General features: G+C 70.1%; 51 protein-coding genes and 4 tRNA genes (2 of these 55 running past the window's edge). 24 read left to right on the forward strand and 31 right to left on the reverse strand.

Annotated elements, in window-relative coordinates; translation table 11 throughout:
• Positions 1-507 carry the 5' portion of a YcnI family protein gene (locus tag ACIA8X_RS04055; RefSeq protein ID WP_393455832.1) on the reverse strand. Its footprint begins 231 nt before the window's first position, so 507 of the gene's 738 nt are visible here — the first part of the coding sequence; it begins with the start codon at positions 505-507; its stop codon lies off the left edge, out of view.
• A gap of 192 nt (positions 508-699) precedes the next feature.
• Positions 700-1,527 (reverse strand): hypothetical protein, encoded by an 828-nt coding sequence (locus ACIA8X_RS04060; protein ID WP_393455835.1) that lies wholly within the window; start codon positions 1,525-1,527, stop codon positions 700-702.
• Positions 1,528-1,786: 259 nt separating this feature from the next.
• Here ACIA8X_RS04060 and ACIA8X_RS04065 point away from each other — a divergent pair, with 259 nt between their 5' ends.
• The 3 genes from ACIA8X_RS04065 to ACIA8X_RS04075 all read left to right on the forward strand — a co-directional run bounded on the left by ACIA8X_RS04065 (position 1,787) and on the right by ACIA8X_RS04075 (position 4,121).
• Positions 1,787-2,233 (forward strand): ATP-binding protein, encoded by a 447-nt coding sequence (locus tag ACIA8X_RS04065; RefSeq protein ID WP_393455838.1) that lies wholly within the window; start codon positions 1,787-1,789, stop codon positions 2,231-2,233.
• Positions 2,234-2,346: 113 nt separating this feature from the next.
• A complete protein-coding gene (locus ACIA8X_RS04070; RefSeq protein WP_393455841.1) occupies positions 2,347-3,276 on the forward strand; it encodes an intradiol ring-cleavage dioxygenase in 930 nt (309 codons plus the stop codon).
• Positions 3,277-3,287: 11 nt separating this feature from the next.
• The gene (locus ACIA8X_RS04075) at positions 3,288-4,121 is read left to right on the forward strand and encodes a triphosphoribosyl-dephospho-CoA synthase (protein ID WP_393455844.1); all 834 of its coding nucleotides are present in this window, start codon (positions 3,288-3,290) and stop codon (positions 4,119-4,121) included.
• 101 nt (positions 4,122-4,222) lie between these two features.
• On the opposite strand, the gene ACIA8X_RS04080 is transcribed toward ACIA8X_RS04075, so the two are convergent.
• Together ACIA8X_RS04080 and ACIA8X_RS04085 are read right to left on the reverse strand one after the other, a co-directional pair.
• On the reverse strand, positions 4,223-5,689 hold the full coding sequence (locus tag ACIA8X_RS04080) for an aminopeptidase P family protein (RefSeq protein ID WP_393455847.1): 1,467 nt from the start codon (positions 5,687-5,689) through the stop codon (positions 4,223-4,225).
• 136 nt (positions 5,690-5,825) lie between these two features.
• Entirely contained in the window at positions 5,826-7,337 is a 1,512-nt protein-coding gene (locus ACIA8X_RS04085; RefSeq protein ID WP_393455850.1) for a PP2C family protein-serine/threonine phosphatase, read from the reverse strand.
• Positions 7,338-7,840: 503 nt separating this feature from the next.
• Between ACIA8X_RS04085 and ACIA8X_RS04090 the strand changes: the two genes are divergently transcribed.
• Together ACIA8X_RS04090 and ACIA8X_RS04095 are read left to right on the forward strand one after the other, a co-directional pair.
• Entirely contained in the window at positions 7,841-8,500 is a 660-nt protein-coding gene (locus ACIA8X_RS04090; RefSeq protein WP_393455853.1) for a bifunctional DNA primase/polymerase, read from the forward strand.
• 55 nt (positions 8,501-8,555) lie between these two features.
• A complete protein-coding gene (locus ACIA8X_RS04095) occupies positions 8,556-9,170 on the forward strand; it encodes a hypothetical protein (RefSeq protein WP_393455856.1) in 615 nt (204 codons plus the stop codon).
• Between the two features lie 243 nt (positions 9,171-9,413).
• Here the strand turns inward: ACIA8X_RS04095 and ACIA8X_RS04100 are convergent, their stop codons facing one another.
• The 3 genes from ACIA8X_RS04100 to ACIA8X_RS04110 form a co-directional block, all read right to left on the reverse strand.
• Positions 9,414-10,403 carry a DUF5926 family protein gene (locus ACIA8X_RS04100; protein WP_393455859.1) on the reverse strand — a complete coding sequence of 330 codons (990 nt, stop codon included), beginning with the start codon at positions 10,401-10,403 and terminating at the stop codon, positions 9,414-9,416.
• Between the two features lie 130 nt (positions 10,404-10,533).
• Entirely contained in the window at positions 10,534-11,172 is a 639-nt protein-coding gene (locus ACIA8X_RS04105; protein WP_393455862.1) for an ATP-binding protein, read from the reverse strand.
• Between the two features lie 223 nt (positions 11,173-11,395).
• Positions 11,396-12,223 carry a glycerophosphodiester phosphodiesterase gene (locus ACIA8X_RS04110; protein WP_393455865.1) on the reverse strand — a complete coding sequence of 276 codons (828 nt, stop codon included), beginning with the start codon at positions 12,221-12,223 and terminating at the stop codon, positions 11,396-11,398.
• Between the two features lie 277 nt (positions 12,224-12,500).
• Between ACIA8X_RS04110 and ACIA8X_RS04115 the strand changes: the two genes are divergently transcribed.
• The 3 genes from ACIA8X_RS04115 (at position 12,501) to ACIA8X_RS04125 (ending at position 16,241) form a co-directional block, all read left to right on the forward strand.
• Positions 12,501-14,060, forward strand: coding sequence for a S1C family serine protease (locus tag ACIA8X_RS04115; protein ID WP_393455868.1), 1,560 nt, complete (start codon positions 12,501-12,503; stop codon positions 14,058-14,060).
• Positions 14,061-14,457: 397 nt separating this feature from the next.
• The gene (locus ACIA8X_RS04120; RefSeq protein WP_393455871.1) at positions 14,458-16,041 is read left to right on the forward strand and encodes a serine/threonine-protein kinase; all 1,584 of its coding nucleotides are present in this window, start codon (positions 14,458-14,460) and stop codon (positions 16,039-16,041) included.
• A gap of 113 nt (positions 16,042-16,154) precedes the next feature.
• A tRNA-Ser gene (locus tag ACIA8X_RS04125) sits at positions 16,155-16,241 on the forward strand.
• 135 nt (positions 16,242-16,376) lie between these two features.
• Here ACIA8X_RS04125 and ACIA8X_RS04130 read toward each other — a convergent pair.
• From ACIA8X_RS04130 to ACIA8X_RS04185, 12 genes are all read right to left on the reverse strand, one after another.
• Complete coding sequence (locus ACIA8X_RS04130; protein WP_393455874.1) at positions 16,377-17,753, reverse strand: tyrosine-type recombinase/integrase; 1,377 nt, start codon at positions 17,751-17,753, stop codon at positions 16,377-16,379.
• Between the two features lie 59 nt (positions 17,754-17,812).
• Entirely contained in the window at positions 17,813-17,998 is a 186-nt protein-coding gene (locus tag ACIA8X_RS04135) for an AlpA family transcriptional regulator (protein ID WP_196461593.1), read from the reverse strand.
• 494 nt (positions 17,999-18,492) lie between these two features.
• Entirely contained in the window at positions 18,493-19,971 is a 1,479-nt protein-coding gene (locus ACIA8X_RS04140; protein WP_393455877.1) for an ATP-binding protein, read from the reverse strand.
• Between the two features lie 2 nt (positions 19,972-19,973).
• Complete coding sequence (locus tag ACIA8X_RS04145) at positions 19,974-20,819, reverse strand: bifunctional DNA primase/polymerase (RefSeq protein ID WP_393455880.1); 846 nt, start codon at positions 20,817-20,819, stop codon at positions 19,974-19,976.
• The gene (locus ACIA8X_RS04150; RefSeq protein WP_393455883.1) at positions 20,816-21,679 is read right to left on the reverse strand and encodes a hypothetical protein; all 864 of its coding nucleotides are present in this window, start codon (positions 21,677-21,679) and stop codon (positions 20,816-20,818) included. The genes ACIA8X_RS04145 and ACIA8X_RS04150 overlap by 4 nt, the downstream gene beginning before the upstream one ends.
• Before the next feature lie 87 nt (positions 21,680-21,766).
• A complete protein-coding gene (locus ACIA8X_RS04155; RefSeq protein ID WP_393455886.1) occupies positions 21,767-22,231 on the reverse strand; it encodes a hypothetical protein in 465 nt (154 codons plus the stop codon).
• Positions 22,232-22,435: 204 nt separating this feature from the next.
• Positions 22,436-24,571, reverse strand: coding sequence for an FtsK/SpoIIIE domain-containing protein (locus ACIA8X_RS04160; protein WP_393455889.1), 2,136 nt, complete (start codon positions 24,569-24,571; stop codon positions 22,436-22,438).
• A 102-nt stretch (positions 24,572-24,673) separates the two neighbouring features.
• On the reverse strand, positions 24,674-24,991 hold the full coding sequence (locus tag ACIA8X_RS04165) for a hypothetical protein (protein ID WP_393455892.1): 318 nt from the start codon (positions 24,989-24,991) through the stop codon (positions 24,674-24,676).
• 2 nt (positions 24,992-24,993) lie between these two features.
• The gene (locus ACIA8X_RS04170) at positions 24,994-25,341 is read right to left on the reverse strand and encodes an RRQRL motif-containing zinc-binding protein (protein ID WP_393455895.1); all 348 of its coding nucleotides are present in this window, start codon (positions 25,339-25,341) and stop codon (positions 24,994-24,996) included.
• The gene (locus tag ACIA8X_RS04175; protein ID WP_399457720.1) at positions 25,341-26,240 is read right to left on the reverse strand and encodes a DUF2637 domain-containing protein; all 900 of its coding nucleotides are present in this window, start codon (positions 26,238-26,240) and stop codon (positions 25,341-25,343) included. Before ACIA8X_RS04175 ends, ACIA8X_RS04170 begins: the two co-directional genes overlap by 1 nt.
• A complete protein-coding gene (locus ACIA8X_RS04180) occupies positions 26,237-26,662 on the reverse strand; it encodes a hypothetical protein (protein ID WP_393455901.1) in 426 nt (141 codons plus the stop codon). The genes ACIA8X_RS04175 and ACIA8X_RS04180 overlap by 4 nt, the downstream gene beginning before the upstream one ends.
• Complete coding sequence (locus ACIA8X_RS04185; protein WP_393455904.1) at positions 26,662-26,931, reverse strand: DUF6284 family protein; 270 nt, start codon at positions 26,929-26,931, stop codon at positions 26,662-26,664. The genes ACIA8X_RS04180 and ACIA8X_RS04185 overlap by 1 nt, the downstream gene beginning before the upstream one ends.
• Positions 26,932-27,493: 562 nt before the next feature.
• Here ACIA8X_RS04185 and ACIA8X_RS04190 point away from each other — a divergent pair.
• Together ACIA8X_RS04190 and ACIA8X_RS04195 are read left to right on the forward strand one after the other, a co-directional pair.
• Positions 27,494-28,288 (forward strand): GntR family transcriptional regulator, encoded by a 795-nt coding sequence (locus ACIA8X_RS04190; RefSeq protein ID WP_393455907.1) that lies wholly within the window; start codon positions 27,494-27,496, stop codon positions 28,286-28,288.
• Positions 28,285-28,950, forward strand: coding sequence for a YdcF family protein (locus tag ACIA8X_RS04195; protein ID WP_393455910.1), 666 nt, complete (start codon positions 28,285-28,287; stop codon positions 28,948-28,950). Before ACIA8X_RS04190 ends, ACIA8X_RS04195 begins: the two co-directional genes overlap by 4 nt.
• Here ACIA8X_RS04195 and ACIA8X_RS04200 read toward each other — a convergent pair.
• From ACIA8X_RS04200 to ACIA8X_RS04210, 3 genes are all read right to left on the reverse strand, one after another.
• A complete protein-coding gene (locus tag ACIA8X_RS04200; protein ID WP_393455913.1) occupies positions 28,947-29,303 on the reverse strand; it encodes a 4-fold beta flower protein in 357 nt (118 codons plus the stop codon). The genes ACIA8X_RS04195 and ACIA8X_RS04200 overlap by 4 nt on opposite strands.
• Positions 29,304-29,345: 42 nt before the next feature.
• The gene (locus ACIA8X_RS04205; RefSeq protein ID WP_393455916.1) at positions 29,346-31,004 is read right to left on the reverse strand and encodes a P-loop ATPase, Sll1717 family; all 1,659 of its coding nucleotides are present in this window, start codon (positions 31,002-31,004) and stop codon (positions 29,346-29,348) included.
• A gap of 251 nt (positions 31,005-31,255) precedes the next feature.
• Positions 31,256-31,669 carry a DUF6233 domain-containing protein gene (locus ACIA8X_RS04210; protein WP_393455919.1) on the reverse strand — a complete coding sequence of 138 codons (414 nt, stop codon included), beginning with the start codon at positions 31,667-31,669 and terminating at the stop codon, positions 31,256-31,258.
• A 135-nt stretch (positions 31,670-31,804) separates the two neighbouring features.
• On the opposite strand from ACIA8X_RS04210, the gene ACIA8X_RS04215 reads away from it, so the two are divergent.
• Positions 31,805-31,890, forward strand: a tRNA-Ser gene (locus ACIA8X_RS04215).
• A gap of 83 nt (positions 31,891-31,973) precedes the next feature.
• Here the strand turns inward: ACIA8X_RS04215 and ACIA8X_RS04220 are convergent.
• The 4 genes from ACIA8X_RS04220 to ACIA8X_RS04235 all read right to left on the reverse strand — a co-directional run bounded on the left by ACIA8X_RS04220 (position 31,974) and on the right by ACIA8X_RS04235 (position 34,516).
• The gene (locus tag ACIA8X_RS04220) at positions 31,974-32,375 is read right to left on the reverse strand and encodes an amphi-Trp domain-containing protein (RefSeq protein ID WP_393455922.1); all 402 of its coding nucleotides are present in this window, start codon (positions 32,373-32,375) and stop codon (positions 31,974-31,976) included.
• Positions 32,376-32,476: 101 nt separating this feature from the next.
• Positions 32,477-33,010 carry a DinB family protein gene (locus ACIA8X_RS04225; protein ID WP_393455925.1) on the reverse strand — a complete coding sequence of 178 codons (534 nt, stop codon included), beginning with the start codon at positions 33,008-33,010 and terminating at the stop codon, positions 32,477-32,479.
• Positions 33,011-33,119: 109 nt separating this feature from the next.
• Positions 33,120-33,551: a hypothetical protein gene (locus ACIA8X_RS04230; RefSeq protein ID WP_399457721.1), complete on the reverse strand. Its 432-nt coding sequence runs from the start codon at positions 33,549-33,551 to the stop codon at positions 33,120-33,122.
• Between the two features lie 98 nt (positions 33,552-33,649).
• Complete coding sequence (locus tag ACIA8X_RS04235) at positions 33,650-34,516, reverse strand: bifunctional DNA primase/polymerase (RefSeq protein WP_399457722.1); 867 nt, start codon at positions 34,514-34,516, stop codon at positions 33,650-33,652.
• 386 nt (positions 34,517-34,902) lie between these two features.
• On the opposite strand from ACIA8X_RS04235, the gene ACIA8X_RS04240 reads away from it, so the two are divergent.
• From ACIA8X_RS04240 to ACIA8X_RS04265, 6 genes are all read left to right on the forward strand, one after another.
• Complete coding sequence (locus ACIA8X_RS04240) at positions 34,903-35,235, forward strand: hypothetical protein (RefSeq protein ID WP_393455934.1); 333 nt, start codon at positions 34,903-34,905, stop codon at positions 35,233-35,235.
• A 307-nt stretch (positions 35,236-35,542) separates the two neighbouring features.
• Entirely contained in the window at positions 35,543-36,559 is a 1,017-nt protein-coding gene (locus ACIA8X_RS04245) for a bifunctional MaoC family dehydratase N-terminal/OB-fold nucleic acid binding domain-containing protein (RefSeq protein WP_399457770.1), read from the forward strand.
• Positions 36,560-36,588: 29 nt separating this feature from the next.
• Entirely contained in the window at positions 36,589-36,999 is a 411-nt protein-coding gene (locus tag ACIA8X_RS04250) for a MaoC family dehydratase (RefSeq protein ID WP_399457723.1), read from the forward strand.
• On the forward strand, positions 36,996-38,162 hold the full coding sequence (locus tag ACIA8X_RS04255; RefSeq protein WP_399457724.1) for a lipid-transfer protein: 1,167 nt from the start codon (positions 36,996-36,998) through the stop codon (positions 38,160-38,162). The genes ACIA8X_RS04250 and ACIA8X_RS04255 overlap by 4 nt, the downstream gene beginning before the upstream one ends.
• Before the next feature lie 194 nt (positions 38,163-38,356).
• Entirely contained in the window at positions 38,357-38,926 is a 570-nt protein-coding gene (locus tag ACIA8X_RS04260; RefSeq protein ID WP_393455943.1) for a SigE family RNA polymerase sigma factor, read from the forward strand.
• Between the two features lie 230 nt (positions 38,927-39,156).
• Positions 39,157-40,800, forward strand: coding sequence for a long-chain fatty acid--CoA ligase (locus ACIA8X_RS04265; RefSeq protein ID WP_393456335.1), 1,644 nt, complete (start codon positions 39,157-39,159; stop codon positions 40,798-40,800).
• Positions 40,801-40,923: 123 nt separating this feature from the next.
• On the opposite strand, the gene ACIA8X_RS04270 is transcribed toward ACIA8X_RS04265, so the two are convergent.
• Together ACIA8X_RS04270 and ACIA8X_RS04275 are read right to left on the reverse strand one after the other, a co-directional pair.
• The gene (locus tag ACIA8X_RS04270; RefSeq protein WP_399457725.1) at positions 40,924-45,330 is read right to left on the reverse strand and encodes a PAS domain-containing protein; all 4,407 of its coding nucleotides are present in this window, start codon (positions 45,328-45,330) and stop codon (positions 40,924-40,926) included.
• Between the two features lie 360 nt (positions 45,331-45,690).
• A complete protein-coding gene (locus ACIA8X_RS04275) occupies positions 45,691-46,200 on the reverse strand; it encodes an SSI family serine proteinase inhibitor (RefSeq protein ID WP_399457726.1) in 510 nt (169 codons plus the stop codon).
• Between the two features lie 169 nt (positions 46,201-46,369).
• On the opposite strand from ACIA8X_RS04275, the gene ACIA8X_RS04280 reads away from it, so the two are divergent.
• The 4 genes from ACIA8X_RS04280 to ACIA8X_RS04295 all read left to right on the forward strand — a co-directional run bounded on the left by ACIA8X_RS04280 (position 46,370) and on the right by ACIA8X_RS04295 (position 47,765).
• Positions 46,370-46,460, forward strand: a tRNA-Ser gene (locus ACIA8X_RS04280).
• Between the two features lie 206 nt (positions 46,461-46,666).
• A tRNA-Arg gene (locus tag ACIA8X_RS04285) sits at positions 46,667-46,739 on the forward strand.
• Between the two features lie 85 nt (positions 46,740-46,824).
• On the forward strand, positions 46,825-47,046 hold the full coding sequence (locus ACIA8X_RS04290; protein ID WP_393455951.1) for a hypothetical protein: 222 nt from the start codon (positions 46,825-46,827) through the stop codon (positions 47,044-47,046).
• A gap of 68 nt (positions 47,047-47,114) precedes the next feature.
• Positions 47,115-47,765 carry an MOSC domain-containing protein gene (locus ACIA8X_RS04295; RefSeq protein WP_393455954.1) on the forward strand — a complete coding sequence of 217 codons (651 nt, stop codon included), beginning with the start codon at positions 47,115-47,117 and terminating at the stop codon, positions 47,763-47,765.
• Between the two features lie 55 nt (positions 47,766-47,820).
• Here the strand turns inward: ACIA8X_RS04295 and ACIA8X_RS04300 are convergent, their stop codons facing one another.
• On the reverse strand, positions 47,821-50,778 hold the full coding sequence (locus ACIA8X_RS04300; RefSeq protein ID WP_399457727.1) for a SpoIIE family protein phosphatase: 2,958 nt from the start codon (positions 50,776-50,778) through the stop codon (positions 47,821-47,823).
• A gap of 162 nt (positions 50,779-50,940) precedes the next feature.
• Between ACIA8X_RS04300 and rutA the strand changes: the two genes are divergently transcribed.
• The 3 genes from rutA to ACIA8X_RS04315 are packed head-to-tail and all read left to right on the forward strand — an operon-like array spanning position 50,941 to position 53,179.
• On the forward strand, positions 50,941-52,008 hold the full coding sequence (gene rutA, locus ACIA8X_RS04305) for a pyrimidine utilization protein A (protein ID WP_399457728.1): 1,068 nt from the start codon (positions 50,941-50,943) through the stop codon (positions 52,006-52,008).
• Positions 52,005-52,667 carry an isochorismatase family protein gene (locus tag ACIA8X_RS04310; protein WP_399457729.1) on the forward strand — a complete coding sequence of 221 codons (663 nt, stop codon included), beginning with the start codon at positions 52,005-52,007 and terminating at the stop codon, positions 52,665-52,667. The genes rutA and ACIA8X_RS04310 overlap by 4 nt, the downstream gene beginning before the upstream one ends.
• On the forward strand, positions 52,664-53,179 hold the full coding sequence (locus tag ACIA8X_RS04315; protein WP_393455966.1) for an NAD(P)H-dependent oxidoreductase: 516 nt from the start codon (positions 52,664-52,666) through the stop codon (positions 53,177-53,179). The genes ACIA8X_RS04310 and ACIA8X_RS04315 overlap by 4 nt, the downstream gene beginning before the upstream one ends.
• Here ACIA8X_RS04315 and ACIA8X_RS04320 read toward each other — a convergent pair.
• Both ACIA8X_RS04320 and ACIA8X_RS04325 read right to left on the reverse strand, forming a co-directional pair.
• Positions 53,083-53,667 (reverse strand): GtrA family protein, encoded by a 585-nt coding sequence (locus tag ACIA8X_RS04320; protein WP_399457730.1) that lies wholly within the window; start codon positions 53,665-53,667, stop codon positions 53,083-53,085. The two genes, ACIA8X_RS04315 and ACIA8X_RS04320, sit on opposite strands and share 97 nt — an antisense overlap.
• A 247-nt stretch (positions 53,668-53,914) precedes the next feature.
• Positions 53,915-54,676, reverse strand: partial view of an NAD(P)H-binding protein gene (locus tag ACIA8X_RS04325; RefSeq protein ID WP_393456338.1) — the 3' portion only. It continues 72 nt past the right edge of the window; 762 of the gene's 834 nt are visible here — the last part of the coding sequence; its start codon lies beyond the right edge, outside the window; it ends in the stop codon at positions 53,915-53,917.

Genomic DNA, 54,676 nt, shown 5'->3' on the forward strand with positions numbered 1-54,676 from the left:
CGGGTTCTCGGGCTCCTCCTGGCCCTCCTGCGGGACCTCGATCCAGCGCACGACCTCCTTGTTGGAGTACGTCTGGATCGCCTTGAAGACGAGCTCGTCGGCGTCCTCGGGGAGCTGGCCGATGGCGACCGGGAACTTCTCGAAGTAGCCCGGCTCGACGCCCTTGCCCTCGGCGGTCCAAGTGATCTTGGAGACCGCTTCGGAGATCTTCTCGCCGTGCATCTCGATCGGCTTGTCGAGCTTGGACCTGGTGACCTCGATCTTCCAGCCGGGCATCGGCTCCGGCATCGCGGAGGCCAGCGGGTGGTCGGTCGGGAAGTTCACTTCGAGCTTGGTGGTCGAGGCGTCGTCGCGCTCGTTGGGCACCTTGAAGTCGACGACCGCGTAGCCGCCCTTGGCCGCGGTGCCCTCGGGCTGCACGCTGACGTGGGCGAAGGCGGGGACGGACAGGGCGAGCACGGCCGTGCCGGTGAGCGCGCCCGTGGCGGCGATGCGAGAGGCCTTCATGCTGAGCACTCCACTGTGAATGAGGTTCGGATTCCGGTGGTGAAGAGGGGTGAAGAGGAGTACGCGTGCGCAGGGGTGCCCGATCAGGCCCACCACGAGGGAACAGGTCGGCCCATCGAAAACCGGGTACGCGCGCGTGCCGCACGACGGCGGCCCCTCAGCCCACTTCAGTGGAGTGGCGGTCGCGTCGTGTCAGGCGGCGAGGGCGAGTGCGGCGCCGGCGGGCGGGCCGCGCCTGATCACCGAGTGCTGGAGTGCGAGGGTGCGGGGCTCGGGCGGGCCGGACCACTCGGCGTGCGGGACGCGCGGGCCCGCCTCGGGAGCGCCGGGCAGCCCGGCACGCAGGGCGCGCACCAGCGCGAGCGCCCCGCGCAGGGATCGTACGAACGCGCCCTCGGCGACCGAGTGCGCCGAGAAGGCGGACATCTCGACGATGCGCAGCAGGGCCAGGTCCCCGCGCCGCAGCAACCACCCCGCGACGACCGCCGCGAGGAGGTGCGCCAGCACCATGGGCAGGGACGGCAGGAGCGATGCGGAGGTGTTGGTGGCGGCGGATATGCCGTCCGCCGCGGGGTGCGAGGCGTGCGTGCCCGCGGCCGGGTGGAGCCGTGCCTCGGTGAGGAGCTTCTGGGCCTGGGCGGGGCTGATGGCCGCGGCGGCGGTACCGCAGACGAGCCGCGCGGCCTGCTCGATGAGCGCGGCGTCGAAGGTGGCCGCAGTGCTGGACACCCCGGTGGCCGCGCCGTGTTGCCCGAGCCCGAACAGCGCGTGCAGGGCGGTCTGGCCGGCCGCGAGCAGTGCCGCGATCCCGGTCAGCGAGCGCTCCCGCCCGGCGAACGGCACCGTGACCAGGAGTACCCCCAGGAACCCGGCGCCCAGCGTCCACAGCGGGACCGTGGCGCAGGAACCCAGCGCGTGCCCGACACCGGCCAGCACGACGCAGACCGCGGCGAACACCGCGGCCCGCAGTATCCGGAGATCTCCTCCGGAGCGCACCGTGCGCGGGTGGGGGGCAGTCATGGCGGGCTCATCATCGCACTGGCCTTATGACCGCCATACGGCAGGTCCGCAAGATGACTTACGAGCGGTTCGGGACGTACGGGGCGATAGAGACCGTACGACCGGAAGATCACCTTCTGGTGTGGGCGGACCCTACATACACCGATTCCAACGTGGGCGCATCGACCATATGGGCGGCATCACGTCAAGGATGTGCTTACACCCCCGCACTCGTGGCAATACGTAACGGTATGTCGAGCCGCGGCCAGGAGGCTGGAGCATGAGCATCTGGTGGTCACTCCATCTGCGGCGGGAAGCTGCGAGCGTGCCGCTCGCCCGGCGGTTGCTGATCGGCACCATGGAGACCGCGGGCGTCGACCCGGACGTCTCGTACGACCTCTCCGTCGCCCTCAGCGAGGCCTGCGCCAATGCCGTGGAGCACGGCGGTGACAGCGAGCCCGACGGCTCCCCCCAGGCCTACCGCGTGACGGCCTATCTGGACGGCGAGAAGTGCCACATCGAGGTCGCCGACTCGGGCCCCGGTTTCCTGGCACCCCGCGCCCCTCGCCCGGCCTCCACCGACGCCGAGCACGGCCGCGGCCTCTGCCTCATCGAGGAACTCGCCGACCACGTCCAGATCGGCAACAAGCCGGGATGGGGCGGGGCGGTGGTGAGCTTCGACAAGATTCTGAAGTGGCGTGAGGACGCGCCGTTGATGGCGGTGTAGCACCGCCCCCGTATCTCAAGGGAAGCCACCCACTTCAGCTTCCTCAGCACTCACAGCCCCCGCACAGCGCCACCCCAAGGTTCTGACGGGTGGCGTCCCTAACTTCCTGGGGCATGACGGGAAATCACAAGGACAAGTCGATCACTCGGCGCCGCGCGATGGTGGTGACCGGCGGCACGGTCGCGGCGGGCGGGCTCGCCGTCGCGGGCTACCAGGCCGCCTTCGCCGACACCAGCACGACCACGACCACGACCGATGGCGCGGCGGCAAGCGCGACCGCCTCGGAGAGCTCCGGCTGCATGACGCTGATGTCGAGCGTCACCGAAGGCCCGTACTACCTCGACAACGCCCTGGTGAGAAAGGACATCACCGAGGGCAAGAGCGGCGTCCCGCTCACCCTGCGCCTCACCGTCGTCGACGCCACCGACGGCTGCACCCCGGTCAAGGGCGCCGCCGTGGAGATCTGGCACTGCGACGCCTGGGGTTACTACTCCGGCTACACCACGGCCAACCCCGGCGGCTCCGCGCCCGCCGAGAGCGAGGACGGCTCGACCGCCAACGACAACACCTACCTGCGCGGCTACCAGATCGCCAACGCCAACGGGGTCGTCAAGTTCGAGACGATCTTCCCGGGCTGGTACACCCCGCGCACCTGCCACATCCACCTCAAGGTGCACACGGGCGGCCAGAAGGAGGACGGCACCTACGAGGGCGGCAAGGTCAACTACACCGGCCAGCTGTTCTTCGCCGACGACATCGCCGAGGAGATCTTCACGCTGGAGCCCTACTCGAAGCACTCCGGCAGCTACACCACCCTCGACAACGACATGGTGTACGACGGCGGCGGCGCCTCCAGCGGCCTGCTGACCCTGAAGGCCGTGCACAAGAAGGACCCCTCCAAGGGCTACAAGGGCTTCCTCACCATCGGTGTCGACCCCGACGCGGAGAACACCGGCGCGGGCAGCGGCGGCGGTGGCGGCGAGGGCGGTACGCCCCCGGGCGACGCGCCCAGCGGCACCCCGTCGGCCTCGGCCTCCTCGTAGGGGATACGACCATGAGCAGCCGTGAGGACGACGCGCTCGCGCAGGCCGCCGTGACCGCGCTGACCGGGCAGCTGGCCCTGGCCCCCAAGCCGGGCCTGCCCGACCCGCGCGACCTCGGCGCCCGCGTCACCCGTCGGGACCACCGCATGCTGCGCTGGTCGGCCAAGTCGCTCGCGCCGGGCCTCGCGGCGATGGCCGCCGCCGCCCGGCGCACGGGCGAGCCGACGCCGGGGCTCCGTACGGAACTCGGCGCGATCGGCAGGTGCACCGAACACTCCGTGCACCTGGCCGGCGGCGGTCACCGGGGCGCGCTGTGGGCGCTCGGCCTGCTGGTCGCCGCGGCCGCGCTCGACCCCCGGGCCGGCGCGCGGGACGTCGCCGCGACCGCCAAGCGCATCGCCGCGCACACCGACAAGCGCGCCCCGCGCAAGCCCTCCCGGGGCTCCTCGGTGTCCGCGAAGTACGGCGCGGCCGGGGCGCGGGGCGAGGCACGGGCCGGATTCCCGCACGTACGGCGGGCGTTGGACACGCTGGCCAAGGCCCGCGCGGCCGGCGCCGCGGAGGAACAGGCCCGCCTGGACGCCCTGCTCACGGTGATGTCCACCCTCCAGGACACCGAACTGCTCTACGCCGCGGGCCCCCTCGGACTACGGCACGTCCAGGCGGGCGCCCGCGGAGTCCTGGAAGCGGGCGGCACGGCGACGGAGGCGGGCGCGGAGGCCTTGGCGTCGCTGGACGCCGACCTGCACGCACGCGCGTGGAGCCCGCGGGGGAGTGCCGGGTTGCTGGCGGGCGCGCTCTTCCTGGACTCATTGCCGGTCAAGGGACTGGCGACGGCTGCCTGATGCCCCTCAGGGGCGCGGGGAACTGCGCGACCAGCCACAGGCGGCCCGCAGTCCGCAACGATGGCCGGACACCCCTTCGGTATCCGGCCATCAATCCAACGTCAGCCCTTCAGAGAAGCCATCCAGCTCTCGACCTCATCAGACCGCCGGGGCAGCGCAGCGCTCAGGTTCCGGTTGCCGTCCTCGGTCACCAGGATGTCGTCCTCGATCCGCACCCCGATGCCCCGGTACTCCTCCGGCACGGTCAGGTCATCGGCCTGGAAGTACAGCCCCGGCTCGACGGTCAGCACCATGCCGGGCTCCAGCACACCCTCGACATACGTCTCGGTCCGCGCGGCGGCACAGTCGTGCACGTCCATGCCGAGCATGTGCCCGGTCCCGTGCAGCGTCCACCGCCGCTGCAGGCCCAGCTCCAGGACCCGCTCCACCGGCCCCTCGACAAGCCCCCACTCGACGAGCCGCTCGGTCAGCACACGCTGCGCCGCGTCGTGGAAGTCCCGGTACTTCGCGCCCGGCTTCACGGCCGCGATACCGGCCTCCTGGGCGTCGTACACGGCGTCGTAGATCCTCTTCTGGATCTCGCTGTACCGGCCGTCGATCGGCAGCGTGCGCGTGACGTCGGCGGTGTAGTACGTGTGCGTCTCCACGCCCGCGTCGAGGAGCAGCAGATCACCGGAGCGCACGGGCCCGTCGTTGCGCACCCAGTGCAGGGTGCAGGCGTGCGGACCGGCCGCGCAGATGGAGCCGTAGCCGACGTCGTTGCCCTCCACGCGCGCGCGGAGGAAGAACGTGCCCTCGATGTAGCGCTCGGAAGTCGCCTCGGCCTTGTCGAGGACCTTCACCACGTCCTCGAAGCCGCGCACGGTCGAGTCGACGGCCTTCTGCAGCTCGCCGATCTCGAAGGCGTCCTTGACCAGCCGCGCCTCCGACAGGAAGACCCGCAGCTCCTCGTCCCGCTCGGCGGTGACCTTGTCGGTCAGCGCGGCCTCGATGCCGGCGTCGTAGCTCCGTACGACACGCACCGGACCCGTCGCCTCACGAAGCTTGTCGGCCAGCTCGCGCACGTCGGACGCGGGGATGCCGTACAGCTTCTCGGCCTCGGTGAGCGAGTGCCGGCGGCCCACCCACAGTTCGCCCTGGCCGGAGAGCCAGAACTCGCCGTTCTCGCGGTCGGAGCGCGGCAGCAGGTAGATCGTCGCCTTGTGACCGTCGGCGACGGGCTCCAGGACGAGCACGCCGTCCTCGGTCTGGTTGCCGGTGAGGTACGCGTACTCGACCGACGCCCGGAAGGGGTATTCGGTGTCGTTCGACCGCGTCTTCAGGTTGCCCGCCGGGATCACCAGCCGCTCACCCGGGAACCGCGCCGACAGCGCGGCACGCCGCGTGGCGGTCTCGGCGGCCTGGGGGATCGGCGCGAGGTCGCGCAGCTCCGTGTCGGCCCAGCCGGACTGCATGTTCTCGGCAAGCTCGTCGGACACGCCCGGGTACAGGCCGTTCTTGCGCGGCTTGATCGGCTCTTTTTCGGCAGTCTCCGGGGTCTCCGGGAGCTCTTCTGCCACGGCGGTCATCCTCCTCGATACGGCACTGGGCCCCCTCCATCGTACGGTCGTACGGAAGGGGGCCCAGGGGCGAATGGCCTGTTACACGGCAATCGACGGTCACTGTTATGTGCGCCACTGTTCGCCTGTTATGGGCGGCAACGGCTTACTCGAAGCGAGCCGCCAGCAGGACGACGTCCTCCGCGCTGTCCGCCCGGTCGAGCCCGTCCGGCAGCACGGTCCGCAGGACGTGGTCGACGACGGCGTCCGGGTCGTGCCGGATCGCCCTGGGCACCCCGGCCGCGGCCGAGTGCAGCCGGGCGAAGGCGCGGTCGGTGGGGTCGCCGGTGCGGTGCAGCAGCCCGTCGGTGTACAGCAGAACCGTCTCTCCGGCTTCCGCCGTCAGCTCCACACTCGGCGCCTCCCAGCAGGCCAGCATGCCCAGCGGCGCGGACACGGACGTCTCCACGAACTCCGTGCGCCGATCGCCGATCAGCAGCGGCGGGGTGTGCCCGGCGCCGGCGAGCGTGATCTTGCGCAGGGCGGGCTCGCAGTAGGCGAACAGGGCGGTGGCTGAGCGGGCCGGCTCGGTGAGTCTGAGCAGCAGTTCCAGGTCGGACAGGACCGCGACCGGGTCCTCGCCCTCCATGACGGCGTACGCCCGCAGGCTCGCCCGCAGCCGCCCCATGGCGGCGACCGCGCTGGGCCCCGACCCGGTCACCGAGCCGACGGCCAGACCGAGCGCGGCGTCCGGCAGCGGCAGCGCGTCGTACCAGTCGCCGCCCCCGCGCGGACCGGTGCGGTGCCGGGCGGCCAACTGGACGCCGGTCATGCGCGGCAGCCGGGACGGGAGCAGCTCCTCGGCCATCGTCCGCATGGACGCGCGCGTGCGCTCGATTTCGAGGAGCCGGGCGAGGTGCTCGGTGGCGTAGCGGGTGTACAGGCCGACGAGGTGGCGCTGGCGCTCGGCCGGTTCGGCGGGCTCGTCGTACAGCCACACGGCGGCGCCGAGGCGGCCGGCCGCGTCGGTGGTCAGGGGGAGGGCGTAGCTGGCGGCGTAGCCGAGGCGGGCGGCCACCTCGCGGTGGCGGGGGTCGAGCTTGTCCCCGGCGAACAGGTCGGGCTCGGCGATCTCGCCGTCGCCGCCCGGGAGGCCGTCGAGGATCCTGCCGTACGACATGGCGCTGCGCGGCACGGTCTCGATGTGTCCGAGATCGGCGCGGGCGAGGCCCAGCCCGATGGTCGTGTCGGGGCCCAGCCCGTCCGCCGGTTCCAGTACGACGAGACCGCGCCGGGCGCCCACGAGGGCGGATCCGGCGCGCAGGATTTCCTCAAGAGCCTCGGCGAGCGAGTCCGTGCGGGCCAGGCGCTCGGTGAGTTCGTGGAGGGTCGTCAGGTCCGAGACCCAGCCGGCGAGACGGTCCTGGAGGACCACGCCTGGTGGGTTGGGCGGGGGGACCGCTGAGGCACCCGAGGCCGCGTGCGCGGGCGCGACAGTGTGTGCGGGCGAGGGAACCGTCGAATCGATTCCGGCCACTTTCGGAGGGTGGGGAGCGTTCATGGCGTCCGGCTTTCGGACCGGTGCGTATTGCTCAAAAGCATCGCAAACCCCCATGTCATTCTGCGCCGCTAGCAGTGTCTCCACATGTACACGCACTCGTAAGGGGATGTCCAGCATTGTCCTGCTGGGATTCCTGGTGTCCGTGGGCAACCAGAGCCCTCGTCGTAGATCTCTTGCACAAAGGCAAAGTTGGCTTAAAACTGTGACAGGGAACGGGGTATTGCGGTCGACTGGTTTCGCTCCACAGAGCGTCACAACGGTCGTGATGGGTACGTACTCGGTGAAGACCAGGGGTGGTTGACAACCACCCGGAACCTGGTGACGGACCCGGGCGTCTTAGCCACCGACGGCCGTGCCCCATCCTCCCGTGGCGGAGGCGAAGAGAAATACGCGGGACAGCAAAACGCCAGACTTCGCCACCCCACGCCACGCCCATGCTTTTGCCAGACGCAGTATGGACGGGGCTGCCGCGGAAGCAGCCAACGCTCGACCCATAGGGGTTTCCCTTGCCCAGGGCAGGGGTGTGATGCGCCATTAGGTACGCACAGTGAAGTGATCGACACATGGTGTGATGTGGCCCACGGTGTTGCCAGCGGTGCAACGGAAAGGAACGAGCGCTCATGCGCGAGATCCTCGGAAAGCGACGCAGGCTCCTGCGCGGCGATGGGAGGCCTGAGGTGATCAGCGCGGCCCTGACCTTCGCGACTCAATGGCAGTGGCCCGTACTCCCGGGTGTGGCGGCGGATCCGCAGAAGTCGGACCGCTGCGGTTGTCCGGACCCCGAGTGCACGGTGCCCGGTGCCCACCCCTTCGACCCCGGTCTCCTCGCGGCGACCACCGACGAGCGCATGGTGCGCTGGTGGTGGGCCAACCGGCCCGCGGCCCCGATCATCCTCGCCACCGGCGGCACGGCGCCCTGCGCCGTCAGCCTCCCGGCCCTGCCGGCCGCGAACGCCCTCACCGCACTCGACCGCATGGGCATGCGCCTCGGCCCGGTCGTCGCCTCGCCCGCCCGCTGGGCGATCCTGGTGAAGCCGTACTCCATGGAGCAGCTGGGCGAACTGCTGTACGCCAAGGACTTCGTCCCGGGCTCCCTGCGCTTCCACGGCGAGGGCGGCTACCTCGCCCTGCCCCCGTCCGAGACGGGCCAGGGCCCCATCAGCTGGCAGCGCGCCCCGCTGCCCGGCTCGGCCTCCCCCTGGGTGCCCGACGTGGAGGCCGTGGTGGACGCCGTGGTCGAGGCCCTCACTCGTACGGGTGTGAGCGCACCCGAGTTGTAGGGGTGTACGGCGCGCGCGGAACGGGACGCGCGTGCGCGGTAGTTACATTCCGTGTATGCCCCGTCACGCTGAGACACGCCGCTCAGGCTCAGGAAAGATCCGTCTGTTCGCCCTCGCCGGCGTCGTGGTGGGCGCGGTCGCGCTGCCGCTGGCCGTCGCCTCCGCGGGACCCGTGGGCGAGGAGGAGCGCGCCCTCGGCCATACGTCACGCAAGTCCGAGCGTCCTTCGGTACGTCCCTCCCCCGCCACCGACGCCAAGGGGCCCGCGGCCGAGCCCGACGACTCCCTGCTGCTCGGCCTGGGCCTGGCCACCGCCACCCGCTGCGGCCCCGAGCTCACCTCCCCGGAGGGCATCGAGGCGCAGACCTGTGTCCTCACGCAGGGTGAGGAGACCTGGGCGCGCACCTACTTCCGCAACGCGACCGGCGGCGCGCTGGACTCCGTACTGAGCCTCATGGGGCCCGGAGGCCGCACCGTGCAGATGCGCTGCGCCGGGGGTGCCGAGGACGAGCCGGGGACGTGCGAGACGCCCAGGCGGCCCACTCGGGGGAATCTGGACGCCTACACGGCGGTGGCGGAGTTCGCCGCGCGGGCCGGGAACGGGCCGCTGCTGCTGCGCGCCGCGAGCAACTCCGTACCGGACGATTCCACGGCGGTCACGGGCCGTTGACACGCGACGTCATTTCGTAAATGACCGCACGCATGGAAAGACCCGGTTGCTGGCGACGGGGGATGCACCAGCAACCGGGCTAATGGAACGGTAACAAGAGATCGGCGGTTCGCAAATTCGATCCGGGCTTTCCAGTCACGGATTCCCTTGCTCCGCTTGGGAGTTGTGATCGGATTCACCCCTCCCGCGAGGGCCGGTTCGACTGAACGGCCGTTCAGTCGAACCCGGTCTCCCTCCTGTGCGTCAGCTGAGCGTGACCTGCCGGTTGGTCAGGCCGCCGCGCGCGCGGCGCTCGTCCGCGGTGAGCGGAGCGTCCGTGGCCAGGGCCGCGGCGAGGCGCTCGGCGAACTCGGCCGCCGGCTTTTCCACGTCCTCCGCGCCGATCTCGCTCGGCAGGTCCCAGACCGGCACGGTGAGGCCGTGAGCGCGGAAGGAGCCGACGAGCCGGGTGCCCTCGCCGAGGCTCGACTTCCCCGCCGCGTGCAGCCGCGCGAGAGCGTCCAGAAGCTGCTCCTCGGGGTGCGGCATGACCCAGCGCAGGTGGTTCTTCTCCGGCGTCTCGCACCAGTAGGCGGCGTCCACGCCGGTCAGCTTCACGGTCGGGATGGCCGCGGCGTTGGCCCGCTCCAGGGAGGCGGACACCTCCGGAGTGGCGTTCTCCGCGTCCGGGACCCAGAACTCGAAACCGCTGTGCACAACTGGCTCGAACGCGCCTTCGGGATCGAGCAGATCCTGCAGCCGCGGACCGTCGGCCGGGGCGCGGCGGCCCTGGATCGGCGTGCCGGGCTGGGCGGTGAGGGCCTGCTGGAGGGTGTCGGCGAGGTCGCGGCTGATGTCGCCCGACGCCGTGTCGTTCTGCAGGCCGAGCAGCACCGAGCCGTCGTCGCGGCGCAGGGCCGGCCAGGCCATCGGCAGGACGGTGGCGAGGGTGACGGACGGGACGCCCTCGGGGAGACCGCCCTGCAGGGGCAGCTCGACGGTGGCGGCCGGCACCAGTTCGCGCAGGGCCACCCAGTCGCACTCGGACGGCAGGCCCTCGAACGGGCGGTGCACCAGCTCGGTCACCGCCTGTGCGGCGGCCCGGCCGTGACAGGCCTTGTAGCGGCGGCCGCTGCCGCAGGGGCAGGGCTCGCGTGCGCCGACAACCGGAACCTGTCCATCAGCGCCTACGGCGCGGGCCCCGTCGACGATCTGCGGGCGCTTGGCCTTGGTCTGAGGTCGCTTCTTGGCCATCGTGGGTGTCTCCCGGTTACGGCTCGTCTGGTACGGCGCGAGCCTAGCCGTTCACGCCATGGCCGACGGGAGCCTGTGGACAACCCGCCGGGTCGTGCCGGACGGGGAGTCGCCGCGCGCGACCGGCGCTTCAGTCCATGTCGTCGAAGGCGTCCGAGAAGGCGAGGCCGGATATCGCGCCCACGGACGGTGCTGCGACGCGCGTAGCGAAGTCGTCGCGGCGGTCCCCGGCGTCCGGATCATGCACGTCGTCGTGGACCACGACCCAGACCGTGACCTCGCCGCGCGCGTCGTCCCGTACACCCCAGTCGTCGGCCAGGGCGGTGATGATGTTCAGCCCGCGGCCGCCGTGTGCGGTGACCGAGGGCGTGGCCGGAGCCGGGCGGGTGGGCCCGCCGCCGTCCGTCACCTCGACCGTGAGCCTGCCGCTCGTGTCCACACGCCATGCGGCCCGGACGTCGCCGTCCCCGGACAGCGCGTCGCCCAGCGGGCGGCCGTGTTTGCACGCGTTGCTCAAGAGTTCGGAAAGAATCAGTACGGCGTCGTCGATGACCGTTTCCGCGACCCCGCCCGTGCGCAACTGCGAGCGCATACGGTGTCTCGCCTTCCCCACGCCCGCAGGGCCATGGGGTACGGCCATGCTCGACGACGCGGGCACCTCCTGTGCCACCACCAACGCCACCCCCGAGACCTCCTTTGCCCCACGCCACGGTGTGGATGCCCCATTGGCCTGAACCGGAAACCGGCCAATCAACGTCCCACGACGCATTCACAACGATCGAATACGGACCGAACGCGCCGGAGCACTCCCCGTAGTCGACATGGCTGGAATTCTTCGGTGTGGCCGAGAGTGGAGGATGGGGCTGGTGGGACTCCGGGGTCAAGAGGTTGTGCAGGGATTGATGAGGTTTTAGTGGTTTCCGGGTGTGCGGTTTGCTCTGCCGCACGCGCGCGTGCTCTCAGCGCCCGCGACGCCAGGGAGCACACGCGTGTCAGCGGCCGAGTTGGTGCAGTACCGCGCGCGGGCGGTTGGTGATGATGGCGTCGACGCCCAGGTCGACGCAGAGGTCGACGTCCTGGGGCTCGTTCACGGTCCAGACGTGCACCTGGTGGCCGGCCCGCTTCAGGCGCTCCACATACGCCGGGTGATTGCGCACGATGCGGATCGAGGGGCCCGCGACATGGACGCCCGCGGGCAGTCGGCCGTCCCGCAGCCTGGGTGAGACGAACTGCATCAGATAGACCGTCGGCAGGGTCGGCGAGGCGGCACGCACGCGATGCAGCGAGCGCGCCGAGAAGCTCATGACGCGCACCGGGGACTCCTCGTGCGAGGCGGGCGCATCCAGCCCGAACCGCTTCAGCAGGTGCAGCAGCCGCTCCTCGACCTGCCCCGCCCACCGCGTCGGATGCTTGGTCTCGATCGCCATCTCCACCCGCCGCCCGGCGTCGGCGACGAGCTCCAGCAGTCGCTCCAGGGTGAGCACGGAGGTGTCCTCGGGGTCCTCCGGCCGGAACTCCCAGTCGGGCTCCTCGGCCCGGTTCTTCCACGAGTCACGGTTCTTCCGGGAGCCGAAGTCCAGGGCGGCGAGCTCGGCGAGCTCCAGGGCCGAGACCGCGCCGCGGCCGTTGGACGTACGGTTGACGCGGCGGTCGTGCACGCAGACGAGATGACCGTCCGCGGTGAGGCGTACATCGCACTCGAGGGCGTCCGCACCGTCCTCGATCGCCTTTTTGTACGCGGCCAGGGTGTGCTCGGGAGCGTCTTCGGAGGCTCCGCGATGGGCGACGACTTGGGTCTGCTGCTGCCGTGCGTGGGTCACGGCGTCATGGTGTCACCGCGCCGGGGCGGGCGTGCGACCGGAGGAGGAGCGAGCGTGCAGGGATTGCGCCCTATTGGTCCCACATGGGCAATATAAAGGTTGGCCGTGGACCCACAGCAACCGCTTATGGTGCTCTGACGGCCCGTGGGAAAAGCTGACGGCATACATAAAGGCATGCACAGCTGAAGCGCACCGACCGCCGACAAGTACTGGCAAGCGTGAACGGGCGTGACCGAGTGCGACCCCAGACAATAGCCGTGGATCGAGGAGAGAAGCTGTGAGCACCGAGAACGAGGGCGCCGCGGTACCCCCGGCCCCGTCCGCACCCCCCGTGCCGGTGGACGCTCCCGCTGCTCCGGCTTCCCAGGAGCGCCCGGCCCCCGAGGGCGACGGCGCCCCGACCGCTCCGCTCCCGCCGGTGCCGAGCGGCGCCCCGGCGAGCGCCAACGGCACGCAGCCGTACGCCGCCCCGGAGACCGCCCAGGCGGCGCAGCCGCCCGCAGCCCCGGGCACCTCGAACGACGCCCAGCAGCCCGTCACCCAGGGCTCGGCCCCCGACGCCTCCTGGCCGCCCCCGCCGCCCGCCGCACAGCCGTCCGCCACAGCGCCGTACGCGACACAGCCGTACGCCGACAGCGGCGCCATGGCAGGCGGTGCCGGTGCTGGTGCCGGTGCGGGATCCGGCTGGGGTGCGGCGTACCCGCAGCCGGCGCCGAAGGCCGGCCGCGGGCGCGGCGGACTGCTCGCCGCGGTTCTCATCGCCGCGCTGGTCGCGGGCGGTCTGGGCGGCGGCCTCGGCTACACCCTGGCCAAGAACGACGACAACACCTCCTCGACGACCGTCTCCGCCCCCGACAGCGGCGGCTCCGTCAAGCGCGACCCGGGCACCGTCGCGGGCGTGGCCGCCAAGGCGCTGCCGAGCACCGTCACCATCCAGGCCGAGAGCAGCGCGGGCGAGGGCGGAACCGGCACGGGCTTCGTCTTCGACGCCGAGGGCCACATCCTCACCAACAACCACGTGGTGGCCGACGCGGTCGACGGCGGCAACCTGACGGCGACCTTCCCGAACGGCAAGAAGTACGACGCCGAGGTCGTCGGCCACGCCCAGGGCTACGACGTGGCGGTCATCAAGCTCAAGAATGCCCCCTCGGGCCTCAACCCGCTGACGTTGGGCGACTCCGACAAGGTGGCGGTCGGCGACTCGACGATCGCGATCGGCGCCCCCTTCGGCCTGTCCAACACGGTCACCACGGGCATCATCAGCGCCAAGAACCGCCCCGTGGCCTCCAGCGACGGCACCGGCAGCAACGCCTCGTACATGAGCGCCCTGCAGACGGACGCCTCGATCAACCCCGGCAACTCCGGCGGCCCGCTGCTGGACGCCCAGGGCAACGTCATCGGCATCAACTCCGCGATCCAGTCCGCCGCCAACGGCCTGGGCGGCACCAGCCAGTCCGGCTCGATCGGCCTCGGCTTCGCCATCCCGATCAACCAGGCCAAGTACGTCGCCCAGCAGCTGATCAAGACCGGCGAGCCGGTCTACGCCAAGATCGGCGCCTCCGTCTCCACGGAGGACACCACCGACGGCGCCAAGATCGTCGACCAGGGCAACAGCAGCGCCGCCGCGGTCGAGGCGGGCGGCCCCGCCGACAAGGCCGGCCTCAAGCCCGGCGACGTCATCACCAAGCTCGACGACAGGGTGATCGACTCCGGTCCCACCCTGATCGGCGAGATCTGGACCCACCAGCCCGGCGACAAGGTCACGATCACCTACGAACGGGACGGCCAGTCCCGTACGGTCGAACTCACCCTGGGCTCCCGCAAGGGCGACAGCTGACGCGACGGCCACGCGCGCGTAGATCAGGCTCTGACACGAGCCGACTACGCGCGCGTGCCTGTTTTTCCGGGACGCGACGCGCCGTCCTGTGGAAGCGACGCGGCCAGTTCTCTGGAAGCAACGTGCACATCCTCTGGAAGCGACGTGCCCGTTCTCTGAAAGTGGCGTGCCTGTTTTCTGGAAGTGAGGGGAACCAGGGCGCGACGAACCCGCGTCCACCTCACCGGGTGGCACCCTTTCGCTGAGGTGTGGACTGCGCGATGAGCGCGCGGAGTTGCCGATCGACCGGCGACAGCGTCCACGCGTTCGAATGGGCTATCGTGCCTTCTCGACCTCGACTCTTCGCGAATGGGAAGCAGAGCCGCGAATGGGAAGCAGAAAAGGGGACGGTCTCGCGGTGTCCGATCTTGGACGGCTCGTCGCCGGCCGGTACCTGCTGGTGGACCGGGTGGGCAGCGGCGGCATGGGCACCGTCTGGCGTGCCGAGGACAAGATGCTCGGCCGCCATGTCGCCGTGAAGAAGCTGCACATCCCACCGCACCTTCAGGACGACGAGGTCCGCACGCTCTACGAGCGCACCCGCCGCGAAGCGCGCAGCGCCGCCCGGATCACCCACCCCAACGTGATCGTCGTGCACGACGTCGTCGACGACGAGGGCCTGCCCTGCATCGTCATGGAGTACGTCCCCTCGGTCACGCTGAGCGACGTACTGAAGCGGCGCGGTGCGCTGCCACCCGAGGAGGCCGCCCGGATCGGCCTCGCCATGGCCGCCGCCCTGCGTGCCGCCCACGACGCCGGAGTGCAGCACCGGGACGTCAAGCCCGCCAACGTGCTGCTCGGCAACGACGGGCGGATCATCCTCACCGACTTCGGGATCGCCATGGAGTCGGGAACGTCCTCGCTGACCAAGCCCGGCGAGCTGATCGGCTCCATCGGCTACCTGGCGCCCGAACGGCTCCGGGGCGCGCGTCCCGAGACCGGTCCCGCCAGTGACCTGTGGGCCCTGGGGGCCACGCTGTACCAACTGGTCGAGGGGCAGGACCCGTTCCGCCGCAACACCGCGATCGAGACCGCGTACGCCATCGCCGCGGACCCGTACGAGCCCCCGCGCAACGCGGGGGAGCTGGCCCCGGTGATCGAGGGCCTGCTCGTCAAGGACCCGGGTCAGCGCATGGACGTGCACGAGGTCGAACGCCGCCTGAGCGACGTGACCGGCACACGGACCGAGAGCCTCGATCCGCCCACGCGACCGGACCGTGCCGACGACCTCGCGCCTCCCGCGAGCAAGAGCGGAGCCAACCGCGGCCGTCGCCGTACGGTGGCGCTGTCAGCCCTGGCCGTGACGCTCGCCGCCTGCCTGGCGGCCGGCGCGGTGTGGTGGCTCAACGGCAGGGCCGACGGCCCGGGCAAGCAGGCGTCGGGCTCCGAGGCGACCACGCCCACCTCGTCCACTTCACCCACAGCGCCCACCACGCCCACGTCGGGCACCAGCCCTGACCCCAGTTCTGGCTCCAGCTTCTCGGTGCCGCCGGTGCCCGCCGGATACGTCCTCAAACAGCCGGACAGAGGCATCTCCGTGCCCGTGCCGGAGGGCTGGACCCGCAAGGCGCTCGCCGGGGGCGAAGTCGGCTACATAGACCCGACGGGACTGGTGGGCCTGAGGGTCAACGTCATCGAGTTCGCCGGCACCGATCCGCTCCAGCACTGGCGTGAGACGGAAGAGGAACAGACCGCCCGCGACAATGCCGGCTATGAGCGCGTGAGGATGGCCGAGACGACCTTCCGGGGACGGCCCGCCGGATACTGGGAGTTCACCTTCGAGGGCAGACAACGGAAGTACCGTGCCGCAGAGTTGGCCTTCGCGAGCGCCGACGGCACCCAGTACGTGATCTACCTCTCCGCGCCGGACGCCCGATGGCACGAGTACCGCCCGGTCTTCGACAACGCCGTCAACGGGGTCCGCGTGGGCGACGGCACCTGACAGCGGCAGAGGGCCCCGGACCCGCGCACCGGACCTCATGTGGACCACGAACCCCGCCCACCGCGCGAGGCCGGTACGCTGTACCCGCTCCGCCCCTGGTGGGACGGGGCCGAGGTGGGTTGCCCGAGCGGCCTAAGGGAACGGTCTTGAAAACCGTCGTGGCGGCGACGTCACCGTGGGTTCAAATCCCACACCCACCGCGCAGGTCAGAAGCATTGCAGGTCAGAAGGGGTGCCTTCCAGTGGAGGGCACCCCTTCGGCGTTCACCCTGTCTCACCCTGACTCGCCCGCATCCCGGGCTTGACCAGCGCGTGCGGCCAACCTGCGGCCAGGATTTACGGCTCCTCTGACTCGCCTTCCTGCTCCGCCAACCCCTGCTCGATCAGCGCGTTCATCCTGGCTTCCTCGCCGTCCAGCACCTTGGCGTAGTAGCGCTGAAGCACAGCGACGCTCTGGCCCGCGCGCCGGGCGGTCTCGGCAAGGCTGACCCCGGACCGGAGCCAGAACGACACACAGGCGTGGCGCAGGTCGTACGGGATGGCGGCGAGTGGAGAGGCCACCTGCGCGGCTGTGAGCGCCTTCTTGCGAGCCTCCTTCCACACCGCGCCGTACTCCTGCGACCGGATGGGCCCGCCCCGCACGGCACTGAACAGTTGACCCTCGGTCGTGGTGCCGAACGCTTCGAGGTGGGCCCGCAGGATGGCCACCAGTACAGGCGGGATGGGTACGGGTCGGACTGCCCGGCGGGCCCGATGTTTGAGCTGCCGCTCCTCGTACGGCTTGCCGTCGTCGGTCCACGCGGATCCCACCTGCGGCCGGGCGCCAGCGAGCATGAGCCGTCCCCAACCTTCTGTGGGGAGTTCGCACTGCTCAGCGCTGAGCATCGACACCTCCTCCGGCCGCATGGCGGCGTAGTAGATGCATGCGTAGAACGCGACCAGGTGGGCGCCTCGCTGCCCCTGTGCCCGGACTGCGTCCAGCAGCGCCCGTGCCTGCGCCGGGGTGGCCACACTGCGCACGTCCAGCTCTTCCACTGCTTTGGGCGTCTCCCAGTGCACTCGGTGCAGTGGGTTGCCGGGCAACAGTTCCTGTTCCACCGCGAGGCGAAGGCAGTTGCTGAGCACTGCGCGGCGACGCCGGAAGGTGTTGGCTGCGGCTGCCTTGCCGTTCTTGCGCTTGGCCAGGGCTTCCAGCACCATGCGCACGCGCTTCGCGCTGTCTAGGTCGACGACGGCCGGTGCGTTGCGTGCCACCCATGCCAACGCCTTGGCCTCCGGTTCGGGCGGCTCCTGGTCATGGCGTCCGGCGTTGAATCCCCACTGGTAGAGCGCCCGGCGCAAGAGGTCGTCCGCCGGGCGTCCCTTCCCGGCCGGACACAGCGCCATTGTGGCGATGGTCAGGCTCTCTGCGATGCTCGCCCGGTGCTTTGCTGCGGCAGTCGGCCACTTTCGCGCGGCGTGCGCGCGGGCATGGGCGTACCAACTCGTGCGGTTCCGCTCCCGGAGCTCCGACACGGGGAGGCCAGTCTCGGTGTCGAACGGTTCGCCTTTACGGGCCGCGGTCAGCAGTTCCGCGCGGCGAGCGTCGGCGAGCGTCTTGGTAGCGAACCTCTCCGGAAACTCCGTCCCGGCGACTTGCCAGCGGAGTTGGTACGGAGCTGACTTGCTCGGACGCTTCCGGACGTTCCAAATGCGCACGTCATAGCTGTGCATTGTGCTCCTCACGGAGATGGGGCCCGCCGTACGGCGGGCCCCATCGGGTCGGTCAGCGGTCAGGCGGCGATCTCGTGCTTGGCCCACCACGCGTCCAAGTCACTGCGACGGCAACGGATCTGGCCGTTCGGCAGCTTTATGAGCCTTGGCGCCTTGCCACGGGCGCGCATCCGGTAGAAGGCGGCGCGGCTCATCTCGATCTCTTCGAGGACTTCGGGGAGCTTGAGCATCCGGGGGCTGGCCATTCGGTGGCTCCTCAGTAGTCGGGGTGACTTCAAGTGCCATTGGCTGAGCGCAGGCGGACTTCGGAACTTGTCGAATGCCTGCGTGTGTCCGAGGTGCGGATTTCTGCGTCACCTGCGTCATCTGCGTCATTCGCCGCTCTGACCTGCGGTTTCTCGGTGACGCAGCGCGGTGGGGGTATGTCACCGGTGACACGGACCTGCGTCATGGAGTGACGCAGGTGACGCGGGGTGACGCAGGAACCGGCCGTCTGCGTCACCGCTGTTTCGGCAGATCACCGGCCGTTTTCGGGGCGCGGGTGACGCAGGTGACGCAGCGTCTCTCTACTTCGGACAAAGAGGGGGTGGTGTCTGTTGTGGTGCGCGGCTCAGAGAGTGAAGAAGGAGCCGCTTCGCGGCGCGTCCATTGCCGGGCGGCGGTGCCGCCGAACAGCAAGAAGAGCACGCGTGACCGGGTGCTCCTCTTGCTTGTGCGGGGCGGTCGTGGTGCCGCGCGGTCAGAAAGCCGCTTCCTGCTCGGACGGGGGCGGCGCGGCGGACGGCCGCGCGATCTCGATGTAGCGGGATGCGTTGGTGCGTCCCCAGTCGATGAGGACGCCCCGGGCGGCGAGGGTGGGTTGAAGGCGCTTGAGGCGGTCTGAGAGCACCTTGCCGGTGGTCGGCCACCCTTTAGGCAGGGGACGGAAGTCCTCGCCCGCGTAGAGGCCGGTGAGGCAGTGCAGCCATTCGGCGGACGTCATCCGCTGCTCGGTGCCCGGCTCGATGCCGGCGGCGTGCTTGAGCACGGTCTGCGCCAACAGGTCGCCCTCGATGACGTCGTCGTTGAGGTCGTCCAGGCTGGCCCGGTAGGCGGCGAGAGCTCCCAGACCGGTGGCCGCGTCGAGTTGCGCGCACAGGTGCGCGAAGTCGGCCATGCGTAGGTCCGTGGGGATGTCCGCCTCAGCCGCCCGTACCTGCACGGTGAGGTCCAGGAGCGAGCCGAGGATGACGGGTAGCACCTCTGCGAAGTCCGACCACAGTTCGGCCTCGGTGCGCCTCACGCGGGGGCGTTCCAGCCGCAGGGGCAGGAGTCGTTCGGCGAGGTCGGGCCGGATGACTCCCACGTCGATGCCGGTCAGGAGCAGGGGGCGACGGTAGCCGATGCGGAAGACGTCGCCGTCGGTGAACAGGGCACGCTTGACGTTCTCGGCGCCGGTGACGATGCAGCACATCGCATCCGACAGTTCCGGGGTCATGTGGGAGAGGTTGTCCAGGGCGGTGACCCAACCGGCCGCTACCGCTGTGATCAGGTTCTCCTCATCCTTGGGTGCCCGGCGCAGGTCTCCGGTCATGCCCTCGATGATTCGCACGAGCATGCGCCCGCCGGTGGACTTTCCCGCGCCCTGTGGTCCGGTGAGGAAAGGGGCCGGGACGGGCACCGTCGGCCCGAGGCAGCCGATGAGCCAGGCGATGGCCAGGCACTCGGTCTCCGCGGTGGCGAAGTTGCACAACCGCATCAGCAGGTCGATGCCCTTGCCGTTGGTGTCCTTGGCCGGCAGGGGTAGTTCCCCGGTTAGTTGGGTGCGGCGCCAGCACACCTCTCGCGGGTCCGGGGTGGCGATGTCCCATCCGGTGGGGTGGATCCGTACGGACTGCCCGTCGCTGCGCCCGAGGTCCAGCCATGTGGCTCCGTCGAATCCCGGGGCGACGCGGATGTGCACGGGCTGAACGTCCTCGGTCAGTGCGAGTGCCTCGATCAAGTCGAGCGCCTCCTTCATGGCCGTGCCGTTGAACACGCCGATGCCGTCCTTGAACAGTCCGACCATGAGTTCTTGGCGGTGGCTGCCGGTGGTGCCCTGGGACCGGATCGGACGGGCCACGGGGTGGCCGTTGCGCTGCGCGTACACGGTGCCGTCGGCGGTGCGGAAGTAGCGGAAGTGCGCTTGCGCGTAGTCGGTGATGACTTCGCGAGCGGGGTTCTTGTCGTCGTCGGACATGGTCACAGTCCCAACATGGTGCGAGCGTTGTTCCATGCGTCCGTGCAGTGCCGGGCCGTCTCGCCCTTGGTGCGGGCGGCGGTGAACAGGCGGGCGACGTGGGTGTCGGTGAGGCAGCCGCACCGGCCGTGCGTGGACAGCACCGCGAGGAACGTCCCGTAGACGGTGGCGTGGATCGCGCTGCGGGCGGTGGTGATGCGCTGCTCTGCCATGGCGATGCCGCGTTCCAGGAAGGTGGGCGTGCGGTGCGGGCACTGCCCGCCGCTGGACCCGGCGGGCGCGCTGGCGTGCGGTACCGGCCGGGCCGGGGAGGGCGTCTTGGCGGCCAGGGCGCGCACGGTGTCCGGCAGGTCGACCATGAGGCCGGCGCCGGACCCGAGGTAGCGGGCGTAGGACATGGACGACTTGATGTCGACATCGGGACGCACCTTGTTGCGGGAGGCCATGGCTCCCCGGTAGATCCAGTGCTCACCGCGTGTCGTCGGCACGGTCCGTGTGGCGGGCAGGGTCTGGCGGGCCCATGCGATGGCGTCCGCGTCGTCCAGGTCGACCACGGTCAGCCCGGCGCCGCCGGGGTGGTAGCCGACGCACACCGCGCGGCGCCAGGCTGCCGCCCACGGGGGCGCGACGATGACGGCCGGATCGGTGGTCGCGGCGGCCCAGGCGTGGCAGACGCCGGGGCACTGGCACGGGCCCGGGGTCTTCATGTTCGGCCGGCCGCCGCACGCGTTGTCCACGCACGAGGAGCAGTTGCCGAACGGGACCTTGCCCCGGCGCAGGGGCAGCACCGGGACGCCGGATGTGGCGAGGCTCAGCGCGGTGTGCAGGGGGTAGGGCGTCTCGCTCATGCCGCGCTCCGATCGGTGAGCAGCGTCTGCCGGTGGGTGGGGATGGCAGCCAGGACACGGGTACGCCAGCGCAGGGCGTAGTCGATGCAGTTGGCGCAGTTCTTGTGCGGGTGGTCGGGCAGAGGGGGCCGCTTGCGGGCGTGGTAGCTCCAGGCCGCGGAGTCCGCGGAGGCGAGCAGGTGCCCGACGCTTTCCAGACCGAGGATCTTGAACCCGAAGCCGTGCAAGCGGTAGCCGCGGGCCGCCATCGCGGTGACGATCGCAGCCCCTTGCTTGGTGGACTGCAACCGGCATACCGAGCCCAGCCCAACGGTGGGTTCACGGCGCAGGTCGACGCCGTAGCTCTCGTACAGGTCCGCGCACGCGTGGTACTCGTCCACGGTGCGGCCTTGAAGGGTCGGGATGATCCGCAGGGTCGGGGCAAGGGAGCGCAGGTCCAGGAAGTTGTGCACGGTGCGCCGCTGGTGCTCCGGCACGCTCAGCTTGGTCCCGACGAACGACAGGGGGCCGGCCGTGCCGCCGTTGATGATGAGGTCTTCACACATCCAGTCCTGACCGGCCGCCCAGTCGTAGGGGCCGACGTGTTCCCAGATGCGGCGCAGGTCTTCCACGTACTGGCGGGGGCTGCGGGTCCAGCGGCCGTGACGCTGGAGTTCCGAGAAGCCGCCGGAGTCGACCGCGTACCGGCCGCGCGCCGGGTACAGCGTGGCCGCGGCGGCGAAGTGCTCGGATTTCAGGAACAGCGGCACGTCGGTGAGCTTGACCCAGTGCCGTTTGTGAGTGGTCAGGTAGAACCGCATCCCGCCCTCGGCGGGAGCTCCCGCCAGTAAGGCTCGCGGGACGGTGGTGGGTTGCGTCATGCTGGGAGACCTCCACAGGTCAAGTGGTTGGCAGGTGGACAAGAGCGGCCCCGGACTTTGGCGAGACGGGGGCCGCTCTTGGCGTAGCTAGCCGTGGAAGTGGTTGCGCTTGAACGTCGCCTTGCGGATGTTCACGGTCGTGCCGCCCTGGTGGTCGCTCGCGCTGAAGAGCTGCACGGCGATCCATCCGCCGAAGATCACGGCGGCCAGGATGATGAGCTGGGTGATGAACGCGGTGAGCGCGGCGATGAACGAGGTGAGCAGGATCAGCCCGCCGCACACCGCGAGGAACCCGACGCCCCCGAGGGCGACGTTCACGGCCGTGCGGGACACGGCCGGCTTGGCCGTGATCGGTTCGGGCTGGACGGGGTTGATGGCGTAGCCGGTGACGACGCGGCCGTCCGGCAAGACGATGCTCGCCACCGCCGGAACACTGCCGGGCTGCACCGGCACGAGGGGTGCCGACACGGCCACGGCGGGCGGGAGCGGGGTGGGCTGGTGGACTTCCACGGCCCTCTGCGCGGGCACGTGCGGGGTGTGATCGGGGTACATGCGGAATCCCTTCCGGTACTCGGCCGGGGAGGTGGAGACACCCCCTTCGGGGTGCCGTGTGGAGGGGCGTTTTAGGGGTCTGAGCAGGGCGCCTCCCCGCCTCCCCGAAACGATGTTTGTGCTGATCAGCGCGGGGAGGGGGGCCCGGGGAGGGGTTTGGGGAGTTCTCCCCGCCTCCCCGGGCCGGACGGTCGTTCCTCCCCGCTACTCGGCAGCAGAAGCGGAACCCTCGCTGTCGCGGTTGGCGAGCGCGCGGGCCACGTCGTCGCGACGCACGACCATGACCCCGTGGGACTTCTTCGGCTCCTCGCCGTGCTCCTCCAACAGCCGCTTCAACCGGCCGTTGTTCCACTCGCGGTAGACAGCCGTGTCCAGCGCATGCAGTCGCTTCAGCACCTCATCGGTGCGCAGCCGCGCCGCGTCGCCGATGACGGCCGCCACGTCGGCGAGCGCATCGCGCTCCTCGTCGCGCTCGATGGCGTGCAGGGTGGCCACTCCGTCGCGTAGGGCCTTGGCGCGGGCGGCGATCTCGGCGGCTGGTTCGTCGTCGATGAAGTGGGTTCGCACGGTGATGGAGGACTGGCCGGCGGGGATGGCGATGCCGTCGGAGGCGACCACGAGGGTGCCCTTGTCCAGGCCCTGGCGCAGCAGGTGAGGGGCGGCGCCGGCGTTGACGGCCTTGGCTCCGAGCGCCATCTCTGCCTGTGATTCGGTGCCGACCACGAGGGAGGCGCGGGTGTGGGCGCCCTCGCGGACCAGCTTGGGAAGGTTCTGGTCGGTGGGGTCCTGCGTGCCCTGCCACATCAGCACGTCGACCGCACGGCCCTGATTGTGGATCTCGCGCACGGCCATGAAGTAGCGGGAGGTTGCCTTGGCGCCGCCGTAGGGGCGGCCGTCCTCGCCCTTGGCCGGGCACATGAACGCCTTCTGCGCCTCGTCCACCAGCACGATCAGCGGCGGGAACACGAGGGAGGGGTCCTTGCGAACCGCCTCGATCCGCCGGTTCATCTCCTCCACCGCGTCCTCAACCATCTCGGTCGCCTGAATGCAGTGACTGTCGGAGGGGCCCTCGATCAGGACCTTTGCGATGCCGTCGAACGGTGCCCAGTCACCGACACCCTTCAGGTCGGCAATCCAGAACTGCACCGTCCTATCCAGCGCCAACCACAGGGCGAGCGCCCGCAGGGCGGCCGTCTTGCCCTGGTTGGACAGGCCCGTGACCAGCAGGTGGCGCTGATACACGCTCAGCTCAGCGGCATCACCGCGCAGGTCCTGGCCCCACGGTGCCCGACCGGTCTTGTAGTTCGCGGTCAGCGTCTCGTCCGTGACCAGCGGGGAGGGGCCGATCGGCTCGTCCAGCGCGCCCGAGTCTGCGATCCACAGCCGCACGGTCCGCGCGGCCTCGGGGATCGTGATGAACACCTCGTGCTCGTGCCGGGTCAGGTTCTCGGCGAGCTTGCGGCGCTTGTTCTGCACCTCGTTCGTGGCCACCCCGGAGGGAAGGGTCACGTCGACTTCCACGCCGCATCCGGCGATCCGGATCGGACCGAGCATGGACGCGCCGGCGTCGCCCATCTCCTTGATGGCCCGGGCCAGGGCAGGTACTCCGAGGTCGCGCAGGGCCTTGACCACGATGGACGGGGTGATCGGCTCGCCCTCGCCGTTGCGGACGTTGGCGGGCAGGGCCCAGTTCGGTGCCGCCTGCTGCTTGCGGCCGACCGACCACAGCGCGAGCAGGGCCAGGAACGGGCCGATGGTGAGCGCCGGTCCCCACACCACCTGCACGATCCGGATGAGCAGGGCGATGAAGTCGATGGTGGCCGACAGCGGGGTGATGACGTCACCGACGTGACCGGTGTTGATGGCCATCACGACGCCGAGCGCGACCAGGACGCCGATGCTCATGCCGGCTCCGACGGCCACGCCCTTTGCGGCCTCCACCGGCGAGTGGAGCAGGTCCATGCGGCGGTGGTGGCGGGCGGCGCGGAAGCGCTGCAACCGCTCCTCCCACTCTTCGGCCGCCTCCAGGTTCCCCGCGGCTTCCGCCGCCCGGATCATCCGCTCGTACCGGGACCCGGTACGGCCGTCCCACGCCCGGCGGGCCACGATCCGCCCACCGTTGAAGGTGTAGAGGCTGTGCCGGGCCGCCGCCCGGACCGTCGCGCGGGTCCTCGTGTGGGTGACGCCGGTCTTGATGACGCGGCCGGAGCGGATCCACAGCGGCACGGGCCGCGCGGGCGGCGCGGGCGGCGCGTCCGGTACGACCGTGAGCACGGTGGGGGCCGTGTCGTCGGTGGTGGGGTCGGTGGGCTTGTGGAGGTGGACGACGTTCTCAGACATGCTGGTAGTGCTCCTGACTGCCCCCAGCGGGGGCGGGAGTAAGGGAGAGAGCCGGGGTGGCCGGGTCCGTGGAAAGAGCGGCCACCCCGGTGTGATGGCTGGTCAGAACCAGCCGGAGGACTTCTTCTTGGCCTTGGCGCGGTCGGCCTCGGTGATGAGACGCTGACGCTCGCCGTGCAGGGCGGTCAGTTCCGCGTTCAGCCGGATCTCGGCAGAGCTGCCGGTGGCGTCCATGCGCTGCTCCTCACGGCCCGCGCTGCGGCCCCGGGCCACCTTGTAGCCACCGACGGCCAGGGAGCGGGCCATGGCCCGGCGCTCGCTGCCGTTCAGCGGCCACCACTCACCCCGGCGGACCGCTTCCAACTTCTTCGTGGTCGCCTGAATCTCTCGGTCCAGGCGACGGATATCGGCGTTGCGCATGGTCAGACGCTCCTCGGAGAGTCGGCGGGGGTGGGGTAGGCGCAGGGCACGCAGGACCCGAGCGAGGCGGGGATGACGTAGCCCGCATCGCGCCGGCACTGCGGGCAGACGCGGCGGGCGGCGTTCGCCTTGGCCAGCGCCGCCCACCGGCCCGGCGTCATCGGCCTCACCGGCTTGGCGAGGTCGACGCGGTAGAGGTAGGCGACCAGCGGCCCCCGGCGCCGGCGCGGCCGTTCGAGCTGCGCGGCCACGCCCTGACCGCCGGGCCGTAAGCCACGGGCACGGAGTTGGCGGCGGGTGGCGTAGCCGTCCGGGGCCAGGCGCCACCGGAACACCGGCAGCGCCGCCATCACGCGACCTCGGCCGCCGTCGTGGCGCGTTCGGCGAGGATCGTGTCCCGCAGGGAGCGGGCGTTGGCCGGTGACGTGTGGATGGCGCGGCGGATGCCCTCGCCGGTCACCTTCGCGTCCGGCCAATCAGCCGTCGCCTTGCGTGCTTCGGCGAGCAACTGTTCCGGCGTGCGCTTCGGCCGGGTCGACTTCGCCACCGCCGGGACACGGCCCGTGGCGCGGCGCGGCCGGGTCGATTCCACGGCCGCCACGCGCCGCTCGATCGGCGCGGCGGGGGCCGGGTCGATCGAGGGGTACGGCTTGGCCGGGAGCGTCGTCTTCAGGAAGCCGACGGCCACCGGCCGGGGCAGCACGGTCACGTTCGGCGTGATCGGCGCCGGAGTCGATACCGGCAGGTCAGCCGTAGACCGTTTCACGTTGGTATCAGTAGATTCCTTCGCATTCGTGCTCGCGGTCGGGATTGGGTCGGGGCGGTGATGCAGCACCTTGGCCACCAGGTCGGAACCGAAGTAGATCGACCCGACCGGCAGCGACGTGGCGAGCAGGACCAGGGCCCAGTTCGCCGGGTCCCAGTCGGCCAGTCGACCCCAGTCGACCGTGTGGCCGTGGAGCTCCGGGACCAGGCCGTGCACGTAGTTCAGGACCAGCGAGGCGATCGTGTACGCCCCGAGCACCCGCAGCGCGAAGCGGCGGGCGTCGCCGGTGAGTACGAGGGTGGCGATCAGGGCAAGCGCCATCAGACCGTCGACCACGAACGGGTACAGCATCGCGGCCGTATCGTCCGCACCCACGGCACCGGCGATGTCCCGCAGCGCGTTCCACGACACCCGAAACGCCATAGCGACCACAGCGACCAGTGCCAACACCAGGGCAGTGCGTCCCTTGCGGTGAAGGCTCATGACCGGCCCTTCCGCCACGGGAAGGGACGGGTGTGGTGCGCGGCGCGGAAGATGTGCAGGGCCACCCCGGCGGGGGCGTCCGGCTTGGCGACCGGGCGAGCGCCGGTGATCGAGGCGAGCATGCGGGCGGCGTGGTGCTCGCATCCGTCGGCGCCCGCATTCTGCGCGTCGATGATGGTCACGACGACCGGGCCACCGCAGGGCGTCGGGTCCTCCGGGTGCGCGGCCGGGCACCGGACGACGTTCCCGCTGGCCGTCTCGTCCACCATCTCGATCAGCCGCTCTACGGCCACCTCAAGGCGGCCGATCATGCGGGCCATGGCGGTGCCGTCCAGGAGGTTCACGCTCGCCGCAGCCGCCAACGTCTGGCGGGCCGCCTCGATGGTGCAGCGGTCGAATTCGGTGAGGTCGAAGCGGGTCATCAGGCAGCACCCCCCGGCACGGTCGCGCTGGCCGCGCGGTTTCCCAGCACGACCCGGGCGGCCAGCGCCCGGCGGCGGGCCCGGCGAATGCGGCGGTTGTCCACCTCACTCGGCGTGCGGTCCAGGGTGACGATGTACGCATCCAACAGGTCGACGTCCGCAAGGATGACGGGCATCTCCTGCTCGATCGCGTCCAGCTCCGCGTCCGTCGGCTCCATGAAGTCGGCGAACGCGGTAACAGCGTCCTGAACAGTGACGATGTGGTTCATGGGTCGTAGTTCCTTCCAGCGAGGAACGGCCCGAACGCGGCTCCCGGGATGCCCCCCGGGAGTCGCTTGCCGTTGGAGTCGGTTCCGGCTCCCCTCAGCGCTGCTCGTACGAGACGAACAGCGGAGGCAACCGGCCGCCGCACGTGATGCGGCGAGGGTCAGAGGTGCGCGGGCCTGAGCCGCGCTGGACGCCTTTTGCGGGAGGTGACGGCCCGTCGTGCGCGATATGGATCTGTGCCTCAGTCCCGCTCCTCCGAGGAATCGCATCTCGGGCTCTTCGCGCGGCGTGTGTGCCCTTGGGCAGATCCGTTCTTTTGAGTCGGCGCGTGTCCCTGAACGGGAGGTGACCGACTGGTCTCCACTCGCCTCAACCGGAGTCGTCACGGCCGTCGTATCTGCGGTGGATCACGCTGTGGAGTTGTTGGAGCAGCCCAAAGAAGGCCCCTCTCGATCCGCTGTCCTAGGACTGCGAACCGCTTGAGAAGACAATGGCGCACAGTCCCAGGACTGTCAACAGTCCTGGGACTGTGCTTCACTGGTCGATGTCGAGAGGAGGTTCTGCATGGCGCCCAAATGGCGGGAGCTTGCGGACCGGATCGCAGAGAAAATCCGGAACGGCGAATACGCGCCCGGCGAGCAATTGCCGCAGATCAGAGACCTTGTGGAGGCGGGCGAGGGGTCCAAGTCCACGGTCCACGCGGCGTACAAGGCTCTGGAAGCCGAGGGGCTGGTGACCTCCTCGCGAGGCCACGGCACCGTCGTCCGGCAACGGGCACCGCTCAAGAGGCTCGGCATCGCACGCTACGACAAGGCCAAGTGGCGGGACGGAGACGAGGTCGCGTTCATCGCGGACCGCGTGGCGTCCGGTCGTGCGTACCGCAGGAACGAGCAGACTCAGAGTGTCAGCCGCGTGGAAGCGCCGGCGCTGGTGGCTCAGGCTCATGGGCTGCCGGAAGGCTCCGAGGTGTACGCACGTGCGCGCCTGGTCAAGGAGGGCTCCCAGCCCACCCATACGCTGACCAGCTACTACCGTCCCGAGCATGTGGAGGGGACGCGCATCGTCGACCCGACTCCGGGTCCCGCTGGCCGTGGCGGCGGCTTCCGCGTCCTGTACGACGCCGGATACGAGATCGACCACATGAAGGAGGAGCTGTTCGCGCGAGTGCCCACCACCGAAGAAGCTCAGCTCCTTCAGCTATCTCCAGGTGAATGGGTGGTGGAACTTCACCGCACCACGTACACAGCCGACGGGACTGTGGTGGAGTTCGCCATCGGGGTCCACGCGGCTACGCGCTTCGCGTGGGCGTACGACTTCAAGGTGCCCGACTCGGCGAACACGGAGGATGAGAGCAAGTGATCTCCACTCAGGCGTGGGCAGACGCTCAGCGGCTCTGGGACTTCCAGCAGATGGGACATGAGCCGCGCCCCTGCTCCGTCGCGATAGGGCTAGGCAGCCACGACCTGGGAGTGGCTGACACCACCGCGGACCTGTACCACCGAGGCATGGCGCCGCTCATCGTCTTCACGGGAGCGACCAGCCGTACGACGCGCGAGCGGATGCCGCGCGGCGAGGCTGAGCACTACCGGGACCGCGCCGTGGAGCTGGGCGTGCCGGCGGACGCCATCATTGTCGAGCCGAAGGCCCGGAACACGGGCGAGAACATCCGCCTTTCGCGCACCCTGCTTGAGGAGCGGCGCGTTCCCGTCTTGTCCGTCCTGTTGGTCAGCAAGCCGTACGAGGAACGGCGCGCGTACGCAACAGCGCGCAAGCTCTGGCCGGACGTGGAGTGGGTCAGCGCATCCACGCCCATGACGTTCCCTGAGTACGTCGACTCGATCCAGGACGCACGTCTCGTGATCGACATGCTGGTCGGTGCCCAGCAGCGGCTCATGGTCTACCCCCGCCAAGGGTTCATGATCGAGCAGGAGATCCCCGATGACGTGGCGGCGGCGTACGAGCGCTTGCGGGGTGACGGGTTCACGAGTCGACTCGTGCCAGAGGGAGCAAGCCACGGCTAGCGGCCTTCAATGAAAGATGCCCAGTCTTCTTGTGACCATATAAGAGAAGGTATTGGGGCGATGGGTGCCACACTTATCACTGGCAGCGTCGGAGATTCCCTAGGATCCGGCGGTGCCGGAGGCAGACCGGGGATGGGAGTGATTGGGCCGCCAGTGGCCCCGCCCACCCAGGCAATCGGTTCGCCATGCGAATTACGCAAATAGCCGTCCCTCAGCGTTCCACGGTCATGACCCCTGTAGTTGACGACGCGATCACTCACCAGGAACGCTTCGGCTTCACCGCGCAAGCTGTAAATGACGCCAGAGAGCAACCATGCGCATACGCGGCCATTCCGGTCACGTATTGGCTCCACGCATCCCCCTGGATCGGTCCTCCAACAAATGTGACAGGTGGCTCATCCTTGCCGGAGTCCGTCCAGTCTAATGTCTAGGGCCGCCTGGAAAGTTGGATGGATGGTAAATCCTACAGTCGCCTCAAGGTTGCTGAGTCTTTCGGCGAACTCCGGAAATGTCCGCACGTAGCGCACCGTGCTCTGACCGCCAGTCAAACAGCCGATGAATCCAATGTTGTACAGCAGGGCAACCAAAGGGCCATACCAAGCAGCCCAACCCCCTTGGGGGTTCCTCCACATTTCAGCCGTGTAGTAGGCGAGCCATTCGCCTCCCCTGAAATAAGGATCCGCCGGAAGAAGAGCGACGTCCTCAACGCGCCTTGTGAAATCTTCCCTTGCCATCGGAACGACTGCGCCATTGAACATACTAAAGACGCGGTCAATGTCGGGATATGACATCTTCCACTCATCGCGCAGCGCGAGAAGTCGCTTGTAGGAGTACGAGTCCTCAGCGTTCTTGATGTCCTCCCATGAGACCCTCTCATTATCCGCAGTCGCGAATGTCTCGTTGAAAAATGCGATGATGTCTCGCGGACGCATAAGAGTCCGGGTAAGCATGTAGTCAAAAGCGTCGCCACGCGTGGTGTTCACACGCGGGAGGACATCAGCGATGGAGCTGCTTGGCGCTCCCTGCTTGGCGGAGGCTACTCGCAGTCGGCTGCCGACGAGGTCGCGAAGCTCCGCTGGACCCCAGCGCATATGGAAGGAAAGAGAGCGAAACTTCTCCTCCTGGCCTCCACTCCTGTGACCGAAATCCAGGTTCTCGAAGATGTTCGTCCTTAGGGCAACGATGACTTTCAGGTTTCGAATGCGCTGAAGATCAAGCACTGCCCTGAAAAGACAGCGAATCAATGAGTTCGCGATCTTCTCGTCTACCCAATCGCGATCAAGGTCATCAATCACGACGTAGGTGAAATGTTGGCGACTGTCAAGAATATCCTCATCGAGGACCTTGAGCATCTTATTCAGTCGCGCCATTTGCGTTTCGTTGACGATTCGCTGAAATCGATCCGTCAGCTCTCGGCGCGTTTCAGTTGAATACGAATCGGCAAGGCCGCCACCAATGGTCGCTGTTGCCGTCCCGACAGTACCGCTGGGAAAGCCGACACTCCCCTTGGCTTCTTTATTAATCTTCTCTTCGAATTTCTCAGTGATCTCCCTGACCCGCTCATCAGCTTCAACCCAAAAGCGATCCTGGAATTCCTCAAGATACTCCAGCGCTTGACGCTTACCGGCGTCACGCTTGATCTTTTCCATCAAGGTGGAGAGGAAGTTCATCTTCGCGGCGTATGAATCAACCTGATACCTGTGGCGAATCAGCTCTACAAGGAGAACGTGCTTCCAGAGGGCGATAAAGAGGGGGTCGAGACTAACGTCAAGCTCGTCCAAATATCGCATCACGCCGAGGTTAGTAATGTAATTCAGGGAAAGATCTTCGGGAGCAACTCGGACAACGTGATCCGGGTTTTCTTCTTCCAGGCGCTGAAGCAATGCTGACTTCCCGCTACCAGTTCTGGCAATCACAAAGCAACGGGGATCTTCCTTCGATGAAACTGTCCGGTAGTCATCGGATTCGTAGAATGCCTCCATGAGTAGCGGATCGGCCTCTGCTTGCTCTCCACCAATGCTGAAGTTCGATCCACGAACACCACCAGACCTCATCCGGCCCCCCCTTGAGGTATGACGAAGCACACATGCTACTGCCGTCTTGCTAAGTAGGTCAGGGGTTTGCCCCGAACAACTTCGGCTCATGCAAGGCCACTTGGCATGCTTGCTTAAACCCGTCCGGGGTGCTGGCTCCTAAGCCGCCAGCGATGCTGCATGAGCGGGAAGACCGGCAACGTTGACTCACGGGCGAGGAGGGCGCCGCCCATCAGGACAGGGAAGCACCGGATAACTTGCGTTGAGGCTGGTCACGCCACGTCGAGGCCCAGGTCGCTGTCGGGCCGACAGAAGCCGCATGGCTCGATGTTCGGGTCCGTGAGCGAGACCCGCGCGTCGTGCTCGCTGATCCGGTGGGGTGGGCCTTCGATCATCGCGCAGTCGTCGACGTGGATGATGGCTGGCTCGGGCCCTCGGGGCGTGCGCTTCTGCTGGACGACGAACTGAGGCCGGGGCACGATCTGCGCCACAGAGCCCGGGCCGGCGCCCCCCTTGGGGAGTCGCGGCCGCCGAGGACGTGGCGCTTCTGCGCGGGCGAGCGCGGCATGGACGGCGTCGCGCTGGAGGCGAAGGTAGATCGTGACGGTCTCGTTCTCCGCGATCTCCTTGTCGAGGTGCGCCAGGATCGCACGGAGGCGCGGAGGATCCGGTGGCAACTCGTTCACATGTTCGATCGTAGGCCTGTCTGGGCGTCGTGAGTACCTAGCGCCGGCCACCGATCGTTCGTCCGATCACGGAGCCCTGCGGCCATCCTCTGGCCAATAAGGCTCGGACGGTGCGGCTCGATAAGGCGAAGTAGCAGGTCAGAGCTCATCCGTGTCCGCGAACCGACCGGTCTTGAAAACCGTCGTGGCGCGAGTCACCGTGGGTTCAAATCCCACACCCACCGCTTGTCAGATGACATAAGGCAAGGTGAGAAGGGGTGCCCGGAGGTCCGGGCACCCCTTTCCCGTGGTCGGACCGCGCCGCTCAGGACTTCTTCGCGGGCGCCCGCTTCGACGTTCTGCCTCCGCCGCTGCCGCCTCGCCGGGGACTGGCAGCCGTGCTCTTCCGCCCGCCCGCGGCCGCCTTCTTTGCGCCTGCCGCAGCCTGCGAGGATGCTGTCCGCGGTGACGCCGTCCGTGGTGACGTTGTCCGGGCGGCGGATGCGGTCGGCCACTTGAACTCGATCTCCAGCTCGATCTCATCCTCACTGACCTCGACCTCGATCTCGCTGCGCAGGTCGGAGGGGATCCGCAGGCTCAGCTTCCAGGGGTCGAGTTCCACTTCGGCCTCCCCGCCCTGCCTCAGCGCGGCCGCGAGCGCCTCGAGCTGCTCCGCTGCCTCAAGGCGCGACAGCGAGCGCTTCTGCTCAAGCTTGAGGTCCTTCATGGCACTCTCCGATCCGGGGCAAACGGAAGATATCCCCTATTTTGACGCCCCGTGTCGGCTTGGACATCTCGCAGAGTGCCGCGTGGCGATGCGGTGCCTGATCAGGCTTCCGTTCGTTGGACCCGCAGCATCCGCAACTGCCCGATCTCCGCGACGTTCTTCATCAGCTCGGCGTTCACCCAGCCGATCATGTGGGCGACGGTGTACTGGGGATCGTTCGGCCAGGGGAATGGTGCTGCGGCGTCCAGGTCGGTGTTGTCGTCGACGTCGTCCACCGCCGCCAGCCAGTCGGTGCGCAGGTCGCGCAGCCAGGCGACGGTCGCCGTCCCGTCGCCGGGCCAGGTGACGTCGGTCCGCTCCCGGGGCGGACGGCCCCGCAGATGGTCGGTGGCCACGCTCCACCACCACCCGATGTGCCAGCTCACCCAGGCGATCGTGGGCACGGGAACGGGTTCGGGTTCGGTCTCAGCCCAGTCCGGAACCCAGGTGCCGTCGGCGGCCTGGTGCACCGTCCAGCAGTGCGGTCCCGGCTCCCACAGGAAGTCCTCTGGCCGGAGTCGGTCGAGGTGGTACTCGAACAGCGCCCAAGTGAGATCGAACTGCCAGCGCATCAGGTCACGTCGGGAAACGCTCATCGGCCGACCCTTGCACAGGCACTCCCCTCCGGGCCAAGCCGATTTCCGCGCTACGGCGCCCCTGGCGCCCCTGCCCCCCCCGCCCCGCTACACCTCGCCACCCGCCCCGCTACACCTCGCAGTCCCGCGCCAGCTCATCCCACGGAACCTCCCGCAACGCTTCCTCCGCGTCACAGCCGGACGGCACGTACGGCGTGGGCTGGAACCAGATGATCGTGAGGGCGGAGCGGTAGAGGACCGGGTCGTGGGCGCGGTCCAGGGCCGTGGAGTGGAAGGCGCCGACGCAGGCCACCGGCGGCAGCACCTCGACCGGGCCGAAGCCGCCCGCGTACTGGTCGGGATACTCACGCGCCGGCGGCACGAGGTGCACCGGCGTGGCGGGGCGCGCCTGCTCGGCCGCGCGGACGAGGCCCTTGATCTTCACGTCGTTGACCGGCTTGCAGGGGTAGCCCTCCAGCATTCCGCCGTACGTCGAGGAGAACCGCAGCTCGGAGAGGTCGAGCGAGCGGCCGGACACAAGGATGACGCGGGTCAGCGACATGGTCGGCACTCTAGGGCGGTGGTGCATCGGGCTCCCGTGAATTTCAAGGCCTGTTCCGCGCCTGTCAGGCGCCGACGCCCGTCAGGGTCAGTGCCCTGTCAGGGCCGGTGCCCCGTCATGCGTGCCGCCGACGCGATCGTCGCGCGGGCCTCACGTTCGGTCAGGCCGGTGTTGAGGGCCGCCTCGACGAGGGGGTCGACCAGGGCGGGGCCGATGCCGTCCTCGTAGGCGCGGCAGGCCGCCCAGAACAGGCGGGTGTTGCGCTGGCCCTCGTGCGCGCCGAGCACGAACTGGACGAGCCCCTGGCCGTGGCCGCCGGCCGACGGGGGCGCGTGGTGGTGCGAGCGGGGTGGCGGGAGCAGAAGGCGCAGCAGGGCGCGAGGGCAGCGCGCGGGGGTGATGTGGGAGGTGCCGGGTGCGGTGCTGTAGACGCCGTGGTCGGTACGGGAGCCGGGGCCCACGAGGTAGCCACCGGCGCCCCGGATGTCGATGCCGGGCGCGAGGCGGCTCGCCGAGTTGGGGACGACGATGTCGGCCGGGCCGGTCAGCCAGAGGTGGCGTCCGCCGCTGGGGGTCAGGACGACCACGGTGGGCGGAATCGTGAACAGGTGGCGCAGCGCCAGTTCGCGCAGAGCGGCCGAGGAGTCCGTGCCGGATTTGGTGTCGAGGTCGATGCCGATCAGGTGGTGCGGCGGAAGACCGCAGGCGATGCCGTAGCCCGTGGCCCAGGGGGCGGCCGCGAAGAGTTCGCGGATGCGGGCGGGGTCGGTGGAGGCGTCGTAGACCCCGTGCCCGAAGCGGCCGCACTCGCCGTGGCAGCGGGCGGGGTCGGGGTCGTCACGGTGCGGGGAGCGCAGGGCCGGGAGCTTCGTCCGGGACAGGGGGATGACGGCCAGTCCGCGCTCGGCGGCTGACAGGGCGTGTGCGAGGGCCAGCGTCGTGGCCTGCCGGTCGGTGGTGGCCATGCCTCCATGTTCGTACGAATGTTCGAAAAAGGAAAGAGGGATTAGGGGTGACCTGCCGGGCGACTCGCCGGTCGGCGGAGATTGGCGGGATGTGCGCAGGAACGCTTCACCCCTTGCGGTGCTTGGGGCGTGGCTGTCCCTACCGCCCTGATCTGCGAGGTAGGAGTGGCGAAAGGGGTTTATCGACTTGTCATCACGCTTGAGGGCGAATCGGGGCTTCCGGGGTGGTTCGCCGGGGATTCGGTGGGCAACTCTGATCTTGCGACGTCGTGCAGGACTCCGAGGCGGTCGGCCAACTGCCTTGGAGCGAGCAGTACTTCAGTGCTTCATGCACCACCAATGCGTCCGGCGGGGAGCCTGGGCGCACCTGTTCTGGAGGAACAAACATGGCAAGCATCCGTACCGCCCGCGTCATCGCAGCCTTCTCCGCCCTCCCGCTCGCCGCCGCCCTGTTCACCGGCGTCGCGGCGGCGGACAACGGCGCCATCGCGGACAACGGATCCAGCGCGTCTGTCACGGAGACGGAGGCCGCTCAGGGCCTCATCGGCAGCGGGGTCGGCGGCGACAACTACGGCACCTCGTCCACCACCCAGCAGCAGGCGACCGGCGCCGGCGCCTCGAACCAGAGCAACACCGCCCAGGTCAACGGCTCCGCGTTCACGGCCGTCAACCAGGGCAACGACAACACGTCCGTCAACTTCACGCCGCTCTGGTGGTGAGCTGAGGGGGTCGGTGCCCCTGTGCTCAGGCATCGGCCCCCTCGGATTGTGTGGGGTGTGCTCTGTGGGGTGTGACGCGTCTGCGCGGCGGTACTTCGGTGCCGCCGCGCAGACGTTTTCGCGTGGTCTTGACAGTGTGTTGTATCTGACGGACAGTCAGGAATCTTCGTGGGGCACGTGAGCGGCGCCTCGTGGAAGTTCCCGGAATCTGGTGGGAACCGGATCGGCGGTCGCGGTGTACCAGAAGTGTCAGTGCGATGAGCCGTGGGGCGATGAGGACGAGGGGGCGACGGTGAGCTACGAGCCGATGGTTAGCCAAGGGACGGAACCGGCCGACGAGTTCGCGACGCGGTTGAAGGTCTACGAGGGGCAGCGCGCCGCTGTGGCCCGCATGGGCAAGGACCCCGTCAACGCACCCATGATCAGGCACTGGTGCGAGGCGATGGGCGACACCAACCCGGCGTATTCGGGACCGGACGCCATCGCACCGCCCACCATGCTCCAGGCATGGACCATGAGCGGCCTCTTCGGCCATACGAGAGGCACGCACGCGTACGACGAACTGCTCGGCCTGCTCGACGAGGCGGGCTACTCCGCGGTGGTCGCCACCGACTGCGAGCAGGAGTATCTACGGCCTCTGCGGCCCGGGGACGAGATCACCTACGACTCGGTGATCGAGTCGGTGTCGGAGAGGAAGACGACGAAGCTCGGCACGGGGTACTTCGTCACGACCCGTATGGACGTCCGCGTCGGCACCGACCTCGCGGGCACCCACCGCTTCCGCATCCTCAAGTACGCGCCCCTACGTCAGCCCGGCCGGCCCGAGAAGCCGCCACGCCCTCACCCCGTCGTCAACCGCGACAACGCCGGCTTCTGGGAGGGCGTCCGCAGCCGCACCCTGCTCATCCAGCGCTGCACCGGCTGCGGCACCCTGCGCCACCCCTGGCTGCCCGGCTGCAACGCCTGCGGCGGGCCGGACTGGGACACGGTCGAGGCGAGCGGCCAGGGGACGGTCTATTCGTACGTCGTGATGCACCACCCACCGTTCCCGGCCTTCGACCCGCCCTACGCGGTCGGCCTGATCGAACTGGCCGAGGGCGTGCGGATGATCGGCAACGTGGTGGGTGTGCCGTACGACAAGGTGCGGATCGGACTGCCGGTGCGGCTCGAATTCCAGGACTGCGGCGAGGAGTTGGTGCTACCGGTCTGGCGAGCTCAGGAGGCTCAGGAGATTCAGCAGACGCAGGCAGTTCGGGAGACGCAGGAAATTCAGGAGACGCAGAAGAACCGGGAGGTTCCGGAGAACCAGGGGGCTGGAGTATGACGGGCGGCGCGGAAGCGGCGGAGAGGCGCATGAAGGCCGGAGACGAACTGCCGCCCCTGGAGATCCCGATCAGCCGCACTCTGATCGTCGCCGGGGCCATCGCCTCACGCGACTACCAGGATGTGCACCACGACGCGGAGCTGGCTCGCGAGAAGGGCTCCCCCGACATCTTCATGAACATCCTGACGACGAACGGCCTGGTCGGCCGCTACATCACCGACCACTTCGGACCGACGGCCGTACTGCGCAGAGTGGCGATACGGCTCGGGGCGCCCAACTACCCCGGAGACACGATGGTGTTGACGGGCAGGGTCGAGGAGCTCGACGGCGACACGGCGACGGTGCGGGTCGTCGGGGCGAACGGCGTCGGCAAACATGTGACCGGCACGGTGACGGTGACCATGCCGTCGGCCACCGGGCCCTCGGGGGGCGCCGCATGAGTGCGCGCACGAGGGACGCCCTCTCCGGCCGGGCGGCGATCGTCGGTGTCGGGGCCACCGAGTTCTCCAAGGACTCCGGGCGCAGCGAGCTCCGGCTGGCCGTGGAGGCGGTGCGGGCGGCCCTGGACGACGCGGGGCTGACGCCCGGGGACGTGGACGGGATGGTGACGTTCTCGATGGACACCAGCCCGGAGATCACCGTGGCCCAGGCCTGCGGGATGGGTGAGCTGTCCTTCTTCTCCCGCGTCCACTACGGCGGCGGCGCGGCCTGCGCGACCGTCCAGCAGGCGGCGCTCGCCGTGGCGACGGGGGTCGCGGAGGTGGTGGTCTGCTACCGGGCGTTCAACGAGCGGTCGGGGCGGCGCTTCGGCTCGGGCGTGCAGCACCGGGAACCCTCGGCGGAGGGGGTGGCGCTCGGCTGGTCACTGCCGTTCGGACTGCTCACGCCGGCCTCCTGGGTGGCGATGGCGGCCCAGCGGTATCTGCACACCTACGGGCTGGCGCCGGAGGTGTTCGGGCACGTGGCGGTCATGGACCGCAAGTACGCGTCGACCAACCCGGCCGCGTACTTCCACGGCAGACCCATCACCCTCGCCGACCACGCGGCCTCCCGCTGGATCGTCGAGCCGCTGCGGCTGCTGGACTGCTGTCAGGAGACGGACGGCGGCCAGGCGCTCGTCGTCACGTCCGTCGACCGGGCCCGTGATCTGCCCCACCCGCCGGCCGTCATAGCGGCGGCGGCACAGGGTGCCGGCCGGGGACAGGAGCAGATGACGAGCTTCTACCGGGACGACCTCACCGGCCTGCCGGAGATGGCCGTGGTGGCGCGGCAGCTGTGGCGGACGGCGGGGCTGGGGCCGGGGGAGATCGACGTGGGGATCCTGTACGACCACTTCACGCCGTTCGTGCTGATGCAGCTGGAGGAGTTCGGGTTCTGCGGAAAGGGGGAGGCCGGGGACTTCGTGGCCGAGGAGCGGCTGCCGCTCAACACCCACGGGGGGCAGCTCGGGGAGGCGTATCTGCATGGGATGAACGGCATAGCGGAGGGGGTGAGGCAGGTGCGGGGGACGTCCGTGAACCAGATACCCGGGGCGGGGCGGGTGCTGGTGACGGCCGGTACGGGGGTGCCGACGTCGGGGCTGGTCTTGGCCGCCGATGGGTGACCCCAGCCCTGCCACGCGGACGCCCCCGGCCTCGCCGCCGACGGATGACCCCCAGGGGTAATCCCGCAGTATGTGTCCCCCGCTCGTCCACCTTCAGTAGGTGGAGTCAGCCCCACCCCTACAACCTGAGGCGGACGCTGCTTCGGCACCTGCGGCCGATCCGCTGAAGTGGGGGTCGCTCATAGCGTGGAGCCATGACCACACCCGTCTGCACCAGCGCTTCCGACGCCGCTACATCAGCGAGGCAGACCTTTCCGCACGCGGCGACGTACCCCTCGTTCACGTCGTACGTGCGGGCCCGCCAGCCGGTGCTGCTGCGTACCGCCCGGTCGCTGACCGCGAACCCGAGCGACGCGGAGGACCTGCTGCAGACCGCGCTCACCAAGACATACGTGGCCTGGGAGCGGATCGAGGACCATCGTGCGCTCGACGGCTATGTGCGCAGGGCGCTGCTGAACACGCGGACGTCGCAGTGGCGCAAGCGCAAGGTCGACGAGTTCGCCTGCGACGAGCTGCCGGAGCCGGAGCCCATGCCGGGCGGTGACGACCCCGCGGAGCAGCAGGCACTGCACGACGCCATGTGGCGCGCGATCATGCGGCTGCCGGCGCGGCAGCGGGCGATGGTCGTCCTGCGCTACTACGAGGACCTCAGCGAGGTGCAGACCGCCGAGGTGCTCGGGGTCTCCGTGGGCACGGTGAAGTCCGCGGTGTCACGGGCGCTCGGGAAGCTGCGCGAGGATCCTGAGCTGGGGTTGGTGCGGTAGGTGGCACCCGACACGGTCGGCAGTGAGGTCCCCCACCCTGGACAGGTCCCATACCCCCGGATGGGTCCCCACCCCCGGACAGGCCCTAGCCGCAGAACTCTGTGAACGCAACGTGACGTGATCGATCGCCCGGCCCTAGTGACATACCGCGCGGTATGCGCGCAGAATCTCCGCAACCCTTACTACCGCGTAGGCAATGTCGCCCCCGGGAGGACGCCGTGCTGAGCACCATGCAGGACGTACCGCTGTTGATCTCCAGGATCCTGACCCACGGGTCCACGATCCACGGCTCATCGCAGGTCACCAGCTGGACGGGCGAGGCGGAGCCGCACCGCCGTTCCTTCGCCGAGGTCGGTGCGCGTTCGGCGCAGCTGGCGCACGCCCTGCGCGAGGACCTGGGCGTCGCCGGCGACGAGCGGGTCGCGACCCTGATGTGGAACAACGCCGAGCACGTCGAGGCCTACTTCGCGATCCCCTCCATGGGCGCGGTGCTGCACACCCTCAACCTGCGCCTTCCGGCCGAGCAGTTGGTCTGGATCGTCAACCACGCCGCCGACCGGGTCGTCATCGCCAACGGTTCGCTCCTCCCCCTGCTCGCCCCGCTGCTCCCGCACCTCAAGACGGTCGAGCACGTGGTCGTGTCGGGGCCGGGTGACCGTTCCCTCCTCGCCGGCGCCTCCGCCCAGGTGCACGAGTACGAGGAACTGATCGCCGGCAAGCCGATCACGTACGACTGGCCGGAGCTGGACGAGCGGCAGGCCGCCGCCATGTGCTACACCTCCGGTACCACGGGCGACCCGAAGGGCGTCGTCTACTCGCACCGTTCCATCTACCTGCACTCCATGCAGGTCAACATGGCCCAGTCGATGGGCCTGACGGACCAGGACACCTCGCTCGTGGTGGTCCCGCAGTTCCACGTCAACGCCTGGGGCCTGCCGCACGCCACCTTCATGACCGGCGTCAACATGCTGATGCCGGACCGCTTCCTGCAGCCCGCGCCCCTCGCCGAGATGATCGAGAGCGAGAAGCCCACCCACGCGGCCGCCGTGCCCACCATCTGGCAGGGCCTGCTCGCCGAGCTCAACGCCAAGCCCCGCGACGTCTCCTCCCTCGGCCAGGTCACGATCGGTGGCTCGGCCTGCCCGCCCTCGCTCATGCAGGCCTTCGACAAGCTGGGCATGCGGGTCTGCCACGCCTGGGGCATGACGGAGACCTCCCCGCTCGGCACGATCGCCCGTCCGCCGGCCCACGCGGTGGGTACGGAGGAGGAGTTCGGGTACCGACTGACCCAGGGCCGCTTCCCCGCCTCCGTCGAGGCCCGCCTCACCGGCCCCGGTGGCGAGCGCATCCCCTGGGACGGCGAGTCGGCAGGCGAGCTGGAGGTCCGCGGCCCCTGGATCGCGGGCGCCTACTACAACGGCCCGGACGCCGAACCCCTGCGCCCCGCCGACAAGTTCAGCGAGGACGGCTGGCTGAAGACCGGCGACGTCGGCACCATCTCCGCCGACGGCTTCCTCACCCTGACCGACCGCGCCAAGGACGTCATCAAGTCCGGCGGCGAGTGGATCTCCTCGGTCGATCTGGAGAACGCGCTGATGTCCCACCCGGACGTCGCCGAGGCCGCCGTCGTCGCCGTCCCCGACGACAAGTGGGGCGAGCGCCCGCTGGCCACGGTCGTCCTCAAGGAGGGCGCCACCGCCGACTTCGAGACCCTGCGCGCCTTCCTCGCCGAGGAGGGCAAGATCGCCAGGTGGCAGCTCCCGGAGCGCTGGACGGTCATCCCGGCGGTGCCGAAGACGAGCGTCGGCAAGTTCGACAAGAAGGTGCTGCGCAGGCAGTACGCCGAGGGCGGCCTGGACGTCACCCAGCTCTGACGTTCCGCAGGTGAAGCTCTGACGCTCCGCGGGTGAAGTGGGGAACTGCCGTATGCCGACCGCGGGTGATCCGTGGTTGCTCGCGCAGTTCCCCACGCCCCTTTCGGGGCGCTTCACCCGTCCTTAGTTGGTCCCGATCCGGGACAGCAGATCCACGATCCGGCTCTGCACCTCGGCGCTGGTGGAGCGCTCCGCGAGGAACAGGACCGTCTCGCCGGAGGCCAGCCGTGGCAGGTCGGCCTGGTCGACGGCGGCGGTGTAGACGACGAGCGGGGTGCGGTTGAGCTGGCCGTTCGCGCGCAGCCAGTCCACGATCCCGGCCCGGCGCCGGTGCACCTGCATCAGGTCCATCACGACCAGGTTCGGCCGGAAGTCGCCCGCCAGCGCCACCGCGTCGGCGTCGCTCGCGGCCCGCGCCACCTGCATCCCGCGCCGCTCCAGCGTCGCGGTCAGCGCCAGCGCGATCTCCGCGTGCTCCTCGATGAGCAGGACGCGCGGCGGATGCTGCTCGGTGTCCCGGGGCGCCAGCGCCTTCAGCAGTACGGCGGGATCGGCGCCGTACGCCGCCTCCCGCGAGGCCTGTCCGAGCCCCGCCGTCACCATCACCGGCACCTCGGCCGCGACCGCGGCCTGCCGCAGCGACTGCAGCGCGGTCCGTGTGATCGGCCCGGTCAGCGGGTCGACGAACAGCGCGGCCGGGAACGCCGCGATCTGCGCGTCGACCTCCTCGCGCGAGTGCACGATGACCGGTCGGTAGCCGCGATCGCTCAGCGCCTGCTGGGTCGTCACGTCCGGCGCCGGCCACACCAGCAGCCGCCGCGGGTTGTCGAGCGGCTCCGGCGGCAGCTCGTCGTCCATCGGCTGCGGGCGCGGGGTGTCGGCGACCTCGATGGCGCCGCCCGGCCCGTCCAGGGGCTCCGGACCCTCGGCGGCGTTCTCGTCCGGCGCGCCTATGGCGTACGACCGCCCGGCGCCCTCGGTGATCGGCGCCAGCCGCGTCTGTCCCGCCTGCGACGGCTGGGCCTGCCCGCCGAGCGACGGCTGCGCGGGTACCGGTTGCGCGGGCACGGGTTGCGCGGGCACCGGCTTCTCGGCCGGCGGATGCGGCCGCGCCGTCTGCTCGGTCGAGGCGGACGCCCGCGTGGCGGGGTCGGGCGGCGTCCCCAACTTGCGGCGTCGTCCGCCACCGTTGGTCTGATGCGGGGGAGGCGTGGCCGACGACTGGGATGGCTGGGACGACTGGGGCGGCTGAGCCGGCTGAGACGTTTGTGCCGGCTGCAGGGCTTGCGGGGCCTGCGGAGCCTGCGTGGGCTGTTGCACCTGCGTCGCCTGCCGCGTGAACGGCACCCCCTGCCCCAACGTCCGCACACTGATCGCCCGACCCTGCGTGGAGTTCGGGTCCACGGGTGCGCCCGGCGCGGCAGGAGCGGCGGCCTCGGCCGGGAGAGGCTGCGCCGCACGCTGCGGCCGGCCGGCCGACGCGGGCGCGGCCTCGGGAGGCAGCGGGGTGCCCGGAGCCGGAGTCCCGGGGGCGGGCTGGGGCTGGGCCTGCGGAGAGGTGTTCGGGTTCGCCGGTACGGCCGTACCGGCGCCGGAGGTGTCGTCGGCGGCGGGCCACGGCTGAGGGGCCGGCGTGCCCTGCGCGGGGACGCCCTGACCGGGTGTCTCGGTGGCGAGAGGCTGCCCCTGCGGTACGGGGACCGGCTGCCCCGGAGCCGCCTGCCCGGGCGCACCCTGAGCAGCGGCGGCCTGCGTCGCGGCGTCCGGCGCAGACGTACCGGCCGCTTCCGCCGGCTGGCCCACGGCCCGTCGGCGACGCCCGGTCGGCGCGCTGGTCGGATGCGGCTGCGGCGGGGTGTGGTCCTCGGCCTGGTCGTGCGGCACGGCGTCGTGCCGACCCTCGTCGACGAGTACGTCACCGGGGGCTCCGTGCCCGGGAACCTGGCCCCGGCCGCCCTGCCCCTGCTGAGCCTGCACGGGAGCCGGACCCTGCCCCTGCGCCGGAACCGACGCGGGAGCCATTGGCGAAGCCGGAACTACAGCCGTACCGGCAGGACCCACAGCCGTACCGGCAGGACCCACAGCCGTACCCGCGGGCGTCGCGGCCACAGCCGTACCCGCAGGCGTCGCAGCCGCGGCCGGAGCCGAAGTCGGCTCAGCGCCGCCCTGTTCCTCCGCCCCGGCGGCGGGCCCTCGGTCCGCTTCGGCGGGCGGCAGCGCGAACACCTTCCGCGGCCCCGCCTCCTGTGCCTGCCCGGCCGCCCGCTCCTGCGCCGCGGCGAGCGCACGCCGACGCCGTCCGGTCGGCTGAGCAGCCTCGCCCGAGTCGGCCGTACCGGACCCGGAGGGCGACTGTCCGCCGTCACCGGCCGCAGGCAGCGCGGGCGGCAGAGCGTGCTGCTCCCCGCCGTCACGCCGGGCACGTCGACCACTCGGCGCGGGTACGCCCTGCGGCGGTACGGTCCCGCCCAGGCCGTTCCCGGTGGCCGCGGTGCCCGCCGCATGCTCGGCGGCCGTCATGACAGCGCCCTCGGAGACACCGTCCCCGCCGTCCCCGGCGTCGTCGGCCGGTCGCCCGCGGCGCCGTCCGGTACCGCCGGAGACGTCGTCGCCACCGTCTCCCGCACCCTGGGGGAGCGCCGGGGCGGCCGAGCGCCTGCGCCGCCGTCCGGTGGGCGCCGCGCCCTCGGCATCGGCGCTCTCGGCGTCGGCACCGGGCGTGTCGCTCTCCAGGAAGGCGTCGACGGAGGACCGCCGGGCCCGCCGCCGCCCGCTCCCGCCACCTTGCTCGCTCTCCACGGGGGCACCCTCGGCCCCGTCACCGGCCTGGGCCGCGACGGAGTCGACGGGGGAGGCGGAAACAGCCCCGGCCCCACCCCCGATCGGCACTTCGAGGACGAACGCACTGCCGCTCATCCCCGGCACGTCGTGCGTCTGCAGCACCCCACCGTGAGCCCGCACGATCCCGCGCACGATCGGCTCGTGCACCGGGTCTCCCCCGGCGTACGGCCCGCGCACCTCGATCCGTACGACCTCACCGCGCTGCGCCGCCGCGACGACCACGGTGTTGTCCATGTAACCGCCCGCCGACACCGGCGAGTTGCCGGTCGCGTCGACCCCCGCGACATCCGCGACGAGATGCGCGAGCGCGGTCGCCAGGCGCTGCGGGTCGACCTCGGCCTCGATGGGCGGCGCGTGCACGGCGAACTGCACCCGCCCCGGCCCGATGAGCTCGACGGCCCCGTCGACACCCGCGGCGACGACGGCGTCCAGCATCACCTTCGTACGGGAGACCCCGTCACCACCGGAGTCGAGCAGCTGGTACTGGAGCACGTTGTCGATCAGGGTCGTGATCCGCGAGTACCCGGCGGACAGGTGATGGAGCACCTGGTTGGCCTCGGGCCACAACTGCCCCGCGTCGTCCGCGGCGAGCGCGGCCAGCTCTCGGCGCAGCTCGTCGAGCGGCCCGCGCAGCGAACCCCCGAGCAGCGTCAGCAACTGCTCGTGCCGACCCGCCAGCGCCTCGTAGCGGTCCTTCTCCCGCTCCCCGAGCGCGGCGTACCGCTCCTCACCCGCGGCGAGCTCCTCCTGGTGCCCTTCCTGCAGCTCCTCGACCTCGGCCACGTGCTTCTGCCGCAGCGCGGTCAGCTCGGAGGCGTGCTCCTCGGCGAGCCGCTCCAGCTCCTGCGCGTGCTGCCGCTCGGCGGCGTCCTTCTCCTCGGCGAGGGTGTCGTAGGGCCGACGGTCGGTGAAGGTCATCACGGCGCCGACGAGCTGCTCGCCGTCGCGCACGGGGGCGGTCGTCAGGTCGACGGACACCTTGTCCCCGCCCTTGGACCACAGCACCTGCCCCCGCACCCGGTGCTTGCGCCCGGAGCGCAGGGTGTCGGCGAGCGGGGACTCCTCGTACGGGAAGGGTGACCCGTCCGGACGCGAATGCAGCACGAGCGTGTGCAGCTCCCGCCCGCCGAGATCACTGGCCCGGTAACCCAGTATCTGAGCGGCGGCCGGATTGACGAGGACGATCCGCCCGTCGGTGTCGGTCCCGACCACACCCTCGGCCGCGGCCCGCAGGATCATCTCGGTCTGCCGCTGCGAACGCGCCAGCTCGGCCTCGGTGTCGACGGTCCCGGTCAGATCCCGTACGACGAGCATGAGCAGCTCGTCACCGCTGTACCCGTACCCGTCGTAAGCCTGCTGCCCGTTCTCAAGATTCGCGGACGTGACCTCGACCGGGAACTCGGTCCCGTCCGTCCGCCGCGCCATCATCCGGGTCGGCTTGGTCCGCCCCTGCGGGTCCATGTGATCGGGCCGCCGCATGGACCCCGGAATCAGCTTGGAGTCGAAGTGCGGCAGCAGATCGAGCAGCCCGCGCCCGACCAGTGCGGTCCCGGGCGCCTCGAAGGTCTCCAGGGCGATGGTGTTGGCGTTGACGACGGTCCCATTGGCGTTGACCAGCACCAACGCGTCGGGCAGCGCGTCGAGTATGGCTGCGAGGCGAGCAGCGCCTCGGGATGGCCTGCTGCTCACGAGACGCTTCCTCCCTGTTACCGCACCTTGCCGACCGCTCGGGCCATCTTGCCAACCGGCCCGCGACGTGTCACGCGAGGGAGTCTAAGGGCTGGGGTTGCGCTCGCGACGCCGGATGAGAGGGAGGTCGCACGACGAAGTGACCCAGAACGTATGACCGCCTGTGCAGATGCCCTGCCCACCGTCCTTGCAGCACCCTTCCGACTTCGCGAGACCTTCGCGGGACATTTACGGACCCGGTGCTTCCCCCTTGGAATGTCCGTACGAGGGCTGTACGACGACGTACCGGAGCCCCTGCTTCCCGGCTCCGGCGAGGCGCGAGGCGCGAGGCGCGAGGGGCGAGAGCCGAAAGGTGGTGGCCTACGCCTGCCCCGCCTGCCCCAGATCGGGAAGTACGGGCACGAGCCGGTCCCACCGCCCGATCTGACACCCGTCACCGCGGTCGTACCGCGCGTCGACGGGCCGCCCGGCCCAGGTCCCGGTGACATGCGCGGTGGCGGGACCGCCGTACTGCATGGTGCACAGGGTGTCCTTGGGTACGGGGGCGAAGGCGTCCGTACCCCACCGGGTGCCGCGATCGAGTGCGGCACAGGCGTCGGCGACGTCGGGATGGTCGCCGCCACCGGGGTGGCAGTACAGCTCGTAGGTCCCGTCGTGGCCGTCGCCGGCGTCGCGGACGGTGACGGTGAGGTGGTCGCCGGAGCGGCCGGGCTCTTGGAGGGACGGGAGCGTGAGGGGCAGCGGTGCGGCCTGGGCGTATGCCGAGGCGGGCGCGACGGTGGCGGAGCCGACGGCGACGAGGGATCCGGCGGTGACGAAGAGGAGCCGCCTCAGGCGGCCGGCCGTGGCGGAACGATTGACCTGCAACATGACCTGACTAACGTCGCGCGCCCCCCGACGTTGCGCCTCGCGCACCGCGCCGAGAAGGGCTTTGCCCTGTGGCCTCCCTGCCTAGTACCGTGGACGTCGATTGGTGACACCACGCTCGACTGTGTCATCATCTGCACGCACCAATCGCGCTCGCGCGTGCGGCTGTGTTGGAGGCGTCGCCTAGTCCGGTCTATGGCGCCGCACTGCTAATGCGGTTTGGGCCTTAAAGCCCATCGAGGGTTCAAATCCCTCCGCCTCCGCGCTCGATCACGAAGCCCCGGTCCACAGGACCGGGGCTTCGTCGTTCGACGGCTCGCTGCCGACTACCGCTCTCAGAGGCATTTCCCCAGGTCACAAGGGGTGCGGCTAATGGATTTCACATGGCGGCGCCGGTCATGTAATGTTCTTCCTGTCGCCGCGAGCGGGCCGGAAGGGCCGGGAGCGGCGAAAAAAGAAAACAAAACAAGCACTCGTAGCTTAACGGATAGAGCATCTGACTACGGATCAGAAGGTTGCAGGTTCGAATCCTGCCGAGTGCACACTGAGCAGAGGCCCCGGAGAGATCCGGGGCCTTCTGGTGTTTCGGGTCGTGATCGGGTCGTAGAGATTCCGGGGGGCGCGGGCATGGAGACGACTCAGCGTGTGATCCGTCGGAGTGCGTTGTTCTCCAGGCTCCTCTTCGCCCTGTGGTGCTTGGCGCTGCTTCTTCTGATCTACACCCTGATCCGGCAGAACCTGCCCAGTGGGGCGACCCGCGGCTGGCCTTGGAAACTCCGGCTCTTGGATCTTCAGAGTGCGGTCGCGGTCGTGCTGGCGACCGGGGGGATGGTTCCGCCGATCCTCTGAGTTCCCGACTGGTCTCCGGAGGGAAATCCGGTCGCCGACGGCCGCGGGCGGGCCGTACCGTCGTCCGAATGAAGCTGCTTTCCGTCAATATCGGCAAGCCTCGGCCCAACCCCTGGAAGGGGCTCGGTGCGACGGGTATCGACAAGCGGCCCGTGGACGGGGCGGTCGCCGTCGGTGAGCCCGGGCCCAAGGGCACCGGTGCGGTGGGGCTGGCGGGGGACCGTGTCTACGACCTACGCCACCATGGTGGTCCCGACCAGGCCGTGTACGCCTACGCCCGTGAGGACCTTGACGTGTGGCAGGCGGAGCTGGGGCGGTCGCTGGCCAACGGCGTGTTCGGTGAGAACCTCACGACCCTCGGGCTGGACGTCAACGGCGCGGTGATCGGGGAGCGTTGGCGTATCGGGGCCGGTGTGGTGCTGGAGGTTTCGTGTCCGCGGATCCCGTGCGGGACGTTCCAGGGGTGGCTGGAGCAGGACGGCTGGATCAAGCGGTTCACGCTGGCCGCCCTGCCGGGCACGTATCTGCGGGTGATCGAGGCCGGCGACATCCGGGCCGGTGACCGCGTCGAGGTCGTTCACCAGCCTGACCACGACGTGACCGTCGCCGTCGCCTTCCGTGCGCTGACCCGCGAAGCGGACCTGCTGCCGCGGCTGTTGGCCGTCGAGGCACTGCCGGAGGAGATGAGGGAGCAGGTTCACCGGCGTACGGCCGGATAGCGGATAGCGGCCCTGGCGCCTGCCAGTAGCTCCTCCTACGGCTCCCCCACTGCCCTCACAGCTCCCCGTCCCCGAAACCCAACCCGTCCAAGTCCCCGTCGAAGTCCTCCCCCAACCCCGCCACCCCTAAGAACATCCCCTCCAGCGGATCGGCCGCCCCCGACTCCCCCCGCACCGCCTGCTCCGTCCAGATGCACTTGCCGGTCGGTGTGTACCGCGTCCCCCACCGCTGCGACAGTGCCGTGACCAGCTGCAGACCCCGGCCTCCCTCGTCGGTCTCCGTCGCCCGGCGGATGCGCGGCATCGTCAGGCTGCCGTCGAAGACCTCGCAGATCAGGTCGGCGCCGTGCAGGAGGCGTAGGCGTAGGGGGCCTCTGGCGTGGCGGATGACGTTGCCGACGAGTTCGCTGGCCAGTAGTTCGGTCGTGGGGGTCAGGGCGTCGAGGCCCCAGGCCGCCAGCTGGTCGCGGATCAGGGCGCGGGCCTGGCCCGCTGCTCTGGGGTTGTCGGGGAGGGGCCAGGAGGCCATGCGGGAGGTGGGCAGTGCGTGCAGGCGGGCGAGGAGGAAGGCCGCGTCGTCGGCGGCCTGGTGGTCGGCGGGGAGGAGGGCGGCCGTGATCCGTTCGCAGAGGTGTTCCAGGTCCTTGGCCGTGCCGTCCGTGTGGGAGCTGGCGAGGACGTCGGCGAGCGCCGCCATGCCCTCGTCCATCTCGCGCTTCGACGACTCCACCAGGCCGTCGGTGTAGAGGACGAGCACGCTGCCCTCGGGGACCTGGATCTCGGTGGTCTCGAAGGGGGGTTCCGCCGCGCCGAGGGGCGGGTCGGCCGACAGGGGCGGGAACACCACCGTGCCGTCCGGGTGGAGCAGGGCGGGTGGCGGGTGGCCCGCCCTCGCTATGGAACAGCTCCTCGTCGTGGAGTCGTACAACGCGTACAGACACGTCACGTACGACTCCTCGCCCATGGCCCCGACGATGTCGTTGAGGTGGCTCATGATCTCGTCGGGCGGGAGTTCGAGGTCGGCCAGGGTGTGGACCGCCGTGCGCAGGCGGCCCATCGTCGCCGCCTCCGGGAGGCCGTGGCCCATGACGTCGCCGACGACCAGTGCCACCTGGCCGCCGGAGAGCGGGATGATGTCGTACCAGTCGCCGCCGACGTCCATGCCCTGGCCGGCCGGGAGGTAGCGGGCCGCGGCCGTGCAGGCGGGGAGGGCGGGCAGGTCGCGGGGGAGCAGGCTGCGCTGGAGTTCGCGGGACCGGGTGTGTTCGGCGTCAAAGAGGCGGGCGCGTTCCAGGGCCTGGGCGACCAGGGCGCTGGTCGCGGTCAGCAGGGTGCGCTCCTCGTCGGTGAGACGGCGCGGGTGGTCGAAGGTGACCGCGCAGATGCCGAAGGTGTGGCCGGAGGCGGTGAGGGGGAGCAGCGCCCAGGCCTGCTTGCCGGCGCGGGCGGGCAGCTCGGCGTCCTCGGGGTAGCGGGCGATGAACTCCTGCCGGGAGGACATGAACAGGGGCGCGCCGGCCAGTATCGCGTCCCACAGGGGGCTGGGTTCCGTACGCTCGCGGCCGTCGAGGACGGCGAGGACGTCGGCCGGGTAGCCGACCGATCCGACGGTGTGCAGCCGGTCGCCCTCCACGGCCTGCACCACAAGGCCGGTCGCCTCGAACGGCGGCAGCACCCTGCGGGCGACCGCGTCCACCACGTCCTTCGAGGTCGTCGCCTTGGCGAGCGCGGCCGTCAACTCCGCTATCCGCGCGGCCCGTTCGGACGCAGCCCGCTCGGCGGACCGGCGCTCCTCCTCAAGGCGGCGCTTCTCGGTGACGTCGGTGAAGTAGATCGTGCGGCCGTCGGGGCCCGGGACCAGGCGCAGGTGGCACAGACGGCCGTTGGGCAGCCGTACGTCGAAGCTGACCGACTTCTCCGCGGTGGCCGCCTGCCGGCAGCGGATCTCCAGGCCGGGCACCTGCTCAGCGGCGGGCAGGTCCCACAGCAGCCGGCCGAACAGCTCCTCCTCGGAGTAGCCGAGGGTGCGTTCGGCCTCCACGTTGGCGAAGGTGATCCGCCAGTCGTCGTCCATCGCGAGGAAGCCGTCGCTCATGTGGCGCAGGGCCCGGCCGAGCGCGTCACGGGCGGAGCGGGGTTCGTCGCTGTCCCAGCCCACGCCGATCATCCGGTGCGGCTCGCCGTTCTCGTCGTACGTCACCCTGGCGCGAGCCTGGGTCCAGCCCCAGGTGCCGTCGAGCTTGCGCACCCGGTACTCGGCCTCGAAGACGCCGTCGTCGATGATCGCCCGGTCCGCCGCGGCCAGGGTCGGCGCCAGGTCGTCGGGGTGGACGCAGCGCATCCAGCACTCGACCTTGCCGGTGAAGTCCTGCGGCCGGGTGCCGTAGAGCTCCAGGGCGGCGTCGTCCCAGATCAGGTCGCCGCTGCGGATGTTCCAGTCCCAGGAGCCGACGCTGACCTCCTTCAGGGCCTGGCGCAGGCGCCCGCTGTTCTGCTCCGGCAGTACGGGTCCGATGGGCGGCGGTGCCTGGACCATCCGGTCCTCGGCCCAGGCGATGAGGGCGCGCAGGAACTCCCAGTGCTCGGGGGCCGGTTCGCCCTGGTCGCCCATGAGGACGGTGAGGGCGCCGGTGCTGCGGTGACCGTTGCGCATCGGCAGCGCGGCCAGGCCGGTGCCGGGCCAGCCGGCGTCCGGAGTGTCGATGGTCCCGATGGTCCCGATGGTCCCGACGGTCCCGGACGGGCTCAGCGGGACCCAGACGCCGCTGCCCTCGTGCAGTGCGCGGGCCGGGGCCAGCGGGCCCTCCTGGTCGATGATCTCCCAGCGGCGGGTGAGGGCGGGCGGAAGTCCGGTCGTCGACACCAGGCGCAGCGCGGACATCGGGCCCCGCAGATGGATCATGCCGCCGAGCGCGCCCAGCTCGCCCACCGCGTGCTGCAGGGCCAGCCGGAAGACCTCGCTTTCCGCGACACCGGGGGCCACCGTGCCGAGCAGTGCCAGCCGAGCGTTCATGCTGCGGACTTTACCGTTCCGGGCTCAACCAATTCGATGCTTCGCAAGATCCTTACGCCCCTCACCCGGCCGGTCGACATGCTGTCAACAGCCAATACGTACCGTGGAGTTGACCCCTCCGGCTTAGCATCACTCGTACCCCCCGACCCGCTGAGGAGCGGCATGGACATCGGCGTATTCATCCCCATCGGCAACAACGGCTGGCTCATATCGAAGAGTTCACCGCAGTACATGCCCACCTTCGAGCTGAACAAGGCCATCGTGCAGAAGGCCGAGGAGCACGGTCTCGACTTCGCGCTGTCGATGATCAAACTCAAGGGGTTCGGCGGCGATACCGAGTTCTGGGACCACTGCCTGGAGTCGTTCACGCTGATGGCGGGCCTGGCCGCGGTCACGGACCGCATCAAGCTGTACGCCTCCACGCCGATCCTCGTCCTGCCCCCGGCCATCGTCGCCCGTATGGCCACGACGGTCGACTCGATCGCCCCGGGCCGCTTCGGCATCAACATCGTCACCGGCTGGGCGCCCGGCGAGTACTCCCAGATGGGCCTGTGGCCCGGCGACGAGCACTTCGGCAACCGCTACGACCGGGCCGTCGAGTACGTCACCGTGATGAAGGAGCTGTGGCGCGAGGGCGTCAGCGACTTCAAGGGCGAGTTCTACGAGATGGACGACTGCGTGCTGTCGCCGCGCCCGGCGAACGGCCACATCGACATCGTCGCCGCGGGCCAGAGCAACACCGGCATGCGGTTCGCCGCCGAGCACGCCGACTACAACTTCATCCTGGGCAGCGGCGTCAACACCCCGCTCGCCTTCGCCGACACCACGGCGACGCTGGTGGACGCGGCGCGCGAGACCGGCCGGGACGTCGGGGCGCTCTCCCTGTTCATGGTCATCGCCGACGAGACGGATGAAGCCGCCCAGGCCAAGTGGCGCGACTACCACGACAACGCCGACCACGCGGCCCTCGCGTACATGGCGGGCGAGTCGGCGTCCGACACCACCGCCGACGACTCCTCCACGGCCCGCACGATCGTGCTGCCCGAGGGCGCGGTGAACTTCAACATGGGCACGCTCGTGGGGTCGTACGAGAGCGTGGCGCGGATGCTCGACGAGGTCGCCGAGGTCAACGGCACCAAGGGGGTCATGCTGGTCTTCGACGACTTCCTGGCGGGCATCGAGAACTTCGGCACGCGGATCCAGCCGCTGATGAAGTGCCGGCGGGCATGAGCGGGTTACCTGGGAGTGCTGGGCGTCCTGGGCGTGAGGAGGACTACGAGCGCGCCGGTCTCGGCGGGCGGCTCGCCCCCGGCAGTTCCCCGGCCCTCCTGCTGGTGGATCCCGCCCGCGCCTACGTGGACCCCGACTGCCCCCTCTACGCAGGGGTCGAACCGGCCGTGGACGCGATGAAGGTGTTGCTGGCGGGCGCACGGCGAGCGCGGATTCCCGTGGTCGTCACGCGCGTGCGGTTCCGGCCCGACGGCCGCGACGGCGGCGTCTTCTTCCGCAAGGTGCCCACCCTTCGGGTGTTCGCCGAGGGCAGTGCGTACGGCGACTTCATCGAGGGACTGGCTCCGGCGGCGGATGAGTTGACGGTGACGAAGCAGTACCCGAGCGCCTTCTTCGGTACCTCGCTGGCGGCCTACCTCACCGCCGACGGGATCGACACGGTCCTCATCGGCGGGCTCTCCACCAGCGGTTGCGTGCGTGCCACCGCACTGGACGCCATGCAGCACGGGTTCGTCCCGGTCGTCGTGGAGGAGGCGGTCGGGGACCGGGACCCGGACGTCCACGCGGCGAACCTCTTCGACATCCGGCACAAGATCGGGGAGGTGTGGCCGATGGAGCGGGTCATGGGCTATCTCGCGGGGGCGGAGGAGCGGCTTTGAGAACAGCGGTGGTCGCGGGAAACCCGAAACCCGCCTCGCGCACCCTCGACGCGGCGACGAGACTCGCGGCGGAACTCGCCGGACAGCCCCCGGACACCGTCCTCGACGTGATCACGCTGGGCCCGGGTCTGCTCGGCTGGGGCGACGAGCGGGTGTCCGACGCCGTACGGTCCGTCGCGGCGGCGGACCTGGTGGTCGTGGCCAGCCCCACCTTCAAGGCGACGTACTCCGGCGTGCTCAAGCTGTTCCTGGACCAGTTCGCGACCGGTGAAGGCCTGCGGGGCGTGGTCGCGGTGCCGCTCATGCTGGGTGCCGGACCGGCCCACGCCCTCGCCCCCGATCTGCTGCTCAAGCCGGTGCTGGTGGAGCTGGGCGCGATCACTCCGGCGCCCGGGCTGTATCTGAGGGACAGCGGCTATGCGACGGACGGGAGCATCGGGGAGTACGCGGGGCGCTGGGGACCGGTGCTGAGGGCGCTGGCGGCTCTGCCGGACCGGGCGCCGCGGGACTGAAGCGGGACCGGGGCCGGGGCCGCGTCCTTCTGCCGCTCGGCGAACACGAACAGCCGCAGGACCAGGAAGCGGCCGATGCCGGCCAGCCCGGAGGCGGTGAGGTAGACGGCCTGCTCGCGGAGCAGCGTGGGGGACGGCTGGACCGCGTGGAGTATGAGCATCGCGGCCGTCGTCACGAGGTACGCCGCGGTGGCCGACCCCGCCGACTGCAGGTGCCGGCGCAGCCCCGCGCGGCGTCCGGTGCCGAAGGTGAACAGGGCGTGCAGCTCGGTGCACAGGACGGTGGAGGCGACGGTGATCAGGGCGTTCGCGAGCGCCCAGGGCATCGCCGTGGCCAGCAGCGGCACGACGGCCCCGGCGAGCAGCCCGACACCGCCGCCGCACACCACGAACCGGACGAAGGAGGCGAGGGTGCCCGGCTTCGACGGCGCAGACGTCGTCGGCCCTGGCGTCGAGGGCGTCGGCTTCGACAGGCGCTGCGACTCCATGGCGGCTTCCTTCCGGGCGGACCTGAATCTCTGACGGATTCAGCTCATCCCGGCACGGCTTCAGCGGTGCCTCAGTCGGGCTTCAGCCGGGATCAACCGAGGTCAACGATTCCGTTGTCCGCGCGTGGAAACGATGGAGTGATCTGCCGGATCGATGGTGGTGCAGGCTCCACCATGGCTCCCGCATCCCGCCCTACTTGAACACCCCCGCACCGCCCTCCCCACTTGAACTCCCCCACACTGCGCCCTACTTGAAGGCCCCCACACTGCGCCCCGCCCACTCCGCGAACGACCGCGCCGGCCGCCCGAGGACCCGCTCCACATCCGGGCTCACCCGTCGCAACGCGGCCGGCGGAGCCCCCAGCATGCCGAGCGTGCTCTCGACGACCGGCTCGGGCATGAAGGCCAGCATCCGCTCCCGGGCCTCGGCGCGGGTCAGCTCGACGAACCGCACCGCCTCACCGAGCACCTCCTCGATCGCGGCCGTCTGCTGCCGGGGCGAGACGGTCGCCGGGCCGGTCAGCTCGTAGACCTCGCCGTCGTGCCCCGGCTCGCGCAGCGCGACAGCGGCGACCTCCGCGATGTCGGCCGGGTCGACGGTCGGCAGGGCGACGTCACCGAAGGGCGCGGCCACCTCTCGGCGCGTGCGGATCAGGTCGGCCCACTGGAGGGCGTTGGAGTGGAAGGCGCCCGGGCGCAGCATCGTCCACTGCAGCCCCGACGCCTTGACGGCGTCCTCCAGGACCGGGGGGTGGTCCCCGGTGCCGACCCCTTGGGACGACAGCAGCACCACACGCCGGATGCCCGAGTCCCGTACGACATCCAGGACGGCACCGAGGTCGCCGCCGGCCGCCATGAAGTCGCCGGACGTCAGCAGGAACAGGGCCTCGGCCCCGTCGAGGGCGGGTGCCAGGCGCCCGGGTTCGGCCAGGTCGGCCTGGTGGTGGCGGGCCCCCGTTCCGGCCGGTACATCCTGCGCGGAGATCCGGCGGGACACCGCCGTCACCTG

Origin of the sequence: Streptomyces sp. NPDC051738 (genome assembly GCF_044453205.1) — a bacterium.
Taxonomy (GTDB): domain Bacteria; phylum Actinomycetota; class Actinomycetes; order Streptomycetales; family Streptomycetaceae; genus Streptomyces.

What these genes read in the sequence shown, in the direction of transcription:
- ACIA8X_RS04060 (WP_393455835.1), bottom strand. Translation starts at nt 1,527, where the DNA reads ATGACTGCCCCCCACCCGCGCACGGTGCGCTCCGGAGGAGATCTCCGG.
- ACIA8X_RS04065 (WP_393455838.1), top strand. Translation starts at nt 1,787, where the DNA reads ATGAGCATCTGGTGGTCACTCCATCTGCGGCGGGAAGCTGCGAGCGTG.
- ACIA8X_RS04070 (WP_393455841.1), top strand. Translation starts at nt 2,347, where the DNA reads ATGACGGGAAATCACAAGGACAAGTCGATCACTCGGCGCCGCGCGATG.
- ACIA8X_RS04075 (WP_393455844.1), top strand. Translation starts at nt 3,288, where the DNA reads ATGAGCAGCCGTGAGGACGACGCGCTCGCGCAGGCCGCCGTGACCGCG.
- ACIA8X_RS04080 (WP_393455847.1), bottom strand. Translation starts at nt 5,689, where the DNA reads ATGACCGCCGTGGCAGAAGAGCTCCCGGAGACCCCGGAGACTGCCGAA.
- ACIA8X_RS04085 (WP_393455850.1), bottom strand. Translation starts at nt 7,337, where the DNA reads ATGCTGGACATCCCCTTACGAGTGCGTGTACATGTGGAGACACTGCTA.
- ACIA8X_RS04090 (WP_393455853.1), top strand. Translation starts at nt 7,841, where the DNA reads ATGCGCGAGATCCTCGGAAAGCGACGCAGGCTCCTGCGCGGCGATGGG.
- ACIA8X_RS04095 (WP_393455856.1), top strand. Translation starts at nt 8,556, where the DNA reads ATGCCCCGTCACGCTGAGACACGCCGCTCAGGCTCAGGAAAGATCCGT.
- ACIA8X_RS04100 (WP_393455859.1), bottom strand. Translation starts at nt 10,403, where the DNA reads ATGGCCAAGAAGCGACCTCAGACCAAGGCCAAGCGCCCGCAGATCGTC.
- ACIA8X_RS04105 (WP_393455862.1), bottom strand. Translation starts at nt 11,172, where the DNA reads ATGCGTCGTGGGACGTTGATTGGCCGGTTTCCGGTTCAGGCCAATGGG.
- ACIA8X_RS04130 (WP_393455874.1), bottom strand. Translation starts at nt 17,753, where the DNA reads ATGCACAGCTATGACGTGCGCATTTGGAACGTCCGGAAGCGTCCGAGC.
- ACIA8X_RS04135 (WP_196461593.1), bottom strand. Translation starts at nt 17,998, where the DNA reads ATGGCCAGCCCCCGGATGCTCAAGCTCCCCGAAGTCCTCGAAGAGATC.
- ACIA8X_RS04140 (WP_393455877.1), bottom strand. Translation starts at nt 19,971, where the DNA reads ATGTCCGACGACGACAAGAACCCCGCTCGCGAAGTCATCACCGACTAC.
- ACIA8X_RS04145 (WP_393455880.1), bottom strand. Translation starts at nt 20,819, where the DNA reads ATGAGCGAGACGCCCTACCCCCTGCACACCGCGCTGAGCCTCGCCACA.
- ACIA8X_RS04150 (WP_393455883.1), bottom strand. Translation starts at nt 21,679, where the DNA reads ATGACGCAACCCACCACCGTCCCGCGAGCCTTACTGGCGGGAGCTCCC.
- ACIA8X_RS04155 (WP_393455886.1), bottom strand. Translation starts at nt 22,231, where the DNA reads ATGTACCCCGATCACACCCCGCACGTGCCCGCGCAGAGGGCCGTGGAA.
- ACIA8X_RS04160 (WP_393455889.1), bottom strand. Translation starts at nt 24,571, where the DNA reads ATGTCTGAGAACGTCGTCCACCTCCACAAGCCCACCGACCCCACCACC.
- ACIA8X_RS04165 (WP_393455892.1), bottom strand. Translation starts at nt 24,991, where the DNA reads ATGCGCAACGCCGATATCCGTCGCCTGGACCGAGAGATTCAGGCGACC.
- ACIA8X_RS04170 (WP_393455895.1), bottom strand. Translation starts at nt 25,341, where the DNA reads ATGGCGGCGCTGCCGGTGTTCCGGTGGCGCCTGGCCCCGGACGGCTAC.
- ACIA8X_RS04175 (WP_399457720.1), bottom strand. Translation starts at nt 26,240, where the DNA reads ATGAGCCTTCACCGCAAGGGACGCACTGCCCTGGTGTTGGCACTGGTC.
- ACIA8X_RS04180 (WP_393455901.1), bottom strand. Translation starts at nt 26,662, where the DNA reads ATGACCCGCTTCGACCTCACCGAATTCGACCGCTGCACCATCGAGGCG.
- ACIA8X_RS04185 (WP_393455904.1), bottom strand. Translation starts at nt 26,931, where the DNA reads ATGAACCACATCGTCACTGTTCAGGACGCTGTTACCGCGTTCGCCGAC.
- ACIA8X_RS04190 (WP_393455907.1), top strand. Translation starts at nt 27,494, where the DNA reads ATGGCGCCCAAATGGCGGGAGCTTGCGGACCGGATCGCAGAGAAAATC.
- ACIA8X_RS04205 (WP_393455916.1), bottom strand. Translation starts at nt 31,004, where the DNA reads ATGAGGTCTGGTGGTGTTCGTGGATCGAACTTCAGCATTGGTGGAGAG.
- ACIA8X_RS04220 (WP_393455922.1), bottom strand. Translation starts at nt 32,375, where the DNA reads ATGAAGGACCTCAAGCTTGAGCAGAAGCGCTCGCTGTCGCGCCTTGAG.
- ACIA8X_RS04225 (WP_393455925.1), bottom strand. Translation starts at nt 33,010, where the DNA reads ATGAGCGTTTCCCGACGTGACCTGATGCGCTGGCAGTTCGATCTCACT.
- ACIA8X_RS04230 (WP_399457721.1), bottom strand. Translation starts at nt 33,551, where the DNA reads ATGTCGCTGACCCGCGTCATCCTTGTGTCCGGCCGCTCGCTCGACCTC.
- ACIA8X_RS04235 (WP_399457722.1), bottom strand. Translation starts at nt 34,516, where the DNA reads ATGGCCACCACCGACCGGCAGGCCACGACGCTGGCCCTCGCACACGCC.
- ACIA8X_RS04240 (WP_393455934.1), top strand. Translation starts at nt 34,903, where the DNA reads ATGGCAAGCATCCGTACCGCCCGCGTCATCGCAGCCTTCTCCGCCCTC.
- ACIA8X_RS04245 (WP_399457770.1), top strand. Translation starts at nt 35,543, where the DNA reads ATGGTTAGCCAAGGGACGGAACCGGCCGACGAGTTCGCGACGCGGTTG.
- ACIA8X_RS04250 (WP_399457723.1), top strand. Translation starts at nt 36,589, where the DNA reads ATGAAGGCCGGAGACGAACTGCCGCCCCTGGAGATCCCGATCAGCCGC.
- ACIA8X_RS04255 (WP_399457724.1), top strand. Translation starts at nt 36,996, where the DNA reads ATGAGTGCGCGCACGAGGGACGCCCTCTCCGGCCGGGCGGCGATCGTC.
- ACIA8X_RS04260 (WP_393455943.1), top strand. Translation starts at nt 38,357, where the DNA reads ATGACCACACCCGTCTGCACCAGCGCTTCCGACGCCGCTACATCAGCG.
- ACIA8X_RS04265 (WP_393456335.1), top strand. Translation starts at nt 39,157, where the DNA reads ATGCAGGACGTACCGCTGTTGATCTCCAGGATCCTGACCCACGGGTCC.
- ACIA8X_RS04275 (WP_399457726.1), bottom strand. Translation starts at nt 46,200, where the DNA reads ATGTTGCAGGTCAATCGTTCCGCCACGGCCGGCCGCCTGAGGCGGCTC.
- ACIA8X_RS04290 (WP_393455951.1), top strand. Translation starts at nt 46,825, where the DNA reads ATGGAGACGACTCAGCGTGTGATCCGTCGGAGTGCGTTGTTCTCCAGG.
- ACIA8X_RS04295 (WP_393455954.1), top strand. Translation starts at nt 47,115, where the DNA reads ATGAAGCTGCTTTCCGTCAATATCGGCAAGCCTCGGCCCAACCCCTGG.
- ACIA8X_RS04300 (WP_399457727.1), bottom strand. Translation starts at nt 50,778, where the DNA reads ATGAACGCTCGGCTGGCACTGCTCGGCACGGTGGCCCCCGGTGTCGCG.
- rutA (WP_399457728.1), top strand. Translation starts at nt 50,941, where the DNA reads ATGGACATCGGCGTATTCATCCCCATCGGCAACAACGGCTGGCTCATA.
- ACIA8X_RS04310 (WP_399457729.1), top strand. Translation starts at nt 52,005, where the DNA reads ATGAGCGGGTTACCTGGGAGTGCTGGGCGTCCTGGGCGTGAGGAGGAC.
- ACIA8X_RS04320 (WP_399457730.1), bottom strand. Translation starts at nt 53,667, where the DNA reads ATGGAGTCGCAGCGCCTGTCGAAGCCGACGCCCTCGACGCCAGGGCCG.